Source organism: Pseudomonas pseudonitroreducens (assembly GCF_021603645.1).
GTDB classification, from domain to species: Bacteria; Pseudomonadota; Gammaproteobacteria; order Pseudomonadales; family Pseudomonadaceae; genus Pseudomonas; species Pseudomonas pseudonitroreducens.
In genome coordinates this window covers 113,892-168,532 of record NZ_BQHJ01000008.1, presented here as the reverse complement: position 1 = coordinate 168,532, position 54,641 = coordinate 113,892, and the positions used below count along the sequence as shown (strand labels likewise).

Annotated in this window: 51 protein-coding genes (2 of these 51 cut by a window edge); 29 read left to right on the top strand and 22 right to left on the bottom strand. The window is 65.8% G+C overall.

Annotated features, from left to right (window positions below):
- Both L6D89_RS20280 and L6D89_RS20275 read left to right on the top strand, forming a co-directional pair.
- A protein-coding gene (locus tag L6D89_RS20280) for a class I SAM-dependent methyltransferase (protein WP_236200955.1) crosses the window boundary here: on the top strand, positions 1 to 626 show its 3' portion. The gene continues 64 nt to the left of window position 1, outside the view; the window shows 626 of its 690 coding nt (coding positions 65-690); the start codon falls outside the window, past its left edge; it ends in the stop codon at positions 624 to 626.
- A 47-nt stretch (positions 627 to 673) separates the two neighbouring features.
- The gene (locus L6D89_RS20275; RefSeq protein ID WP_236200954.1) at positions 674 to 1,165 is read left to right on the top strand and encodes an HIT family protein; all 492 of its coding nucleotides are present in this window, start codon (positions 674 to 676) and stop codon (positions 1,163 to 1,165) included.
- Here L6D89_RS20275 and L6D89_RS20270 read toward each other — a convergent pair.
- Positions 1,136 to 2,050 carry a LysR substrate-binding domain-containing protein gene (locus L6D89_RS20270; RefSeq protein WP_276574823.1) on the bottom strand — a complete coding sequence of 305 codons (915 nt, stop codon included), beginning with the start codon at positions 2,048 to 2,050 and terminating at the stop codon, positions 1,136 to 1,138. The genes L6D89_RS20275 and L6D89_RS20270 overlap by 30 nt on opposite strands.
- 136 nt (positions 2,051 to 2,186) lie before the next feature.
- Here L6D89_RS20270 and L6D89_RS20265 point away from each other — a divergent pair, with 136 nt between their 5' ends.
- Entirely contained in the window at positions 2,187 to 3,137 is a 951-nt protein-coding gene (locus L6D89_RS20265; RefSeq protein ID WP_236200952.1) for a DMT family transporter, read from the top strand.
- A gap of 1 nt (position 3,138) precedes the next feature.
- On the opposite strand, the gene L6D89_RS20260 is transcribed toward L6D89_RS20265, so the two are convergent.
- Positions 3,139 to 3,837, bottom strand: coding sequence for an MOSC domain-containing protein (locus L6D89_RS20260; protein ID WP_236200951.1), 699 nt, complete (start codon positions 3,835 to 3,837; stop codon positions 3,139 to 3,141).
- 135 nt (positions 3,838 to 3,972) lie between these two features.
- Here L6D89_RS20260 and L6D89_RS20255 point away from each other — a divergent pair, with 135 nt between their 5' ends.
- Positions 3,973 to 4,212, top strand: a complete 240-nt coding sequence (locus tag L6D89_RS20255; RefSeq protein ID WP_236174085.1) for a cytoplasmic protein — start codon at positions 3,973 to 3,975, stop codon at positions 4,210 to 4,212.
- Between the two features lie 284 nt (positions 4,213 to 4,496).
- Here L6D89_RS20255 and L6D89_RS20250 read toward each other — a convergent pair whose 3' ends face one another.
- Positions 4,497 to 5,423, bottom strand: coding sequence for a LysR family transcriptional regulator (locus L6D89_RS20250; protein WP_236200950.1), 927 nt, complete (start codon positions 5,421 to 5,423; stop codon positions 4,497 to 4,499).
- A 158-nt stretch (positions 5,424 to 5,581) separates the two neighbouring features.
- Between L6D89_RS20250 and L6D89_RS20245 the strand changes: the two genes are divergently transcribed.
- Positions 5,582 to 6,826 carry an MFS transporter gene (locus tag L6D89_RS20245; protein WP_236200949.1) on the top strand — a complete coding sequence of 415 codons (1,245 nt, stop codon included), beginning with the start codon at positions 5,582 to 5,584 and terminating at the stop codon, positions 6,824 to 6,826.
- Between the two features lie 28 nt (positions 6,827 to 6,854).
- The gene (locus tag L6D89_RS20240) at positions 6,855 to 7,784 is read left to right on the top strand and encodes a carbon-nitrogen hydrolase family protein (RefSeq protein WP_236200948.1); all 930 of its coding nucleotides are present in this window, start codon (positions 6,855 to 6,857) and stop codon (positions 7,782 to 7,784) included.
- Positions 7,785 to 7,826: 42 nt separating this feature from the next.
- Here L6D89_RS20240 and L6D89_RS20235 read toward each other — a convergent pair whose 3' ends face one another.
- Positions 7,827 to 8,810 (bottom strand): aldo/keto reductase, encoded by a 984-nt coding sequence (locus L6D89_RS20235; RefSeq protein WP_236200947.1) that lies wholly within the window; start codon positions 8,808 to 8,810, stop codon positions 7,827 to 7,829.
- 258 nt (positions 8,811 to 9,068) lie between these two features.
- Between L6D89_RS20235 and L6D89_RS20230 the strand changes: the two genes are divergently transcribed.
- The 3 genes from L6D89_RS20230 to L6D89_RS20220 are packed head-to-tail and all read left to right on the top strand — an operon-like array spanning position 9,069 to position 11,500.
- On the top strand, positions 9,069 to 9,398 hold the full coding sequence (locus L6D89_RS20230) for a carboxymuconolactone decarboxylase family protein (protein ID WP_236200946.1): 330 nt from the start codon (positions 9,069 to 9,071) through the stop codon (positions 9,396 to 9,398).
- A gap of 10 nt (positions 9,399 to 9,408) precedes the next feature.
- Entirely contained in the window at positions 9,409 to 10,413 is a 1,005-nt protein-coding gene (locus L6D89_RS20225) for an aldo/keto reductase (protein WP_236200945.1), read from the top strand.
- 46 nt (positions 10,414 to 10,459) lie between these two features.
- The gene (locus L6D89_RS20220; RefSeq protein ID WP_236200944.1) at positions 10,460 to 11,500 is read left to right on the top strand and encodes an NAD(P)-dependent alcohol dehydrogenase; all 1,041 of its coding nucleotides are present in this window, start codon (positions 10,460 to 10,462) and stop codon (positions 11,498 to 11,500) included.
- Positions 11,501 to 11,534: 34 nt separating this feature from the next.
- Here L6D89_RS20220 and L6D89_RS20215 read toward each other — a convergent pair whose 3' ends face one another.
- Positions 11,535 to 12,428, bottom strand: coding sequence for a LysR family transcriptional regulator (locus L6D89_RS20215; protein ID WP_236200943.1), 894 nt, complete (start codon positions 12,426 to 12,428; stop codon positions 11,535 to 11,537).
- A 77-nt stretch (positions 12,429 to 12,505) separates the two neighbouring features.
- Positions 12,506 to 13,495 carry a zinc-dependent alcohol dehydrogenase family protein gene (locus tag L6D89_RS20210; protein ID WP_236200942.1) on the bottom strand — a complete coding sequence of 330 codons (990 nt, stop codon included), beginning with the start codon at positions 13,493 to 13,495 and terminating at the stop codon, positions 12,506 to 12,508.
- 117 nt (positions 13,496 to 13,612) lie between these two features.
- Here L6D89_RS20210 and L6D89_RS20205 point away from each other — a divergent pair, with 117 nt between their 5' ends.
- Entirely contained in the window at positions 13,613 to 14,524 is a 912-nt protein-coding gene (locus L6D89_RS20205) for a LysR family transcriptional regulator (protein ID WP_236200941.1), read from the top strand.
- 27 nt (positions 14,525 to 14,551) lie between these two features.
- Here the strand turns inward: L6D89_RS20205 and L6D89_RS20200 are convergent, their stop codons facing one another.
- Entirely contained in the window at positions 14,552 to 15,424 is an 873-nt protein-coding gene (locus tag L6D89_RS20200; RefSeq protein WP_236200940.1) for an SMP-30/gluconolactonase/LRE family protein, read from the bottom strand.
- Between the two features lie 419 nt (positions 15,425 to 15,843).
- Positions 15,844 to 17,070, bottom strand: coding sequence for an EAL domain-containing response regulator (locus tag L6D89_RS20195; protein ID WP_236200939.1), 1,227 nt, complete (start codon positions 17,068 to 17,070; stop codon positions 15,844 to 15,846).
- A 474-nt stretch (positions 17,071 to 17,544) separates the two neighbouring features.
- Here L6D89_RS20195 and otsB point away from each other — a divergent pair, with 474 nt between their 5' ends.
- From otsB to L6D89_RS20180, 3 genes are read left to right on the top strand one after another with little or no spacing between them, the layout of a single operon-like run.
- Positions 17,545 to 18,357 (top strand): trehalose-phosphatase, encoded by an 813-nt coding sequence (otsB, locus tag L6D89_RS20190; protein WP_236200938.1) that lies wholly within the window; start codon positions 17,545 to 17,547, stop codon positions 18,355 to 18,357.
- The gene (locus L6D89_RS20185; protein WP_236200937.1) at positions 18,354 to 20,153 is read left to right on the top strand and encodes a glycoside hydrolase family 15 protein; all 1,800 of its coding nucleotides are present in this window, start codon (positions 18,354 to 18,356) and stop codon (positions 20,151 to 20,153) included. Before otsB ends, L6D89_RS20185 begins: the two co-directional genes overlap by 4 nt.
- Positions 20,135 to 21,544: an alpha,alpha-trehalose-phosphate synthase (UDP-forming) gene (locus L6D89_RS20180; protein WP_236200936.1), complete on the top strand. Its 1,410-nt coding sequence runs from the start codon at positions 20,135 to 20,137 to the stop codon at positions 21,542 to 21,544. Before L6D89_RS20185 ends, L6D89_RS20180 begins: the two co-directional genes overlap by 19 nt.
- Before the next feature lie 62 nt (positions 21,545 to 21,606).
- Here the strand turns inward: L6D89_RS20180 and L6D89_RS20175 are convergent, their stop codons facing one another.
- Positions 21,607 to 21,774 carry a hypothetical protein gene (locus L6D89_RS20175; protein ID WP_236174068.1) on the bottom strand — a complete coding sequence of 56 codons (168 nt, stop codon included), beginning with the start codon at positions 21,772 to 21,774 and terminating at the stop codon, positions 21,607 to 21,609.
- Positions 21,775 to 22,064: 290 nt separating this feature from the next.
- Between L6D89_RS20175 and L6D89_RS20170 the strand changes: the two genes are divergently transcribed.
- Positions 22,065 to 22,274, top strand: coding sequence for a cold-shock protein (locus L6D89_RS20170; RefSeq protein ID WP_017518411.1), 210 nt, complete (start codon positions 22,065 to 22,067; stop codon positions 22,272 to 22,274).
- Positions 22,275 to 22,439: 165 nt separating this feature from the next.
- On the opposite strand, the gene L6D89_RS20165 is transcribed toward L6D89_RS20170, so the two are convergent.
- The 3 genes from L6D89_RS20165 to L6D89_RS20155 all read right to left on the bottom strand — a co-directional run bounded on the left by L6D89_RS20165 (position 22,440) and on the right by L6D89_RS20155 (position 25,917).
- On the bottom strand, positions 22,440 to 23,720 hold the full coding sequence (locus tag L6D89_RS20165; RefSeq protein ID WP_236200935.1) for an MFS transporter: 1,281 nt from the start codon (positions 23,718 to 23,720) through the stop codon (positions 22,440 to 22,442).
- A gap of 116 nt (positions 23,721 to 23,836) precedes the next feature.
- Positions 23,837 to 24,991, bottom strand: coding sequence for an acyl-CoA dehydrogenase family protein (locus tag L6D89_RS20160; RefSeq protein ID WP_205335472.1), 1,155 nt, complete (start codon positions 24,989 to 24,991; stop codon positions 23,837 to 23,839).
- Between the two features lie 59 nt (positions 24,992 to 25,050).
- Complete coding sequence (locus L6D89_RS20155; RefSeq protein WP_236174066.1) at positions 25,051 to 25,917, bottom strand: IclR family transcriptional regulator; 867 nt, start codon at positions 25,915 to 25,917, stop codon at positions 25,051 to 25,053.
- A 243-nt stretch (positions 25,918 to 26,160) separates the two neighbouring features.
- Between L6D89_RS20155 and L6D89_RS20150 the strand changes: the two genes are divergently transcribed.
- The 7 genes from L6D89_RS20150 to L6D89_RS20120 all read left to right on the top strand — a co-directional run bounded on the left by L6D89_RS20150 (position 26,161) and on the right by L6D89_RS20120 (position 34,149).
- Positions 26,161 to 26,937, top strand: coding sequence for an enoyl-CoA hydratase (locus tag L6D89_RS20150; protein WP_236200934.1), 777 nt, complete (start codon positions 26,161 to 26,163; stop codon positions 26,935 to 26,937).
- Positions 26,934 to 28,484 carry a 3-hydroxyacyl-CoA dehydrogenase gene (locus L6D89_RS20145; RefSeq protein WP_236200933.1) on the top strand — a complete coding sequence of 517 codons (1,551 nt, stop codon included), beginning with the start codon at positions 26,934 to 26,936 and terminating at the stop codon, positions 28,482 to 28,484. The genes L6D89_RS20150 and L6D89_RS20145 overlap by 4 nt, the downstream gene beginning before the upstream one ends.
- Positions 28,485 to 28,516: 32 nt before the next feature.
- A complete protein-coding gene (locus L6D89_RS20140; RefSeq protein ID WP_236200932.1) occupies positions 28,517 to 29,719 on the top strand; it encodes a 3-oxoadipyl-CoA thiolase in 1,203 nt (400 codons plus the stop codon).
- 20 nt (positions 29,720 to 29,739) lie between these two features.
- Complete coding sequence (locus tag L6D89_RS20135; RefSeq protein ID WP_236200931.1) at positions 29,740 to 30,978, top strand: CaiB/BaiF CoA transferase family protein; 1,239 nt, start codon at positions 29,740 to 29,742, stop codon at positions 30,976 to 30,978.
- 147 nt (positions 30,979 to 31,125) lie between these two features.
- Positions 31,126 to 31,875 carry an electron transfer flavoprotein subunit beta/FixA family protein gene (locus L6D89_RS20130; protein ID WP_236200930.1) on the top strand — a complete coding sequence of 250 codons (750 nt, stop codon included), beginning with the start codon at positions 31,126 to 31,128 and terminating at the stop codon, positions 31,873 to 31,875.
- Complete coding sequence (locus L6D89_RS20125; protein ID WP_236200929.1) at positions 31,875 to 32,819, top strand: electron transfer flavoprotein subunit alpha/FixB family protein; 945 nt, start codon at positions 31,875 to 31,877, stop codon at positions 32,817 to 32,819. The genes L6D89_RS20130 and L6D89_RS20125 overlap by 1 nt, the downstream gene beginning before the upstream one ends.
- A gap of 79 nt (positions 32,820 to 32,898) precedes the next feature.
- Complete coding sequence (locus tag L6D89_RS20120) at positions 32,899 to 34,149, top strand: OprD family porin (RefSeq protein WP_236200928.1); 1,251 nt, start codon at positions 32,899 to 32,901, stop codon at positions 34,147 to 34,149.
- Between the two features lie 63 nt (positions 34,150 to 34,212).
- Here the strand turns inward: L6D89_RS20120 and L6D89_RS20115 are convergent, their stop codons facing one another.
- Positions 34,213 to 35,253, bottom strand: a complete 1,041-nt coding sequence (locus tag L6D89_RS20115) for an alpha/beta fold hydrolase (protein WP_373874976.1) — start codon at positions 35,251 to 35,253, stop codon at positions 34,213 to 34,215.
- A 241-nt stretch (positions 35,254 to 35,494) separates the two neighbouring features.
- On the opposite strand from L6D89_RS20115, the gene L6D89_RS20110 reads away from it, so the two are divergent.
- The gene (locus L6D89_RS20110) at positions 35,495 to 35,911 is read left to right on the top strand and encodes a hypothetical protein (RefSeq protein WP_236200927.1); all 417 of its coding nucleotides are present in this window, start codon (positions 35,495 to 35,497) and stop codon (positions 35,909 to 35,911) included.
- Between the two features lie 205 nt (positions 35,912 to 36,116).
- On the opposite strand, the gene L6D89_RS20105 is transcribed toward L6D89_RS20110, so the two are convergent.
- A complete protein-coding gene (locus L6D89_RS20105; protein WP_236174057.1) occupies positions 36,117 to 36,341 on the bottom strand; it encodes a DUF2798 domain-containing protein in 225 nt (74 codons plus the stop codon).
- Positions 36,338 to 36,928, bottom strand: a complete 591-nt coding sequence (locus L6D89_RS20100) for a flavodoxin family protein (protein ID WP_236174056.1) — start codon at positions 36,926 to 36,928, stop codon at positions 36,338 to 36,340. Before L6D89_RS20100 ends, L6D89_RS20105 begins: the two co-directional genes overlap by 4 nt.
- A gap of 108 nt (positions 36,929 to 37,036) precedes the next feature.
- Between L6D89_RS20100 and L6D89_RS20095 the strand changes: the two genes are divergently transcribed.
- On the top strand, positions 37,037 to 37,468 hold the full coding sequence (locus L6D89_RS20095) for a helix-turn-helix domain-containing protein (protein ID WP_236200926.1): 432 nt from the start codon (positions 37,037 to 37,039) through the stop codon (positions 37,466 to 37,468).
- Between the two features lie 164 nt (positions 37,469 to 37,632).
- Here L6D89_RS20095 and L6D89_RS20090 read toward each other — a convergent pair whose 3' ends face one another.
- Positions 37,633 to 38,535, bottom strand: a complete 903-nt coding sequence (locus L6D89_RS20090; protein WP_236200925.1) for a LysR substrate-binding domain-containing protein — start codon at positions 38,533 to 38,535, stop codon at positions 37,633 to 37,635.
- Positions 38,536 to 38,668: 133 nt separating this feature from the next.
- Here L6D89_RS20090 and L6D89_RS20085 point away from each other — a divergent pair, with 133 nt between their 5' ends.
- From L6D89_RS20085 to L6D89_RS20070, 4 genes are read left to right on the top strand one after another with little or no spacing between them, the layout of a single operon-like run.
- Positions 38,669 to 39,724, top strand: coding sequence for an agmatine deiminase family protein (locus tag L6D89_RS20085; protein ID WP_236200924.1), 1,056 nt, complete (start codon positions 38,669 to 38,671; stop codon positions 39,722 to 39,724).
- Positions 39,724 to 40,626 (top strand): N-carbamoylputrescine amidase, encoded by a 903-nt coding sequence (gene aguB / locus L6D89_RS20080; protein WP_236200923.1) that lies wholly within the window; start codon positions 39,724 to 39,726, stop codon positions 40,624 to 40,626. The genes L6D89_RS20085 and aguB overlap by 1 nt, the downstream gene beginning before the upstream one ends.
- Positions 40,627 to 40,628: 2 nt before the next feature.
- A complete protein-coding gene (locus L6D89_RS20075; RefSeq protein WP_236200922.1) occupies positions 40,629 to 41,729 on the top strand; it encodes an extracellular solute-binding protein in 1,101 nt (366 codons plus the stop codon).
- 10 nt (positions 41,730 to 41,739) lie between these two features.
- A complete protein-coding gene (locus L6D89_RS20070) occupies positions 41,740 to 42,843 on the top strand; it encodes an agmatine deiminase family protein (RefSeq protein WP_236200921.1) in 1,104 nt (367 codons plus the stop codon).
- Between the two features lie 765 nt (positions 42,844 to 43,608).
- Here the strand turns inward: L6D89_RS20070 and L6D89_RS20065 are convergent.
- The 3 genes from L6D89_RS20065 to L6D89_RS20055 form a co-directional block, all read right to left on the bottom strand.
- Positions 43,609 to 44,373, bottom strand: a complete 765-nt coding sequence (locus tag L6D89_RS20065; protein WP_373874975.1) for an SIR2 family NAD-dependent protein deacylase — start codon at positions 44,371 to 44,373, stop codon at positions 43,609 to 43,611.
- Entirely contained in the window at positions 44,370 to 45,893 is a 1,524-nt protein-coding gene (locus L6D89_RS20060) for a sensor domain-containing diguanylate cyclase (protein WP_236200920.1), read from the bottom strand. Before L6D89_RS20060 ends, L6D89_RS20065 begins: the two co-directional genes overlap by 4 nt.
- 108 nt (positions 45,894 to 46,001) lie before the next feature.
- The gene (locus L6D89_RS20055) at positions 46,002 to 47,195 is read right to left on the bottom strand and encodes a GGDEF domain-containing protein (RefSeq protein ID WP_236200919.1); all 1,194 of its coding nucleotides are present in this window, start codon (positions 47,193 to 47,195) and stop codon (positions 46,002 to 46,004) included.
- A gap of 214 nt (positions 47,196 to 47,409) precedes the next feature.
- Between L6D89_RS20055 and L6D89_RS20050 the strand changes: the two genes are divergently transcribed.
- Positions 47,410 to 48,030 carry an FMN-binding negative transcriptional regulator gene (locus L6D89_RS20050; protein WP_236200918.1) on the top strand — a complete coding sequence of 207 codons (621 nt, stop codon included), beginning with the start codon at positions 47,410 to 47,412 and terminating at the stop codon, positions 48,028 to 48,030.
- 176 nt (positions 48,031 to 48,206) lie between these two features.
- Here the strand turns inward: L6D89_RS20050 and L6D89_RS20045 are convergent, their stop codons facing one another.
- From L6D89_RS20045 to L6D89_RS20035, 3 genes are all read right to left on the bottom strand, one after another.
- A complete protein-coding gene (locus L6D89_RS20045) occupies positions 48,207 to 48,608 on the bottom strand; it encodes a hypothetical protein (RefSeq protein WP_236200917.1) in 402 nt (133 codons plus the stop codon).
- 125 nt (positions 48,609 to 48,733) lie between these two features.
- The gene (locus L6D89_RS20040; RefSeq protein WP_236200916.1) at positions 48,734 to 50,737 is read right to left on the bottom strand and encodes a peptidase U32 family protein; all 2,004 of its coding nucleotides are present in this window, start codon (positions 50,735 to 50,737) and stop codon (positions 48,734 to 48,736) included.
- 140 nt (positions 50,738 to 50,877) lie between these two features.
- Complete coding sequence (locus tag L6D89_RS20035) at positions 50,878 to 54,057, bottom strand: autotransporter outer membrane beta-barrel domain-containing protein (RefSeq protein ID WP_236200915.1); 3,180 nt, start codon at positions 54,055 to 54,057, stop codon at positions 50,878 to 50,880.
- Between the two features lie 445 nt (positions 54,058 to 54,502).
- On the opposite strand from L6D89_RS20035, the gene L6D89_RS20030 reads away from it, so the two are divergent.
- Positions 54,503 to 54,641: the 5' portion of an alpha/beta hydrolase gene (locus L6D89_RS20030; protein WP_236200914.1), read on the top strand. It continues 878 nt past the right edge of the window; only the first 139 of its 1,017 coding nucleotides appear in the window; it begins with the start codon at positions 54,503 to 54,505; its stop codon lies beyond the right edge, outside the window.

Sequence of the window (54,641 nt, the reverse complement as noted above, 5' to 3'; positions counted from 1 at the left end):
ACCCGCCACGCTTCGTCCCCGGGCTGTTCGACCTGCATCGCATGGCGGCCATCCTGCTGGCGGAAAATGCGCCGCGCGATGGTCACCTGCTGGTGCTCGGCGCCGGCGGTGGCATGGAGCTCAAGGCTTTTGCCGAGGCCCAGCCAGCCTGGCGCTTTACCGGCGTCGACCCCTCCGCCGAAATGCTCGCGGTGGCGGCGCAGATGCTCGGGGCGAATGCCCGGCGCGCCGACCTGCTGCAGGGCTATATCGACGACGCGCCCGCGGGCCCGTTCGACGGCGGTGCCTGCCTGCTGACCCTGCACTTTCTGCCCGAGGCGGAACGCCTGCGCGTGCTGCGCGAAATTCACGCCCGGCTCAAGCCCGGGGCGGCGCTCGTCACGGCGCACCTCTGTGTGCCACAGGGTGCTGGCGAGCGGGCGCGCTGGCTGTCGCGCTATGCCGATTTCGCCGTCAGCTCGGGGATGGAACCGGCCAACGCCCAGCAGGCTCGCAGCGCCGTGGACGCGCACCTGAACATCCTCACTCCCGAGCAGGACGAAGCGCTGCTCTGGGAAGCCGGCTTCAGCCGCATCGAGGCCTTCTACGTCGGCTTCGCCTTCCGCGGCTGGGTCGCGCTCGCCTGAGTCCTCCATCTGCTAGATTGGCGTCCCGTTTCGCCGGACGTCAGTCGATGCAGATACCCGCCACCCACGTCATCCACCAGACCGAGCACTGGCTGCTCAATCACCATCTGGCTTCCGCCTTGCCGGGCTACCTGATGCTCGGTTCGCAGCAGCCGGTGGGCTCCCTGGCCGAGCTGCCGGAAGCCGCGCTGGCGGAAATGGGCGGGCTGATGGCGAAGGTGCAGCGTATCCTCGAACAGACGCTGCAACCCAAATGGCTGTACATCGGCCGCTTCGGCCACTCGCCAGGCTTGCCGATCCACTTCCATTTCATCCCGGTGTACGACTGGGTGGAGGAGTTGTTCTGGGCCGATGAGCGCTATCGCACGTTGAGCCGGTTCGCCCATATCGAGGATGCCGCCACCCAGACCGACGGCGCCGAACTGACCCTGTTCGTCTGGCGCGAATTCGGCGAAGCGCCCGTGCCGCCAGCGGTGCAGGGGCCGTCGCGCGAGCAGGTGATCGGGTTGCTACGCAGGCGCTTCAACCAGCCCCAGTGATGCCAGCAACCAGTCGTGGAACAGCCGGGCTGCCGGCGACAGCTCGCGATGGCGCAGCGACACCAGGTACTCACCGCGCGCGGTGACCATGGCCAGGTCGGTCACCCGTTGCATCTCGCCGCTGGCCACCGCTTCGTCGGCCATGAAGCCCCAGGCCAGGCCGATGCCCATGCCCTGCTGCACGGCGCGGTAGGCGAGGGTGAGCTGGTTGAACACCGGGTCGCTCTCCGCCGGCTGGTAATCCTTGCCGAAGTGGCCGAACCAGTCGTGCCAGTCCAGGCAGCTCCAGGCCGAGGTATCCAGTTGCACCAGCGGCGCGGCGGCGAGCTGCTCGAGGCTGGTGATGCGCGAGGCATCGAAGTCCGGGCGGGCGACGGGGTAGACCACCTCCGGCAGCACGAAGCGGCTGTTCAGCGTGGTCCAGTCGCCCGCGCCGTAGAGGATGCCGAGGTCGAAATCCACCAGGCTGGCTTCGTCCATCTCGTTGATCGCGTGCACATGCACGGCAATGCCGGGATGCGCCTTGTTGAACTCGATCAGCCTGGGGAACAGCCAGAACTGCGCCATCGCGTGGGTCGCCAGTACCGACACGGCGTTGCTCTGGTGCACGTTGCGGATGCGCCGCACGCTGTGTTGCAGGCGCTCCAGCAACATGTCCACGGTGTTCAGCAGCTCCGCGCCGGCTGCAGTAAGGGTGACGCCGCGCGGTTTGCGCTCGAACAGCGGCACCTGGAGGCTGTCCTCCAGCGCGCGCATCTGCTTGCTCACCGCGCTCTGCGTGAGGAACAGCTCGGTGGCGGCCTGGGTGAAGCTGCCGCAGCGGCCCACGGCCTCGAAGGTGATGAGGGTTTCCAGGGGCGGCAGGGTGCGCAGGTAACGGCTGATGGCGGTTCTCCGGTAGAGCTCCAGGCATTCCTCAAGGGAATGCCTCGGTGCGGATTTATCCTTGGTCAGAACCTATCACAACCGCTACCGTGACGGCTCTTTATGGGCATTCACCGAAGTATCGAGGTTGTTGGAAATGAAACGTGGGGTGGTCTATGCAGGCATGGCTGGGGCAATCTGGGGCGGGGTGATCCTGGCGCCGTCGCTGGTGCCGGAGTTCAACCCGCTGTTGATCAGCTCCGTGCGTTTCGCGCTGTATGGCGCCATCTCGTTGCTGATCGCCTTGCCGGTGGCCCTCGGCCTGCTGCGCCGGGTCAGCCGTGACGACCTTTCGATGCTGGTGCGCCTGTCCCTGGCTGGCAACCTGCTGTACTTCGCGCTGCTCTCGGCGGCGGTGCAATTCGCCGGCGTGGCGGCGGCCTCGCTGATCAACGGCATCATGCCGCTGGCGATCGCCTACCAGAGCCGTTCGGAGCACGATTCGCTGCCGCTGTCGCGGATGAAGCTGCCGCTGGCCCTGGTGGCGCTGGGCATCCTCTGCATCAACCTCGACCCCTCGGCGCTGATGGCCGCCGGCAGCACGCCGGGCGAACGCATTCTCGGCATCGTCTGCGGTTTCTGTGGCGTGGCCTGCTGGTCGTGGTACGCCAGCGCCAACGCGCGCTACCTGAAGGCCAGCCACTTCAACAGCCACCAGTGGTCGACGCTGATCGGCGTGGTGACGGGCGTGATGGCCGTGGTGCTGGCGGGGGTGGGCGTGCTGATTGCGCCGCAGGCAGTGCCCACGGGTATTTCCACGGAGCGCTGGATGGTGTTCCTGTGGGTCTCGCTGTTCCTCGCCATCTTCGGCTCGTGGGTCGCCAACGGCTTGTGGAACGCTGCGACGCGACGCCTGCCGATGAGCCTGGGTGGCCAGTTGATCGTCTTCGAGACGCTGTTCGCCTGCGCCTATGCCTACATCAACGAGCAGCGCTTGCCCGGTCCGGTGGAGGCGCTGGCAATTGTTCTGCTCACCGTTGGCGTGCTCTGGGCCATCGGTCTGCACCGCGCGCCCGCGCAGGTTCCGGCCCGCGCCGTGGAGTCCTGATTCAGGCTTTCGGCGCGCCTTCCAGGCGCGGGCTCCAGTCTTCCACCGCGCCATTTTCGAGGCGCCGCGACAACGTGCGGTGCCAGTTCGACGGTAGCGGCAGCTGCAGGCACTGGCGCAGGATGTCGGCGTCCACACGCTTGTCGAACAGTACGGCGCAGAGTCGTTGCAGCGACCACTCGGGATGCGGACGCTCGACCAGTTCCAGCAGCGCTCCAGCGGCCACCGTGCCTTCCTCCAGCACCCGGTAGTACCAGCCGGTGCGCCCCGACTCCTGCACCCGCAGGGCCATCTGCGCCACGTCGAAGCGGTCATTCAGCTTCCAGCAGGGCATGCGCCCCTGGGATACCTCCAGCAACGCCGTGCCGGCGAGGATGCGGTCGCCCAGGCAAAGGTCCGCTTCCGTCCAGCCGGTCGTGCTGAAGTTCTCGCCGAAGGCGCCGGGCTGGCTCAGCAGCGGATGCTCGCCCAATTCCGCTACCCAGTCCGCGTAATGCTCGCGCGGGTAGTGGTGGATGGCTTTATCGATACCGCCGTGAACGCGAAGGTCGCCTTGCTCGTCGGTTTCCAGTCCCCGCGCGGTCACCGCCAGATTGGTGTGGCGCGGCTGTTTGGCGATGGCGCTGCGCGAGCCGGGCCGGGTGAAGGGCACGGCGTGGCCGGTGAGAAGGGCATCGAGGGAAACGGCGGACAGGCTCATGGCGGGATTCTCGGCTGCGGAAATGGTATCGACCAAAAACTACCTGGACAAAATCTGTCAGGACGGTAGGCTCTGTCAAGGTTTCGATTCGATACCAAGATCCATTCCAGTCCGATTCTTCGTCGAGAGATTTCCATGCAGAAGTACCGTCTGATCATTCAGCGCCACGGCCAGTTGCTCGGCCATTTCGATTCCGACCTGCCGTGGGCGAAGGAGGCCGTGAGCAGCATTGCCAGTTGTCTGGGCGAGCTGGGTTATGGCCTGGAACTGCTGGTGGCCGACAGCGAACGCCGCCTGCTGGAAAGCTCGCCGTCGGGCATCAAGGTGCTGGCCAGCGAGCCGCTGTATCGGCCGATGCCGCTGGAAAGCCTCTGACGGGGAATTGCCCTCGCCTTAGTACGGATAACCTGGAACGGGTTATCCGTTCTACAACGGCGGACCTCCTGTCAGGGGCCGGGCACAACGTAGGATGGGTGGAGCGCAGCGATACCCATCAACGTGCGCGCACCGCACAGCATGGGTATCGCTGCGCTCCACCCATCCTACAAATGCTGTAGGAGCGAGCTTGCTCGCGAACGGAGTTTTCGGCGATTCGGGCGTCAGGCGGTTCGCGAGCAAGCTCGCTCCTACGAGATCAAGAGCCCGGCAGAGCCGGTCGCTCAGCCGAGCTTCTGTGCCAGCTCGCCGATGAACTGGCGCAGCCAGTCGTGGTGCGGTTTGTTGTGCCGGGCGATGTCCCAGAGCATGAAGCAGCGGAACGAGGGCACCGGGAAAGGTACCGGGCTGACGCTGAGGTCGGTCATGGCCGCGTAGCTCTCGGCGGCGAAGCTGGGGATGGTGGCGATCACCTCGCTGCTCATCAGCGTCGTCAGCGCGCCGCTGAAGTGCGTGAAGGAGGCGGTCACGCGCCGGGCGTAGCCTGCCGCCTCGAACATGTCGTCGATGAAGCCGCGCCGGCCGTCGTAGGACACCCGCACGTGATTCGCGGCGAAGTACTCCTCCAGGCCAATCGGCTCGTGCGTCGTGCGGCCACGGGGGCGGAACAGGCAGGAGTAGGACGAGGAGAACAGCACCTGGGACGAGTAGCTGGTGTTGAAATCCTTGGGCTCGCTGCAGATCACCAGGTCCATGTCCGGGTCCTGCAGGGACTGCTTCCACAGCGAGCTGTTGCTCTGGTGGAAGGCGAAGCTGACGCCCAGGCCTTCCGCGGCGGCGGCATTGATGATGCGTGGCGCGAGGTAGGCCTCGATGTCGTCGGACAGGCCGATATTGAACACGTAGCTGGAGTCGCGCGGCGAGAATTCCGGCTCGGCGCCCAGCACCCCGGAAATCGACGTCAAAGCCTCGGCGATCTTCGGTGCCAGCTCCATCGCCTTGCGCGTGGGCTGCATGCCGGAGGCCGTGCGGATGAACAGCTCATCGCCGAAGTGCTCGCGCAGCCGGCGCAGGGCCGAGCTCACCGCGCCCTGGGTCACGTGCAGCATGGCCGAGGCGCGAGTGGCGCTGCGCTCGGTCATCAGGCAGTGGAAGGTCAGCAGCAGGTTCAGGTCGATCCGCGCGATATTACGTACGTTAATCCGGCTCATATTTCCTAATCGTTTGCCCTGCGGTCGTGGGGCTTCCTAGTCTGGCGTCCACACAAACATAACAAGGGATGGAGAGTCCTGTGGACGCGATTTCGCAAAGCTTGGGTGCTAGCAGTATCCATACCAGGGGTGGCCAGTCGGACATCCGCAAGCGGGCCATGGCGGTCGGCATCGGCAACTTCATGGAGTGGTTCGACTTCGCCATCTACGGCTACTTCGCCGCCGTGATCGGCATGCTGTTCTTCCCCTCCAGCGCGCCGGGCGTGTCGCTGCTGTCGTCGCTGGCGGTGTTCGCCGTCGGCTTCCTCTCGCGGCCCTTCGGCGCGCTGATCCTCGGCCCCGTGGGGGACCGCTTCGGCCGCCGCGCGGTGCTGATCATCACCGTCTTCGGCATGGGCGTGTGCACCACCATCATCGGCTTGCTGCCCTCCTATGAGGCAATCGGCATCGCCGCGCCGATCCTGCTGATCGCCATGCGCTTCATCCAGGGCATGATGGTCGGCGGCGAGTGGTCCAGCGCCGGCATATACATCGTCGAGAGCGCGCCGTCGAACCGCCGCGCCACCGCCGCCAGTGTGATCACCGGCATGGCCGGGCTGGCCTTCCTGTTCGGCACCTTCACCGCGGCGAGTATTTCCTCGGCGCTGGATGATGCGCAACTGGCCGCCTGGGGTTGGCGCCTGCCGTTCGTGGCGTCCATCGTGATGACCGGTATCGCCGTGTTCATCCGCCGCAAGCTGGGCGATACGCCGGTCTACGAGGAGATGGTGCGCCAGCGTGATTCGCACCAGGCCAAGGCACCGAGCAAGGCCGTGCGCCGCCGCGCCTTCATCACCACCTTCGCTTTCTCCGCGCTGTTCGGCGTCTCGCTGTACTACTTCATCACCTACGCCAACAACCATCTGGTCAGCACCGTCGGTCTGCCGCGCAGCAGTGCGCTGTGGCTGTGCAGCATCGCGCTGGTGGTCTACGTCATCGTCAACCCGATGATCGGCCGCCTCAGCGACAGCATCGGCCGACGCAAGCTGCTGCTCGGTGCGGCTGCCGCGCTGACGGTGCTTGCCTATCCGATCTTCCTGCTGCTCAACACCGGCAACTCGCTGGCGATCCTCGTCGGCCTGACGGTTATGGGCGTACTGGTGGCGATCACCGCGGTGATGGACGTGGTGCTGCTGGTGGAAGTCTTCCCGGCTTCGATCCGCTCCACCGGTGCTGCACTGGGGCACAACCTGGCGCTGGCGATTCTCGCCGGCCCCGGCCCCTTCATCGCTGCCGCGCTGATCCGCCAGACCGGCGACGCGAATCTGCCCGCGGCCTATCTCGCAGTGGTTTCCCTGGTGTGCCTGGTGGTGCTGTGGAAGACCCTGCCGGAAACCCGCGACAACGACATCAGCCGTTTCTAGTTCATTTCACCAGCAGTCAGGAGTCCCCATGACCCGTGTAGCAATCATCCAGGCCGCCGCCGTTCCCTACGAACCCATGGCCAGCGTCGAGAAGGCCGGCGGCATCCTGCGCCGCGTGGCGGAGCAGGGCGCGAAGCTGGCGGTGTTTCCCGAAGCCTTCATCGGCGGCTACCCCAAGGGCGCCAGCTTCGGCAGCGTGATCGGCAACCGCAGCGGCGCCGGGCGCGAGTTGTACCAGCGCTACGTCGAAGGCGCCGTGGCGCTCGACGGCCCCGAACTGGCGGCATTGGCCGAACATGTCGAACAGACCGGTGTGATCAGCGTGGTCGGCATCATCGAGCGCTTCGGCCGCACCCTGTATTGCACCGCCGTCACCCTGGTGCCGGGCCGCGGTATCGCCGGCTACCACCGCAAGCTCATGCCGACCGGCCAGGAGCGGCTGGTCTGGGGCTTCGGCGACGGTTCGACGATCGAGCCGGTGAACAGCGAGATCGGCGTGCTGGGCAGTGTGATCTGCTGGGAGAACTACATGCCGGCGCTGCGCCAGGCCATGTACGCCCAGGGCGTGGAGCTGTATTGCGCACCGACCGCCGATGATCGGCCGTCCTGGGCCAGCTCCATGCAGCACATCGCGCTGGAAGGCCGGGTATTCGTGCTCTCGGCGTGCCAGGCCATCCGCCTCGGCGAGTATCCGCAGCAGCACCGCGAGGCCTTCGGCCTGGACTTCAAGGACGACGACTACGTGATGCGTGGCGGCAGCATGATCGTCAGCCCGCTGGGCGAGGTGCTGGCCGGGCCGGTGTTCGACTGCGAAACCGAGCTCTATGCAGACCTCGACATGGGCCAGTTGGCACAAGGCAATCTCGACTTCGACGCCTGTGGCCACTACGCGCGGCCGGACGTGTTCGAGCTGAAGGTGAATACCGCGCCCTTGCGCCCGGTCACTTTCGAACGTTGACCGCCGATGCCCGGTGCCACCTGGCACCGGGCTTTCTCTGCCTCAGCGACCGACCCGTTGCTGCAGGTGTGCCGGATAGCGCTCGCCGACGATCTCGATCTGTCGCAGCGCGGCTTCGATGGCAGCAAGGTCGGTGGAGTCCAGCGCCAGCGTTGCCGCGCCGAGGTTTTCCTGCAGACGCTGCAGCTTGGTGGTGCCGGGAATCGGCACGATCCAGGGTTGCTGGGCCAACAGCCAGGCAATGGCAATCTGCGCGCGGGTCGCGCCCTTGCTCTCGGCGAGGCGGCCGAGCACTTCGATCAGCCCGGCATTGGCCTTGCGGTTCTCTTCCGAGAAGCGCGGGACGATGTTGCGGAAATCGTTGGCCGAGAACTGCGTGCGCTCGTCGATGGCGCCGGTGAGGAAGCCCTTGCCCAGCGGGCTGAAGGGCACGAAGCCAATGCCCAGTTCGGCCAGTAGCGGAAGGATTTCCTTCTCCGGTTCGCGCCACCACAGTGAATACTCGCTCTGCAGCGCCGCCACCGGCTGCACCGCGTGGGCCCGGCGGATGGATTCCGGGCCGGCTTCGGAGAGGCCGAAGTGCTTGACCTTGCCCTCGCGGATCAGTTCGCCGACGGTGCCGGCGACGTCTTCCATGGGCACGCTCGGGTCGACGCGGTGCTGGTAGAACAGGTCGATACGGTCGGTCTTCAGGCGCTTGAGCGACGCCTCCGCCACGGCACGGATGTTCTCCGGGCGGCTGTCGAGGCCCAGGCCGACGTCACCGCTGCTGAAACCGAACTTGGTGGCGATCACCACCTCGTCACGGACCGGCGCCAGGGCCTCGCCCAGCAGCTCTTCGTTGACGAAGGGACCGTAGGCCTCGGCGGTGTCGAAGAAGGTCACGCCGCTGTCGAAGGCGGTCCGTAACAAACGGATGCCATCGTAGCGGTCAACCGCCGGGCCATAGCCGTAGCTCAGGCCCATGCAGCCCAGGCCCAGTGCCGATACCTGCAGGCCGCTGCGGCCCAGTGTGCGCTTGTCCATCGAGGTCTCTCCAATCGAAAGTCAGTCCTGAAGCGGGAAGGGCAGGATTGCCCGGCGAAACGTCTGGAACGGACTTTACTCAAGGACTTTCGCCGTGATTAGTCAGGTAATGGCGCATTCGCCTATGAGTCTGGTTCATGGATCATCGCCTGCGATTCATGAGCTTGCCTCATAGGTGCAAACGCGTTTTGCCTCTTAATTGCAGGTCCGGCACGGTCTAGCATGGGCCTTCCGTCAACCCGCCAAGCGGAGAACACCATGAGCGAACCAGTCTCCACGGCCCACAAGGCTTTCGGCGATATCGCCCCGGCACTGGCCGACTACACCGATCAGGTGCTGTTCGGTGATGTCTGGGAGCGCCCCGGTCTCTCGCCGCGTGACCGCAGCCTGGTCACCGTGGCCAGCCTGGTGGCGCGCTACCAGGCCAACGAGTTGTACTTCCACCTGGGCAAGGCGTTGGACAACGGCCTGACCCGGGAGGAACTGATCGAGGCCATCACCCACCTGGCTTTCTATTCCGGCTGGCCCACAGCCTCCACCGCGCTGGGCGTTGCCCGTCGCGTGTTCGCCGAGCGCGATGGCGCCTGAGGAGCATTTCATGGAATACCGTTACCTGGGACGCAGCGCCCTGAAAGTTTCGCCCCTGTGCCTGGGGGCGATGATGTTCGGCGGCGAGACCGACGAGCCGACCTCGCGGCGCATCATCGACAAGGCCTTCGAGCAGGGCGTCAACTTCATCGACACCGCCGATGTCTACCACAAGGGCCGCTCCGAGGAGGTAGTCGGCCGCGCGGTAGCCGCCCGCCGCGACGACTGGGTGATCGCCAGCAAGTTCGGCAATGCCCTGGGTGATGGCCCGAATAACCGCGGCCAGTCGCGCAAGTGGATCTACCAGGCGGTGGAGGACAGCCTGCGGCGTCTGGGCAGCGACTACCTGGACATCCTCTATTTCCATCGCACCGACGTCGATGCGCCGCTGGAGGAGGGCCTGCGCGCCGTGGGCGAGCTGATCCGCCAGGGCAAGGTGCGCTACTACGGCCTGTCCAATTTCCGCGGCTGGCGCATCGCCGAGGTGGTGCGCCTGGCCGACCAGCTGGGCATGGACCGGCCGATCTGCAGCGAGCCGCTGTACAACCTGGTGGACCGCACCGCGGAGGTCGAGCAACTGCCGGTCGCCGGCCATTACGGCATTGGCGTGGTGCCCTACAGTCCCCTGGCCCGTGGCGTGCTCACCGGCAAGTACCGGCCCGGCGCCGAACCACCGGCGGATTCGCGTGTTGGCCGGGGCGACAAACGCATCCAGCAGACCGAGTGGCGCCCCGAATCACTGCAGATCGCCCAGCGCATCGCCGAGCATGCCGCCGCTCGTGGCACGACGCCGGCCGCTTTCGCCCTGGCCTGGGTGCTGCACAACCCCTTGGTCAGCTCGCTCATCGCCGGGCCGCGTACCGAGGAGCACTGGGACGGCTACCTGCCGGCGCTGGACCTGCAACTGACCGCCGAGGACGAAGCGCTGGTGGACAGCCTGGTGCCGCCCGGCCACGCCTCCACGCCCGGCTACAGCGATCCTGCCTATCCCGTTGAAGGCCGCCCGGCCCGTTGAACCGACTCTTTCAATCGATCCATTCGAAGCGTCAGGAGCCATAGCGATGAAGACCCTTGGATACGCCGCGCAGAACCCGCAGGACGGGCTTGCGCCCTTTACCTTCGAACGCCGTTCGCTGCGCGACAACGATGTGGCGATGGACGTCCTCTACTGCGGCGTCTGCCACTCCGACCTGCACCAGGCCCGTAATGACTGGGGCTTCAGCCGCTATCCGATGGTGCCGGGACACGAGATCGTCGGTCGGGTCACCGCCGTCGGGCCGAAGGTGACCCGCTACCAGGTCGGCGACGCCGTGGCGGTGGGCTGCATGGTGGATTCCTGCCAGGTATGCGACCAGTGCCGCAAGGGTGAGGAGCAGCTGTGCCGTGAAGGCAATACCCAGACCTACAACGACCGTGACCGCGTGACCCGCGAAGCGACCCAGGGCGGCTATTCCAAGCACCTGGTAGTGCGCGAAGAGTTCGTCCTGCGGGTGCCGGATGGCCTGGACCTGAGCAAGGCGGCGCCGCTGCTGTGTGCCGGCATCACCACCTACTCGCCGCTGCGCACCTGGAACGTCGGGCCGGGCAGCCGCGTGGGCGTGGTCGGTCTCGGCGGGCTGGGGCACATGGCGGTGAAGCTGGCGGTTGGCCTGGGCGCCAGCGTGACCGTCGTGAGTCGCACCGCGGACAAGCGCAACGATGCGCTGGAGCTGGGCGCCGATACGTTGCTGGTGTCTGCCGATGCGCAGGCGATGAAAGCTGCGGCCAACAGCTTCGACCTGATCATCGATACCGTGCCGGTGAAGCATGACCTCAAGCCCTACCTGCCGCTGCTCGACGTGGACGGCACCCTGGTGCTGGTGGGGCAGGTCGGCCCGGTGGACGAGATCAGCACCGTGCCGCTGCTGCTGGGCCGCCGGCGCATTGCCGGCTCGCCTATCGGCGGCATCGCCGAGACCCAGGAGATGCTCGATTTCTGTGGCAGGAAGGGCATCCTGCCGGAGTGCGAGATGATCCGCATGGACGAGATCAACCATGCCTTCGAGCGCATGGAACACTCCGACGTGCGTTACCGCTTCGTCATCGACCTGGCCACTCTCTGAGTGGTGTATGCCGGGCGCACTCTGCGCCCGGCTTTCACGGCTGGTGGCGCAGCGCGTCGACCAGCACCGAGAAGGCCCGGGACTTCTGCCGTCGGCTCGGGTAGTAGAGGTGATAGCCGGGGAAGGTCGGGCACCAGTCTTCCAGCACCTTCGCCAGGCGCCCGGCAGCGACGTGTTCGCTGACCATGTCGTCGGGCAGGTAGGCGAGCCCGAAGCCATCCAGCGCGGCACGCAGAATGTGCGGGCTGCTGTTGAAGGTCAGTTGCCCCTCGACGCGGGCCTTCACCTCGTGACCGTCCTTGCTGAACTCCCAGGCCATCAGCCCGCCGTAGGTCGGCAGGCGCAGGTTCAGGCAGTCGTGGCCGGCCAGTGCCGGCACATCGCCGGGTTGGCCCTTGCGCGCGAGATAGTCGGGGCTCGCCACCACTGCCATGCGCAGGTCCGGGGCGATGCGTACGGCAATCATGTCCTTGGCCACCTGATCGCCCAGGCGCACACCGGCGTCAAAGCGTTCGGCAGCGATGTCGGTAAGGCCGTAGTCGATGCTGACTTCGACCTTGATGTCCGGATACTCCGGCAGCACTTGCGCCAGCTTCGGCCAGAGCACAGTACTGGCGGCGTGTTCGGCGGCGGTGATGCGCAGGGTGCCGACCGGCTTGTCGCGGAAGTCGCTGAGGGCCGCCAGCTTCGCCTCGATTTCCTCGAAGCGCGGCGCCAGGGTCTGCATCAGGCGCTCGCCGGCCTCGGTGGGGGAGACGCTGCGGGTCGTGCGGCTGAGCAGGCGCAGGCCCAGGCGGCTTTCCAGGGCGCGGATGGTGTGGCTCAGCGCCGACTGGGAGACGCCCAGTTGCGCCGCCGCCTTGGTGAAGCTGCCCTCGCGCGCCACGGTAACGAAGGCGATCAGGTCGTTGAAGTTTTCCCTTGGCATTTCGGCTCCGCTGCATCGGGCGCGGCAGACGCCGCACCCGCTGCAGTGTATCCGAGTCGCGTGGCCAGCCGCTGCGCCTACAGCGTGACCACCACCTTGCCGAATTGCTGGTTTGATTCCAGATAGCGGTAAGCCTCGACGATCTCGTCGAAAGCGAAGGTGCGGGCGAGCACCGGGCGCAGCGAACCATCGGCAAGGCCGGCGAGAATGAAGTCCTTGGCCTCCTGCAGGCGCAACGGATCCTCGAGCACTTCGTAGACCCGGTAGCCACGCAGGTGCAACGAGCGACTGAGCACCTCGAACAGCGGGAAAGGTGTGGGTTCGGGGCTCAGGCCGCCGTACTCGATGAGGATGCCGCCTTCGGCCATCGCGGCGGTCAGCGCTTCGAATATCGGCCCGCCCACCGGGTCGAACACCACCCGCGCGCCGGCCTGGCCGGTAATCTCGAGCAGGCGCGAGCGCAGGTTCTCCTCCTCGCTGGCGATGACCTCGGCGGCCCCGGCCTGCAGCAGGGCTTCGCGTTTGCTCGCGGTGCGCGTCACGGCGATCGGCAGCGCGCCTACGCGCCGGGCGATCTGGATGGCCGCCAGGCCAACGCTGCTGGATGCGGCGGTGATGACGACGAAATCCCCCGCTCGCAGCCCGGCCACCTGGACCAGCGCTCCGAAAGCGGTGAGGTATTGCATCCAGGTTGCGGCGGCATCGCTCCAGGTTTGCCCCGACGGGTTCCTGACCAGGCGTGTTTGCGGCACCACCAGGTACTCGGCGTGGGTCGGTTGTTCCTGCATCGAGGTGGGTGGCAGGACGCTCACCGCATCCCCTGGTGCGAACCCACGCACCTCGCTGCCCACGGCCTCTACCAGCCCACTGGCCTCGAGGCCGAGGCCGGAGGGCAGTCGAGGGCTTTCAATGTAGCGGTCGGTGCGCAGCAACACTTCGGCGCGGTTCAGCCCCAGCGCCTTGACCCGGATGCTCACTTCGTCCGGCCCGGGCGGGCGAACCTCCATCGGTTCGATGTTCAGGACCTCCGGGCCGCCAATCCGATGAAAACGAACGGCACGTGCCATGGCTCTTTCCATTTGTAGCTCCAATACGAAAGTGATTCGACGTAAAGCCACTATCGGTGATGGGATTTACCCAATAAATGGCGTATAGAAACGCTCAGTCGGAATCAGGAGTTTCGAATGGACCGCTTGACCAGCATGGAAGTCTTCGTTCGCGCGGTGGACCTCGGGTCGTTCGCGGCGGCGGCGAATGCCCTGGAAATGTCCGCGCCGATGGTAGGCAAGCACGTGCGCTTTCTCGAAGAGCGCCTGGGTGCGCAGTTGCTGCTGCGCAGCACGCGCCGGCAGAGCCTGACCGAGGCGGGGCGGGTCTACTACGAACGCTGTCGCGCACTGCTCGCCGATGCCGAGGCGGCGGACATTCTCGCGGCCGGCGAGGTGGCCGAGCCGCGCGGCCGGCTGCGAGTAGCCCTGCCGGTGCATTTCGGCCGCCGTTGCGTGGCACCGGTATTGCTGGAGCTGGCCCAGCGCTATCCGCTGCTGGAACTGGACCTGCGCTTCAGCGACCGGCTGACGGACCTGGCGGATGAGCAGATCGACCTGGCCATCCGCACCGGCGAGCCCGAGCCGAGGGCGGGCATCATTGCCCGGCGCATCGGCCGGCAGCGCATGGTGGTCTGCGCCGCGCCAGCCTACCTGGCGGCGCATGGCCGGCCGGACAGCATCCAGGCGCTGGCCCTTCACCAGGTCCTGGTCTATCACCGTTCCGGACGGATAAACCCCTGGTTGTTCCCCGCTGAAGGAGCGGCGCCCGTGGAGTTCCTTCCCAGCTCGCGGCTGCGCTTTGATGACCTGGCCGCCATCGCCGATGCGGCGGTGCGCGGCATGGGGTTGGCGTGGTTACCCTTCTGGCTGGTGCGGGACGTCATCGAGGCAGGCGCGCTGGAGGCGTTGCTGCCGCAGCAGCCGGGCTTCCTGTACGACGTGCATGCGACCTGGCTGCAGAGTGCTCAACTGCCACGCAAGGTGCGCCTGGCGATCGATGCGCTGATCGCGGCGATACCTGGCCTGGTGATGCCGGCGGCGGAGTAGGGCGGCCGTGACGACCGCCCAAGTGTGTCAGCGTGCCGGTGTCAGTTGCAGCACACGATCGCGGCCGCCTTCGGCGAGCAGGTAGCCACCCTTGCCATCGGGCACGATGGATTGCGGCGCCTTGAGGAACGACAGGATGGTGCGTGGTTCGCCCTTGCCGTCCCACAGCAACAGGCGTGCGCGGTGCGTGGAGTCTTCGCTGATCCACAGGCCGCGGGCATCGCACATCAGGAAGGTGGGCTGGTTGAGGCCGGCGAGCAGCACGGGGTCCTTGCCGTCGTCGCTGAGGCGGTGGATCACGCCTTTCTTCTTCTCGGTGTAGAGCAGGCTGCCGTCGGTGCAGCGGGTGATCGATTCGGTTTCCCGCAAGTGCTCGCGCAGTACGGTCAACTCGCCATCGCTCCAGCGGTAGCGCAGCAACCGGCCGTTCTCCCTGCTGTCCTCGATGGCGTAGAGGTAGTCGCCGTCGTCCCACAGCCCCTGTACCGAATTGCCGGTGAACAGGTCGCGGACCTTGCCGTCCTTGAGCAACTGCACCGGGCGGTTGGCGGTTTCCTGGCTGAATACCCAGCCGCCCTGGGCGGCGATCATGCCGTCGGGCTTGGACAGGCCGTCGATCATCACCCGGCGTTTACCGTCGGCGGCGATATGCAGGATGTTGCCCTTGTCGTTCTTCAGCTCCTGGCTGACCAGCAGGCCGCCATCGGGCAGCGGCACCAGCGAGGCGGCTTTCTGCACATCCTCGTGGATCACGTCATAGGACCAACCGTCGGCGCTCTGCACCGGGTAGAAGTCCTGCCAGATGAAGAAGCCGATGGCGCAGGCGACGAGCAGGGCGAGGGTAGTCAGGGCTGCGCGGAATACCGAACGACCGGGCGAGCGTGGGGAAGGCTGCGGCATGTATCGATCGCCAAAACAGGGGGTGGGAAAGCGCTGGTGGGGTTTCCTGGCGAATGACCTGCCTTCTGGCATCCAGCGTGCGATCAGCGAGTTAACCAGACAGTTCAGGCGGGGGCCAGCGCTGCAGCGAGGGAACGGCATCACGCTGCTGAATGCCAGATCATGCCGGCTGGCTGGGCGTTCGCCAGAAATGTGCTGTCAGCGGACAGCCATCTGGTACGGACGTGTCGCTAAAAGACAGGATCAGCCTGGGAACACGCGACTGTTCGCCGCGTTTGAACAGATTTCCCATGAATGCGGGAGAAATGGGAAGAAACGCTGATGGCAATTGGCCTACAATTCCTGGGTCCTTTGCTGAGGACAATCCAGACGGCTGTTACGGACAGGAAGTTCGTAACAGCCGTTTTCTTTTCCGCCTGTCACTGCGCCGTGCGTATGACCGGCACTGCCTCCAGCTTCTGCAAGCGCAGTGGTGCACCGCGTAGCAAGGTGCCGATCTGGCGGGCATCCATCGGCTTGCCAAACAGGTGGCCCTGCGCGCAGTCGCACTCCAGTTGCTGCAACTGGCGCAATTGCGCGGCATGTTCCACGCCTTCGGCGATCACCTTCAGGCCCAGCTCGCGGCCCAGCGCCAGGGCATTGCGCAGCACGATGAGGCGGCGCGGATCGCCGTTGTTGACGTCGGCGACCAGATGACGGTCGAGCTTCATTTCGGTGAAGGGCAGTTCCATCAGGCGCTGCAGGGTCGAATGGCCGCAGCCGAAGTCGTCGATGGCCAGGCCGCAGCCCAGCAGGCGCAGGCGCAGAACGTTCTCCAGACTCAGCGGTGGCGCGTGCAGCGGCGAGCTCTCGGTCAGCTCGAAGGTGATGCGCCGGGGATCGATGTCCAGAGTGCGCAGGTTGCGCTCGATGGCCGCGGCGAAGTCGGTCTGGGCGATCTGCTCGGCTTCCAGGTTGAAGGACAACTTCAGCTCATTGTTATCCAGTGTGCGCAGCGCTTCGACCGCCTGGGTCATCAGCTCGGCGAGCATGACGTCGAGCTTGCCGGCGCGGCGCAGCCCCGGCAGGAACTCGCTGGGGGCGAGAAGAGTGCCGTCCTCCAGTTGCCAGCGCGCCAGTACCTCGAATCCGTAGATCTGTGCGGTGGCCACGGCGACCTTGGGTTGCAGGTGCGCACGCAACTGGCCCTGTGCGGGCAGGTTGGTGGCTTCGCCGTCCTCGCCAGCAGCGGTGTCGTTCAGGGGCAGGCCGAGTTGCGCCTCCCTGGGCTGGAAGTCGGCGAGCAGGGTGCGCAGGCGCTCCAGGGTGGCGGCCTCGTTGCCCAGCCAGAACACCTTCATGCCCTGCAACTGCAGCAGGTGGGACAGCGCGCTCCAGGTGCCGGGCGCCATCTCCCCGCTGACCACCACGCCCTGGGCGAGGCGCTCGCGGGCTACGGTCTGGAGCAGTTCCAGCCGGGCCAGCGGGTCGATGCGTACATCGCAGATCAGCAGCTGGACGCCGCCCTGGCTGCGCAGCCGATCCAGCGCAAAGGCATTGCTCGAGACCTCGGACTGGAAGCTGTAGCCCAGGTGGTGCAGCGCAGTGACGGCGGTGGAACGGTGCAGGCCGGAAGCCTGGAGCACCAGCGCGGAAAGGGGAGGCATGGGGTTTTCTCATGGAGGATTGGCCAGTTGCATTCTCGAAAATGCCTTCCCTGTTGTGAGGCGGAGGATTCCAGTTCTGCTGTTAGGAAAATCCCATCGAACGCTTTCCGCTCCGTTGCCCTGCCTGTCAGCGCTTCCCACAGCCCTGGGTGACCCGGTCGCTCACCATCGCCAGCGCACGATCGCCAGCGCCGCTTCCACGGCGCCTCCGACATCGAGGGTCGGCCAGTCTTTGTCGGCACGCTGCAGCGTAGCGCCCAGGCCGTAGACCTTGCCCGCCTGCGCCAGACGGTCGGTGCCAGGGATTGGCTGCAGGCGCCGTGCGCTCTGGCCTGCGCGTTTCCAGCAGGAAACCCGGGGGAAACCCGAGGTCGACCCTCGCGTCCACGCATGTTAGGGTCCTTGTGCTCCCTTTCACGTCCGCGTCGGCTACCCACGGCCGCGCGGCACGCCCTGAACATGGAGAAATGGCTCATGTCACGTCCCGTACCACGGGGACCTGTCGACACGGCCATGGTCCCGCATAGCGAGGCCTCAGCCACTGCGCTGTTGAATCTCTGGCTCAGCCGACCTCAGCAGACCGCACTGTTCCTGGATGTCGACGGAACCCTTCTGGACATCGCCGAATCTCCCGGCGCGGTAGTCGTACCGCCCGGGCTGCTGGATGCGCTTGCGCGCCTGCAGCGCCGACTCGATGGTGCCTTGGCCCTGATCAGCGGCCGCCCGGTCGAAGAACTCGACCGGCTCTTCCAACCCTTGCGCCTCGCCGCCAGCGGCGGCCACGGCGCCCACTGGCGCGAGACCGGCGACAGCCCCTTGCGCCGCACCTCCGGAGATCTGCCCGCCTGGCTGCGAGTGCAGTTGAACGCCCTGGCGAACCGGCATGTCGGAATCCTGGTCGAGGACAAGGGCAGCAGCTACGCGCTGCACTATCGCTCTGCACCCTCGCTCGCCGCCGAACTGCTCGCCGAGCTGCAGGCACTGTTGCGCGCGCCGGTAGGCGCCGGGCTGCGGTTGCTCAAGGGCAAGCAGGTCTACGAAGTCGTTTGCGCGGGTGTCGACAAGGCCCGGGCGATCCAGCGATTGCTGGGCATGCCGGGCTTCGCCGGGCGCCTGCCGCTGTTCCTTGGCGACGACGTCACCGACGAACCCGCCATTGCGCTGATGCCGGCCCTGGGCGGCCTCGGCTTGTCAGTCGGGCGCGCCTTGCCCGGTGCCAGTGCGGTGTTCAGCGACGCGGCGCAAGTCCGCGAAGCATTGATACAAGCAGGAGGAAATCAGCGATGACGAACCGACAGGAAGGAGCCCTGGAGCTGGGCCTGATCGGCAACTGCCGGGTGGCTGCTCTGGTCAGCCCGCAGGCGCGACTGGTCTGGTGGTGCTACCCGAACTTCGACAGCGACCCGGTGTTCTCCCGGCTGCTGGCCGGCGACGACGAGAAAGGCTTCGCCGACGTCGTACTGGAGAATCAGGTCAGCAGCATCTCCGATTACCAGCGCAACACCGCGATCATCACCACCGTGCTGCGTGACGACAGCGGCGGTGCGGTGCGCATCACCGACTTCGCCCCGCGCTTCCTGCAGCACGGCGAAATCTACCGGCCAGCGCAGCTGTGTCGGCTGATCGAGCCCATCGAAGGCATGCCCAAGGTCACCTTGCGCGTGCGCCCAACCCATGGCTACGGCAAGCCCAGCCAGGGCGTCAGCGGCTCGAGCCATATCCGCTACCTGGAGGGCGACGAGCCGCTGCGCCTGACCACCGACGCGCCGTTGGCCTACATCCAGCACGAAACGCCGTTCGCCCTGCGCCATCCGGTGAGCCTGGTGATCGGCCTCGACGAACCGCTGGGCAATGCCCCGGGCGAAGTGGTGCGCGATTATCTGAAACGCACGCAGAACCACTGGCATGACTGGGTGCGCGGGTTGGCCATCTGCTTCGAGTGGCAATCGGTGGTGATCCGCTCGGCGATCACCCTCAAACTCTGCAACTTCGAAGACACCGGCGCGATCATCGCCGCCGCCACTACCTCGATCCCCGAGGCGCCGGACTCCCAGCGCAACTGGGACTATCGCTACTGCTGGCTGCGCGACGCCTACTTCGTGATCCTCGCCCTCAACCGCCTGGGCGCCACGCGGACCATGGAAGGCTTCATCGATTTCATCAGCACCGTTGCCAGCGGTGATGGCGAGCTCAGGCCGCTGTACGGGATCATTCCCAACCAGGACCTTACCGAGCGCATCGAACCGGAGCTTGCCGGCTTCCTCAATCACGCCCCGGTACGCGTCGGCAACCAGGCGGTGGAGCAGAACCAGCATGACGTGTTCGGCTCGGTGGCCTTGGCGGTGCTGCAGAGCTTCGTCGACGAGCGCCTGCCCAACCCCAGTCGTGATGGCATGCTGGGGTTGCTCGAATCCCTGGCGAGCCAGGCCGAACGCACGGCCTTCGAAGCGGATGCAGGTATCTGGGAGTACCGCGGGCGCAAGCGCATCCACACCCATTCCGCGCTGCTCTGCTGGGTCGCCTGCGACCGCGTCGGGCGAATCGCCAAACGCCTGGGGCGCAGCGCAGAGGCCACGGTCTGGATGGACAAGGCCGCCCGGCTGCGCGAACGCATCCTCGCCGAGGCCTGGAGCGAGAAGAAACAGTGCTTCACTGGCGCCTTCGGGCATGACGACCTGGACGCCAGCGTGCTGCTGATGAACGAGCTGGGAATCATCGAGGCCGATGACCCACGCTTCATCGCCACGGTCGAGTGCATCGGCCGCGAACTCACCGTCAATGGGCAGATGCTGCGCTATGCCGCAGCGGATGACTTCGGCGTGCCGGAAACCGCCTTCCTGGTGGTGAAGTTCTGGTACCTCGACGCGCTGGCTGCCATCGGCCGCCTGGATGAGGCGCGCCAGTTGTTCGAAGAACTGATCGCCGCGCGCAACCGCTACGGGCTCCTCTCCGAGGATTTGCACCCGCACACCGGCGAGCTGTGGGGGAATATCCCGCAGACCTATTCGATGGCCGGGCTGATCAATTCCGCGATGCGCTTGTCGATCGGATGGGAGGAGGGACTATGTCGCGCCTCGTGGTGATCTCCAACCGGGTTGGACTGCCGGACGGCAACGGCCCGGCGCCTGGGGGGCTGGCGGTGGCGGTGGAAGCCGCCATGCGCAACCGCGAGGGCATCTGGTTCGGCTGGAGCGGCCGCAAGGCCGAAGCGCCGGGCCCGCCGACCACGGTCCAGCACGACAACCTGCAATACATCCTTACCGACCTGCATCCGCAGGACTTCGACGAGTACTACAACGGCTTCGCCAACCGCGTGCTCTGGCCGATCCTGCATTACCGGGTGGACCTGGCCGAGTTCAATGAGGCCGAGTTCGGCGGCTACCAGCGGGTCAACGAGTTCTTCGCCGAGCGCCTCAGCCCGCTGCTGGAGGAGGACGACGTGCTCTGGGTCCATGACTACCACCTGATCCCCCTGGCCTCGGCCCTGAGGCGGCGCGGGCACGGCAATCGCATCGGTTTCTTCCTGCACATCCCGATGCCGCCGGCCGACCTGATCACCGCGCTGCCGCACCATGACGAGCTGCTCCGGGCGCTCACCGAATACAACCTGATCGGCTTCCAGACCGAGAACGATGCCAGCAACTTCGCCCGATACCTCACGCGGGTGGTCGGCGCGGCGACGCCCGATGGTCGGCGCTATCACCTGGAGGACCAGCATTTTCGCGTCGGCGTATTCCCGGTGGGGGTGGACGCCGCCGGCTTTCGCCGCCTCGCCGAGGAAGCTTCGCTGAGTCAGGCCGCCGAAGACCTGCGCGAGAGCCTGGGTGGCCGCGCGCTGATGGTGGGGGTAGACCGGCTCGACTACTCCAAGGGCATCGTCAACCGGCTGGACGGCTACGAGCGCTTCCTAGAACGCCATGGGCAGTGGCACAACCGTGTCACCTGCCTGCAGATTTCACCGGGCAGCCGCCAGGACATTCCCGAGTATGCCGATATCGACGCCGCCGTAAGCGCCCGTGTCGGCCACATCAACGGGCGTTTCGGCGCTGTATCCTGGGTGCCGCTGCGCTACGTGGCGCGCAATCACCAGCGGGCGGACATCGCCATGGTCATGCGCCACGCGCGGATCGGCCTGGTAACGCCGTTGCGGGACGGGATGAACCTGGTCGCCAAGGAATTCGTCGCGGCGCAGGACCCGGACGACCCGGGCGTGCTGATTCTTTCCCAGTTCGCCGGCTCCGCCGCCGAGCTGGGCGGTGCGCTGATCATCAATCCCCACGACCGTGACGCCCTCGCCGATGCCATGCAGAAGGCCCTGTGCATGCCGCTGAAGGAGCGCCAGGCGCGCCACCGCGACATGTACGCCGTGCTGGAGGCCAATGACATCCGCTTCTGGGGGCCGAGCTTCATCGATGCGCTGACACGGCCGGGAAGGGCGCTGAACTGGCTGTCGAATCATTACCTCAGTCACTGAGGCACAAATGAAAAACCCCGCCGCGGCGGGGTCTTTTCCAGGAATTCAGGATTTGCGCCGGGCTAGGGTGCCGGCTTCTTGCCGTCGGATTTGGCCCACTGCGACTTCCGCTCGACCTTCGTCGCCAACTGACCCAGGGGGATTTCCTTGATTTCGCCGCCCTGGGAGAGGAAGGCGGCAATCTTTTCATCGAGCTCCGAACGTTCGCGATCCAGCTGTGAATCAGTCATGAAGTCACCTTTGCGTTGGGCACCAAACCGGCCCGGCCAGACTACACCTCTTTTGCCGAAATGGCCGGAATAGCTCGACCATTTGTCAAAATCACCGCCCGTCGACAAAAAAAGCTATGAATCGTCGCCAGACACTGTATTCTGCATGGGCTGCCTGCCCAGTAACGAGTTCCGCGACTTGATGTTCTTCTACAAGATGCTCCATCTCCTCGGCACCTCTTCACTACGCATTCAGCTCATCGCCGGTCGGCTTTCGGCCGGCCTTTAGCATATTTTTAGGAGACAACATCATGTCCGATCGTCAAAACGGCATCGTCAAGTGGTTCAACGCTGAGAAGGGCTTCGGCTTCATCACCCCGGAAAGCGGCCCGGACGTATTCGTTCACTTCCGTCAGATCGAAGGCAACGGCTACAAGTCCCTCGACGAAGGCCAGAAGGTCAGCTTCGTTGTGACTGCCGGCCAGAAAGGCCCGCAAGCTGAACAAGTTCGCGCTGTCTAATCGACATCGCTGACGAAGAAAGCCCCGCTTAGGCGGGGCTTTTTTTTGCCTGTTCGATTTGCTCCGCGCCATTCGACTGCGCAATAAAAAACGCCCGGTGCACTGCATCGGGCGTTTTTGTCTTGAAAGGGGTGAGCCAGCCGAAGCGGGCTCACTGGCTCCCGATCATTCCTGTTGCGGGTCGAACTGCTTGTCGCGGATCAGCAGGGCGGGGATCACGCCGCAGATGAAGTACGCCGCGCCCATCACCAGGAAGCCTACGCCGATGGACATCTGCGTGGCGAGGAAGCCGATCACCGCCGGCGCAATGGCCGCGCCGATCCGGCCGATGTTGTAGGCGCCGCCCACTGCCGTACCGCGGAACGCCGCAGCGAAGCTCTCGGTCATGTAGGTGGCGTTCACGCCATACGGAATGCCGTAGAGGAAGCCGAATACCACCAGCATCCAGAGAATGTTCTCGGGGCTGTGGAACAGCACGATCACCGGCAGGAAGATCGCGGTGCCCAGGGCCCCGAAGGAGAACACGGTACGGCGGCCGAACCAGTCGGCGGCGACGCCAGCCAGGACCTTGCCGAGAATCATCGCCGCGTAGGTGCCCACCAGGTAGGCGGTCATGGCCTTGAAGTTCATGCCCATCTCGGTTTCCAGGTACGACGGCATCCAGTTGTTCACGCCGTAGTAGCCAAACTGCAGGAAGCCGGCGGTCAGCGCCCAGAACAGGAACATGCGGCTGGCCTGCGGGTCGCTGAATATCTGCCGGAAAGCATTCTGGCGCGGGGCGGCGGCGACGCTGCCCAACTGGCCGGCGGCCTTGCGCTGCTGGCGTTCGGCCTGCGCCTGGACCCAGGCGGCGGGTTCGGGGATCAGCTTGCGCATGGCGATGGCCAGCACCACCGGGATGATGGCGATGTAGAACAGGTAGCGCCAACCGTGGTCCGGCAGGATCCAGCCGGCCAGCAGGGTAGCGACGATGTAACCGACCGACCAGCCGGCCTGCAGGGTGCCCAGCACGGTGGTGCGGTACTTGGTCGGCACGTATTCGGCCATCAGCGTGTTGCAGGCGACGTAAAGTGCGCCCAGGCCGAGGGAGGCGACGAAGCGCGCCGCGGCGAACTGCCAGTAGTTGTGGGTCAGCCCGAGGACCGCGGTGCCGACGGAGAACAGTACGATGGTCCAGACCACCGTCTTCACCCGACCGAAGCGATCGCAGGCCCAGCCGCCGTAGATGCCGCCGATGGCCATGCCGGCCAGGGTGACGCTACCCAGGCTGCCGGCCTGGAGGTTGCTCAGGCCGAACTCGGCCTTGAGGCTGGTGAGGCTGTAGGAGAGCAGCATCAGGTCCGCGCCGTCGATCAGCAGGCCGATGAAGCAGAAGGCGAAGACGAGGACCCAGGTCTTGTCCCGGGTGGCGGCGGTTGCCGCCGAAGCGGAAGCAGTGTTTTCCATGAACGAATTACCTGTTGTAGTTGTTGGCGGACCGGCGTGCCGATCCTCGGTAAGCGTGTGGCAGGTGCTTTTCAGTGGGCGGCGCGAGGTGCGTGGCCTGGCGCCGCCGTGTCGGGTCAGGCCTGGGCGTCGCGGATCATGTTGCGGGCGATGATCACCTGCTGGATCTGCGTGGTGCCCTCGTAGAGCCGGAACAGGCGCACGTCGCGGTAGAAGCGCTCGATGGCGTACTCGCTGACGTAGCCGGCGCCGCCGTGGATCTGCACGCAGCGATCGGCGACGCGGCCGCACATCTCGGTGGCGAACATCTTCGCGCAGGAGGCTTCGGTGCTGACGTTGCGGCCCTCATCGCGCTTGCGCGCGGCGTCCAGCACCATGCAGCGGGCGGCGTAGATCTCGGCCTTGCTGTCGGCGAGCATCGCCTGGATCAGCTGGAATTCAGCGATCGGCTGGCCGAACTGCTTGCGCTCCAGGGCGTACTGCAATGCGTCGGCGAGCATGCGCTCGGCGGCGCCGACACTCAGCGCAGCGATGTGCAGGCGGCCCTTGTCGAGCACCTTCATGGCGGTCTTGAAGCCCACGCCCTCGACGCCGCCGATCAACTGGCTGGCCGGGATACGAACGTTGTCGAAGATCACGTCACTGGTGTGCGCGCCTTTCTGGCCCATCTTGTGGTCCGGTTTGCCGAGGGAAATCCCCGGCGTGCCGCGTTCGACGATGAACGCGCTGATGCCGCCGGAACCCTTGATCGCCGGGTTGGTACGCGCCATCACCGTGTAGATGCCGGCGTGCGGGGCGTTGGTGATGAAGCGCTTGGTGCCGTTGAGCACGTAGAAGTCGCCATCGCGCACGGCGGTGGTCTTCAGCGAGGCGGCGTCGGAGCCCGAGTCCGGCTCGGTCAGGCAGAAGGCGCTGAGCAGCTCACCGCTGGCTAGCTTGGGCAGGTAGTGGGCTTTCTGTTCCGGCGTGCCGTCGATCAGGATGCCGATGGAGCCGATGCCGTTGTTGGTGCCGATGTAGGAGCGGAAGGCGGGGGAGGTGCGGCCCAGTTCGAAGGTGATGTTCACCTCTTCTTCCATGGTCACGCCCAGGCCGCCGAACTCTTCGGGGATGGTCAGGCCGAACAGGCCCATCTCGCGCATCTGCTGGACGATGTCCTGCGGGATGGCGTCGGTTTCGGCGACCTCGTTTTCCCGCGGGATCAGCACTTCGCCGACGAACTGGTGGATGGAGTCCAGAAGTATCTGCAGCGTTTCTGGGTCTCGGATCATGTGCACTCCTCACAAGGCCCGCGAGCGGGCCAGTCTGGCGAGGCACCGTCACCCGAGATTCAGCGAGCGGCGGCACCTATGTTGTTGACCATGTTGATCAGGCGGGGCCCGATGTCGTCCTCGAGCTTCTCGCGGGTCAGCTGGAAGCTCGGTCCGCCGCAGTTGAAGGCCAGCAGGCCGTACTGCGGGTGTAGCAAGGGCACGGCGACGGAGTTGACGTCGCGGTGCCATTCACCGATCGACAGGCAGTAGCCGTAGTCGGTGTAGTCCCTGAAGGCGCGGTCCAGACCCTTGCGGATGGCCGGCCAGGTGTCCGGTTCGCGTTCGCGAATGTGTTCGAGCAGGAATTCCCGCTCGTTCTCCGGCATCGCCGCGAGGCACGCACGGCCTACCGAACTTGCCGCCAGTGGCAGGTAACTGCCGATCTGCCGGCGCATCGTCATGTTTCCCTGTCCCTGGACCACGTCCAGGTAAACCATCTGCAAGCGGTCGCGGGCGGCCATGGCCACCGCCGCCTGGGCGTGGTTGGCCAGCTCCTCCATCAGCGGATGGGCCACCGCGCGGATCGACAGGTTCGACAGCATCGCGTAGCCGAAACCCAGCACGCCGACATCCAGCTGGTACTTGCCCGAATGCACCTCGCGCTTGAGGCAACCCAGGCGCATCAGGGTGTTGGTCAGGCGCGTCACCGTCGGCTTGGGCAGGTCGGTCTTGCGTGCCAGGTCCTGGTTGCTCAGCACGTTTTCCCGTGGCGTGAAGCAACGCAGGATCTCCAGACCGCGAGCCAGCGCCGTGACGAACTGGCCGCTGTTTTCCTCTTCGCTCAGTGCCGTGGCCGGGTCATACAGTCCCCGTTCCAGCAGACCGATCTCACCTTCGTTTTTCGTCGGCGCAGCCGAGTCCATCTCCGTCTTGTTGCGGCGCATGGTAGAACCCCTATTCACGGAAAATCAATAAAATAAAATGCAGTTTCGTCAGACGAAATTGTAATGGGTCTGAATCCGTTAGTACAGGCGTACCTTTAAAAATATCAATACCCGCGTAATAACTGGCCTCTAGAGGTCATTTCGATCTTCACCGTTTACAGGCTGGATTGGGTGTCACTATGATGAAATCGAAATACGGAATGTAGTTTCGTCAGGCGAAACAAAAGTGAGGTCACAGCTTTCATGAGTACCAGCGTGGTTCATCTCGATATCCAGGCCGACGGTGTAGCGGTTGTCCGCATCGACCGCCCGGAAGCCAGGAACGCCCTCAACGCCGCCGTGCGCCAGCAACTGGCCGAGCACTTCCGCGCCCTGAGCGATAACCCGGAGGTTCGTGCGGTGGTGCTGACCGGCGGAGAGCAGTGCTTCGTCGCCGGGGCGGACATCCGCGAGTTCGCCCAGGCCAGTCCCATCGAGATGTACCGCCGCCACACCGAACTGTTGTGGGAAGCCATTTCCCGTTGCCCGAAGCCGGTGATCGCCGCGGTCAACGGCTTCGCCCTGGGCGGCGGCTGTGAGCTGGCGATGCACTGCGACATCATTATTGCCGGCGAGTCGGCGCGCTTCGGCCAGCCGGAAGTGAAGCTCGGCCTGATGCCCGGCGCCGGCGGCACCCAGCGACTGATCCGCGCCGTGGGCAAGTTCCAGGCAATGCGCATTGCCCTGACCGGCTGCCTGATCAAGGCACCGGAAGCCCTGGCCATCGGTATGCTCAGTGAAGTGGTGGAAGACGCGCGCACGCTGCCCCGCGCGCTGGAGCTGGCCGCCGAGATCGCCGCGCTGCCGCCGCTGGCGGTGGCGCAGATCAAGGAAGTGATGCTCGCCGGAGCCGACCTGCCGCTGGACAGCGCACTGACCCTGGAGCGCAAGGCCTTCCAGTTGCTGTTCGACTCGAAGGACCAGAAGGAGGGCGCCGCCGCCTTCCTGGAAAAACGCCAAGCCAGTTTCCTGGGGGAATGAGCATGACCCTTTCTTTTGGTATCAAGCGCATTGAACGCATGGCCATCGTCGGGACTGGCGTCATGGGCAGTGGTATTGCCCAGATCGCCGCCCAGGCTGGTATCCAGGTGAAACTCTTCGACGCTCGCGACGGTGCGGCGCAAACCGCTCGCGACAACCTCGGTCGCACCCTCGCCAAGCTGGCGGAGAAGGGCAAGATCACTGCCGCCGAGGCCGACGCCAGCCTGGCGCGCCTGCTGGTTGCCGGCTCCCTGAATGAGCTGGCGGACTCCGATCTGGTGGTCGAGGCGATCATCGAGCGACTGGATGCCAAGCAGGGGCTGCTCGCGGACCTGGAAGCAGTGGTCAGCGCCGACTGCATCCTCGCCACCAACACCTCGTCGCTGTCGGTCACCAGCATCGCCCGTGGCTGCCAGCACCCGGAGCGGGTAGCGGGCTTCCACTTCTTCAATCCGGTACCGCTGATGAAGGTGGTCGAGGTGATCGACGGCCTGGCCGGTGATCCGCAAGTTGGCGACAGCCTGGTGGCGCTGGCCGCGCGCATGGGCCATCGCGGTATCCGCGCCAAGGACACCCCCGGCTTCATCATCAACCACGCTGGCCGTGCCTACAGCACCGAAGCGCTGCAGATGCTCAAGGAAGCCATCGCCGAACCGGCCGATATCGACCGCATCCTGCGCGAGGGCCTGGGTTTCCGCATGGGGCCGCTGGAGCTGTTCGACCTCACCGCGCTGGACGTTTCCCACCCGGTGATCGAGTCCATCTACAACCAGTTCTACCAGGAGCCGCGCTATCGCCCGGCGGCGCTGACCCGGCAGATGCTCGAGGCCGGCTTCGTCGGCCGCAAGGTCGGACGCGGCTTCTATCGCTATGCAGACGGCAAGCTGATCGACCCGCCGGCGCCGCAACCGGTACCGAGCGTGAGCGCGCTGCCGCCGGTGTGGATCGGTGCGGAGAACGACCAGGACCGCGACCTGCTCGGCGAGCTGCTGAAGAAACTCGGCGCGAACCTGGAGCAGGGCGCCCAACCCAGCAGCGAGGCGCTGTGCCTGCTGGCACCTTATGGGGTGGACGCAACCACGGCCTGCCAGAACTTCGGCACCGATCCGGCACGGACCCTGTGCATCGACCTGCTGCTGGACCTGCAACGGCACCGCTGCCTGATGCAGAACCCGGCGACTGCCCCGGCCATGCGCGATGCCGCCCATGCACTGCTGGCGGCTGATGGCGTTGGCGTCACGCTCATCAATGACAGCGTCGGCTTCGTCGCCCAGCGTGTGCTGGCGCTGATCGTCAACCTGGCTGGCGACATCGTCCAGCAGCGCATCGCCAGCGTCGACGACCTCGATGAAGGCGTGCGCCGCGGCCTGGGCTACCCGCAAGGCCCGCTGGCCTGGGGCGACAGCGTCGGCCCGGCGCGCCTGCTGACTATTCTCGAACGCATGACCGACCTGACTGGCGACGCCCGCTACCGTCCGGGCCCGTGGCTGCGCCGCCGCGCCGCGCTGGGACTGTCGCTGCGCCACGCCGAGCCAGCGCTGGGCTGAAGCCCGGCGCCAACCGATTCAAGGAGATACCGATGCTCAATGCTTATATCTACGCCGGCCTGCGCACGCCCTTCGGCCGCCATGGCGGTGCCCTGGCGCCGGTGCGCCCGGACGACCTGATCGCCCAGGTGATTCGAGAACTGCTGGCCCGCACCAGCGTGCCGGGCGAGGCCATCGAGGACGTGATCCTCGGCAACACCAACCAAGCCGGTGAAGACAGCCGCAACATCGCCCGCCATGCCGCGCTGCTCGCCGGCCTGCCGGTGACCGTGCCGGGGCAGACGGTGAACCGCCTGTGCGCCAGCGGCCTGGCGGCGGTGATCGATGCAGCGCGCGCCGTGACCTGCGGCGAAGGCGAGCTGTTCGTCGCTGGCGGCGTGGAAAGCATGTCCCGCGCTCCCTTCGTCATGGCCAAGGCCGAGGCTGCCTATAGCCGCGACCTGACGGTATTCGACAGCACCATCGGTGCGCGCTTTCCCAACCCGAAGATCGTCGCCGGGTTCGGTAACGACAGCATGCCGGAGACTGGCGACAACGTGGCCCGTGAATTCGGCATCAGTCGCGAACAGGCCGACCGTTTCGCCGCCCGTTCCCAGGCCAACTTTGAAGCCGCCCGCCAGGCCGGTTTCTTTGCCGGGGAAATCCTCCCGGTCAGCGTGCCGACCGGGCGCAAGACGCCGCCGAATGTTGTGGAGCAGGACGAGCATCCGCGTCCGTCTTCCGACGAAGCCGCGTTGGCGCGCCTCAAGCCGCTGTCCGAAGGCGGCGTGGTCACCGCGGGCAACGCTTCCGGGGTCAACGACGGCGCCGCCGCATTGCTGATCGGCTCGGCAGAGGCGGGCGAACGCCACGGCCTCAAGCCGCTGGCGCGGATTCTTTCGGCGGCGGCGGTCGGCGTCGAGCCGCGCATCATGGGCGTCGGCCCGGTCGAGGCGATCAACAAGGCGCTGGCCCGCGCCGACCTGACCCTCGCCGACATGGACATCATCGAGATCAACGAGGCTTTCGCTTCCCAGGTACTCGGTTGTCTGCACGGTCTGGGTGTCAATTTCGACGATGCGCGGGTCAACCCCAATGGCGGCGCCATCGCCGTCGGCCACCCGCTGGGCGCTTCCGGCGCGCGGCTGGCGCTGAGCGTGGCGCGGCAACTGCAGCGCAGCGGTCAACGCTATGCGGTGATCAGCCTGTGCATCGGTGTGGGCCAGGGGCTCGCCATGGTTATCGAGCGCGCCTGAGCGCCAGTGAGGAGTTGAAGATGGGTGCTTTGAGCGGATACCGCGTACTCGACCTCAGCCGCGTGCTGGCCGGCCCCTGGTGCGGCCAGGTGCTGGCCGACCTGGGCGCGGAAGTGATCAAGATCGAACGGCCCGGCGTGGGTGACGACACCCGCGGCTGGGGCCCGCCCTACATGAAGGCCGCCGACGGCTCGGACAGCTCCGAGGCGGCGTACTACCAGTCGACCAACCGCAACAAGCTGTCGGTGGCGCTGAACCTGGCCACCGAAGAAGGCCAGGCGCTGGTGCGCGCCCTGGCCTGCGAGTGCGACGTGCTTATCGAGAACTACAAGGCCGGTTCGCTGGCCAAGTACGGGCTGGACTACGAGAGCCTGTCGAAGGTCAATCCGCGCCTGGTCTACTGCTCCATCACCGGCTTCGGCCAGACCGGCCCGCGCGCCGAGGAGCCCGGCTACGACTTCATCATCCAGGGCATGGGCGGCCTGATGAGCATCACCGGCGAGAAGGACGGCGTGCCCGGCGCCGGCCCGCAGAAAGTCGGCGTTGCCGTGTCGGACGTGATGACCGGCCTCTACTCGGTGGTCGCCATCCAGGCCGCGCTGCTGGCGCGGGAGAAGACTGGCCGTGGTCAGCACTGCGACATGGCGCTGCTCGACGTGCAGGTCGCCATGCTCGGCAACCAGAGCCAGAACTACCTTGCTACCGGCCGCTCGCCGGGCCGCCAGGGCAATGCCCACGTCAATATCGTGCCGTACCAGGTGTTCAGCGCGCAGGACATGGATTTCATCATCGCCTGCGGCAACGACAGCCAGTTCGTTTCGCTGTGCGATGCCATCGGCCTGCCGGAATTGCCCAAGGACCCGCGTTTCACCCGCAACGCCGACCGCGTGCGCAACCGCGACATCATCGTCGGCAAGCTGGCCGAGCACTTCCAGGGCGACACCGCCGATAACTGGGTGAAGCGCATCCACGCGAAGAAGGTGCCGGTCGGTGTGATCAACGATATCGGTCGCGCGCTGGACGAGCCACAGGTGGTCGCCCGCGACATGCTGGTGGAGATCCCCCACGCGCAGAACCCGGCTTTCCGCATGGTCGGCAGCCCGCTGAAATTGTCCGCGACGCCGGTGGAATACCAGCGCCCGGCGCCCATGCTCGGCGAGCACACTGACGAGGTGCTCAAGCGCCGCCTGGGGATCGATGACGCACGCCTGGCGCAATTGAAGGCCGAGGGGGTGATCGAGCAGCTCGGTGAGGCCTGACGCCCTGGCCTGAATCCGTTCGCGAGCAAGCTCGCTCCTACGAAGAGCGCACCGGCGCAAGCCTGGACCTGTAGGAGCGAGCTTGCTCGCGAACACAAACCAACCGCAGCGCCGCCGGATGACGGCGCCAGCCAAGGAATATCCCTGATGAAAGTACTGGTCGCGGTAAAGCGCGTGGTCGATTACAACGTCAAGGTCCGCGTCAAGGCGGACAACTCCGGCGTTGATCTCGCCAACGTCAAGATGTCCATGAACCCCTTCTGCGAAATCGCCGTTGAAGAGGCTGTGCGCCTGAAAGAGAAAGGCGTCGCCAGCGAGATCGTGGTGGTCTCGGTCGGCCCGAGTGGCGCGCAGGAACAATTGCGCACCGCATTGGCGCTGGGTGCCGACCGCGCGGTGCTGGTCGAGAGCAACGAAGAACTGAATTCCCTGGCCATTGCCAAGGCCCTGAAGGCCATCGTCGACAAAGAGCAGCCGCAGCTGGTCATCCTCGGCAAGCAGGCCATCGACAGCGACAACAACCAGACCGGCCAGATGCTGGCCGCGCTGACCGGCTACGCGCAAGGCACCTTCGCCTCCAGGGTTGAAGTCGCTGGCGACAAGGTCAACGTCACCCGTGAAATCGACGGCGGCCTGCAGACCGTTGCCCTGAACCTGCCGGCAATCGTCACCACCGACCTGCGCCTGAACGAGCCGCGCTACGCGTCGCTGCCCAACATCATGAAGGCGAAGAAGAAGCCGCTGGAGTTCCTCCCCCCTGACGCGCTGGGTGTCTCCACGGCCTCGACCGTGAAGACTCTCAAGGTCGAAGCGCCTGCCGCGCGCAGCGCCGGCATCAAGGTGAAATCGGTGGCCGAACTGGTCGAGAAACTGAAGAACGAAGCGAAGGTGATCTGATGACGGTGCTGGTTGTTGCAGAACATTCGAATGGCGCCCTGGGCGCCGCCACTCTGAACACCGTTGCTGCGGCGCAGAAGATTGGTGGCGACATCGCCGTCCTGGTCGCAGGCCAGAACGTCGGTGGCGTGGCTGAAGCCGCTGCCAGGATCGCTGGTGTTGCCAAGGTGCTGGTCGCCGACAACGCCGCCTACACTCACCAACTGCCGGAGAATGTGGCTCCGCTGATCGCTGCTCTTGTGAACGGAGAGGGGGGCAAGGGCTACAGCCACGTGCTGGCCGCCGCCACCACCAACGGCAAGAACTTCCTGCCGCGCGTTGCCGCCCTGCTGGATGTCGACCAGATCTCCGAGATCATCGAAGTCGTCAGCGCCGACACCTTCAAGCGCCCGATCTATGCCGGTAACGCCATCGCTACCGTGCAGTCCTCGGCTGCCGTCAAGGTCATCACCGTACGTGGCACCGGCTTCGACGCCGTTGCTGCCGAAGGTGGTTCCGCTGCTGTTGAAGCCGTTTCCGGCCCGGCCGATGCCGGCATTTCGGCGTACCTGGATGAACAGCTGGCCAAGTCCGACCGTCCGGAACTGACCGCTGCCAGGATCGTCGTTTCCGGCGGCCGTGGCATGGGCAGTGGCGACAACTTCAAGATCCTCTACTCCCTGGCGGACAAGCTGGGCGCTGCCGTCGGTGCTTCCCGCGCCGCCGTTGACGCCGGCTTCGTGCCGAACGACATGCAGGTCGGCCAGACCGGCAAGATCGTCGCTCCGCAGCTGTACGTGGCCGTCGGCATCTCCGGCGCCATCCAGCACCTGGCGGGCATGAAGGATTCGAAAGTGATCGTTGCGATCAACAAGGACGAAGAGGCGCCGATCTTCCAGGTCGCCGACTACGGCTTGGTCGCCGATCTGTTCGAAGCCGTACCGGAGCTGGAAAAGACCCTCTGATCCTGCTCATTCCCCTGGCCGGGCCAGCTGTCATCGGCCCGGCGTTTTGCCAACACCCCAGTAGAAAGAAACAAGAACAATGAAAAATCGTCGTACCCCTGTGCTGGTCTCCGGACTGGCGCTGCTGCCCTCGTTCGCCCACGCGGATTTCCTCGCCGACAGCAAGGCCAGCATCGAAGCACGCAACTTCTACTTCAACCGCGACTACCGCCAGAGCGGTGCCGCGCAGTCCAAATCCGAGGAATGGGCGCAGGGCTTCCTGCTGCGCTACGAATCGGGCTACACCGACGGCACCGTCGGCGTGGGCGTCGATGCCCTCGGCCTGCTGGGCCTGAAACTGGATTCCAGCCCGGACCGCTCCGGCTCCGGTCTGCTGCCTTACTCGGCCAGCGACAAGCGCGCCGCCGACGACTACAGCGACCTCGGCCTCACCGCCAAGCTGCGCGTATCCAGGAGCACGCTGAAGGTCGGTACCTTGCTGCCCAAGCTGCCGGTGGTGCAGTACAACGACACCCGCCTGCTGCCGCAGACCTTCCAGGGCGCGCTGGTGGAGTCGAAGGAACTCGACGACCTCGACCTGCAGCTCGGCCAGCTGCGCGAGGTGAAGCAGCGTGATTCGTCCAACGACGAAGACCTGTCGATGACCCGCGGCAACAAGCGCAATATCGTCGCCGGCAGCCACCTCACCAGCGATCGCTTCAACATCGCCGGCGGCACCTACCGCTGGAACAGCCAGCTGAGCACCAGCTATCACTACGCCAACCTCGAAGACCTCTATCGCCAGCACTACGTGAGCCTGGTGCACACGCTGCCGATTGCCGAGGGCCAGTCGCTCAAGTCCGACATCCGCTGGGCACGCTCCACCGACGATGGCGGCAGCAACGTCGACAACCGCGCGCTCAACGCCATGTTCACCTACAAGCTGGGCAACCAGGCGTTCGGCCTGGGCCTGCAGCGCATGTCCGGCGACACCGGCTTCGCCTACCTGTCCGGCACCGACCCGTACCTGGTCAACTACGTGCAGATCGGCGACTTCGCCAACAAGGACGAACGCTCCTGGCAACTGCGCTACGACTTCAACTTCGCCTCCTACGGGCTGCCCGGCCTGAGCCTGATGACCCGCTACCTGCGCGGCGACAACATCGACCTGCTGAACGGCCAGGGCAACGGCAAGGAGTGGGAGCGCGACACCGATGTCGGCTACCTGGTACAGAGCGGCCCGCTGAAGAACGTCGGCTTCAAGCTGCGCAACAGTACCTTCCGCAGCAGCTTCGGCAACGACATGGACGAGACCCGCTTCATCGTCAGCTACACCTTGCCGATCTGGTAACGCGCCAGGCACTACCGAAAAGCCCCGCTCAGGCGGGGCTTTTTCATGCGTTCGACGTGGGCCTTACCACTTGCTGACGTCGACGACGGCCTTGGCGAATGCCTCCGGTGCTTCCTGCGGCAGGTTGTGGCCGATGCCTCCGGTCAGCGTGCGATGCTCGTAGTGGCCGGTGAACTTCGCCGCGTAGGCCTTGGGTGGCGGGTGGAACGCGCCGTTGGCGTCGCCTTCCAGGGTGATGGTCGGCACGCTGATCGGCGGCGCCTTGGCGAGCTTTTGTTCCAGCTCGTCATACTGCGCTTCGCCTGCCGCCAGGTTCTGCCGCCAGCGGTAATTGTGAATCGTGACGGCGACGTGGTCGGGGTTTTCGAACGCCTTGGCGCTGCGCTCGAAGGTGGCTTCATCGAAGTCCCATTTGGGTGAGGCCTGTTTCCAGATCAGCCGGGTGAAGTCGCGGGTGTTCTTCGCGTAGCCGGCAGCGCCGCGCTCGGTGGCGAAGTAGAACTGGTACCACCAGAGGAACTCGGCTTCCGGCGGCAGCGGTTGCTGGCCGGCGGCCTGGTTGCCGATCAGGTAGCCGCTGACCGCCACCAGCGCCTTGCAGCGCTCCGGCCAGAGGGCGGCAATGATGTCGGCGGTGCGTGCGCCCCAGTCGAAGCCGGCGAGCACGGCCTTGTCGATCTTCAGCGCGTCCATCAGCGCAATGATGTCGCTGGCCACCGCGGCGGGCTGGCCATTGCGCATGGTCTGCTCCGAGAGGAAGCGCGTGCTGCCGTAGCCACGCAGCCACGGCACGATGACCCGGAAGCCTTGTGCGGCCAGCGCCGGCGCTACGTCGACGAAGCTGTAGATGTCGTACGGCCAGCCATGCAGCAGGATCACCACCGGGCCATCTGCCGGGCCGTCTTCGGCATAGCCGATATTGAGCAGGCCGGCATCGATCTGCTTGAGCGCCTTGAAGCTGGTGTGGGTACCGGCCTTCAGTGACGCGGTGGCTTTGCTCTTCTCGCTGGCCGCCAGGGCGACGGCGGGCAATTGGGTGGCGGCGAGTGCTACCGCTGCCAGGCGCATCAGGTCGCGGCGGCTGCTATCGAAGTGCTCCGACATGTCTTTTCCTTGTTGGGGTGGGCCGGACAAAGCGTAGGCGAGCATGAATCCTCTGCTGGGAAAATTCCGGGACGAATGGCACGAAAGTGCGTGCTTGAGGGGGTTATTGGCGATTTTTCCCGTGTCGAACCTCTCACCGGGCAAGGAAAAGTCTGGTCAGGGCGCAGGCCCTCGGCTTATAAAACCCCTTCGCCGCTGTAGACCCGCAGGGATGGCGGCCCCACCAGATCAAGGAACGATGATGCGACGAGTCACGATGATTCTGCTCGCCGCCGCCCTGTTGCAGGGCTGCGCGCACCAGAAGACCGGCAAGCAGTGCGAAGACAACTTCAACACCGAAGGCGGCTTCATCGCCGGCAAGACCTTCACCTCCAACGTGCAGTTGGACATGCCATACGCCAAGGTCTTCGACCGGGCGCAGAAGACCCTGGTGAAGGAGGGCTTCACCATCCAGAACGCCGACGAGAAGAGCGGCACCATCTCCGCCTACCAGGGCGTGATCCTGAGCAGCCGGAATGCGCCGTTGAACATCGTGGTGGAGAAGGCGGGGTCGGGCTCGAAGGTAAGCTATGTCTTCGTCACCCTGGGCGGTATGTACACCACCGAAGGCGCGGTGCGTGACGGCTTCTGCCGGTTCACTGACGGGATTCAGCAGTAAGGCGATACACCTCCGCTGGCGGATGGCGATCGCGGACGGAGTCCGCTCCTACCCTGGGGGTGGGTTTCGTGGCTTTTGTAGGATGGGTGGAGCGCAGCGATACCCATGCTGTTGCGTGGCTCGAAACGATGGGTATCGCTGCGCTCCACCCATCCTACGCATAACGTTCCCCGCAGGCTGGCGCCATCGCGGGCGGCGCCCGCTCCTACGCGCGAACCAGCTTCTCCACGAGGCGGCGCGTCAGCGGGGCGATGAGCAGCACCAGCGGGAAGGCGATGCTCCAGCTGCCGAGCCAGGCGCCGAGCCATAACCGGGCGAACCCTGGCGCCAGGCCGACCGCGCGCCCGGTGGCGAGGCCGGAGACCAGCAGGCTCATCACCCCGGACAGAATCAGTGCGAACAGCAGCGGCGCGTAACGGCGCGGGATCATGCGTGGGCCTCCTGCGCGTGCTCGAACTGTGGCTGCTGAAGGCGGCTGAGGGTTTCGGCAAAGTGCTGGCCGAACAAGCGCGCGGTCTTCAGGTCGCCGGGGCAGAAGTCCGGCGCGGTCTTGTCGGCCTGGGCCATCAGGCCGGACCAGGAACCCAGGCGGTTGGCCGCCTCTTCCGGAGGCACGCCCAGATGCTGTTCGGGGAGGATCGGGTTGCCGGCCCAGAGCATCCCGTGCTGCATGCAGAAGGTGAACAGCGCGATCAGCGTCGATTGCTTGTCGCCCGCCGGCAGCGCCGAGACGGTGAATCCGGCAGCGAGGCGCCCGCGCAGCTTCTGCTGGCGCCAGAGCGGCCCGGTGGCGTCCATCAGGGCTTTCAGCGGCGCTGAGACGCCGCCCAGGTAAGTGGGCGAGCCGAGAACCAGGCCATGGTAGCCGAGCAGCGCTTGCGGCTGCTCGATCAACTCCTGCGCCTTGAGCAGATGCACTTCATTGCCTGGCACCAGACGAGCTCCGCTGGCGATGGTCCGGGCGATGTGTTCGGTGCGGCCGCTGGCGCTGTGGTAGACGATGGCGATGCTTTTCATGGGGTTCTCCTGTTTCGCACGCAAGGTCAATTCCGCGTCCGGGTTGACCGGAAGGGGCTTTGGCGTGAATCTACAAGTTCAAGCGAACTTGAGGTCAAGAGGTGTTCCATGGATATCGCTGACGTAGCCAGACGCTCCGGCGTGCCGGCATCCACCCTGCGTTTCTATGAAGAGAAGGGGTTGATCGTCTCGCTCGCAAAACCTGGCTCGCGCCGCCAGTTCGCGCCGCAGATTCTCGACCAGCTGGCATTGATCAGCCTGGGGCAGTCGGCGGGTTTCAGCCTGGAAGATATCCGCTCGATGTTTGCCGGCGACGGCAGCACGAACATCGATCGGCAGATGCTGGTGGCCAAGGCGGACGAGCTGGATGCCACGATCAAGCGGCTGCGCGCAATGAGCCGTGGATTGCGCCATGCGGCGGCGTGCCCGGCGCCCAGCCACGCGGAGTGCCCGACCTTCCAGCGCCTGGTGAAGGCGGCGGCGAAGAGTGCGCTGGAGGGGAAGCAGGAACGGGGGCGGTTGAAAAAGGGCAAGACCTGATCGGTGGTGTCTTCGTAGGGCGAATAACCCGGAACGGGTTATCCGCCGACAAGGCGGATAACGCCATAGGCGTTATGCGCCCTACGGAGGTGAAAGTCCTGCGCGGGGCTTGCCCTAACCCTCACCTGGAAGGGGACTGTGCGATGCGGGATGAAAGCATGGCGTCAGCCGGCACGGACAGTTCCCTCTGAGAGACAGGCTTTCTGTAGGGGGAGTTCCAGCGCGGCTTCCAGCCACTCGCAGAACCCCACTGCCTGCGCATTGCGCTCGCTCTGCTGATGCACCAGCAGCGACCAGTTCGGCCCGCGCACGGTCTGTTCGCTGAGTGGCGCCAGCAAGCCATTCGCCCGCGCGTCACCGGCCAGCAACTGGCTTACCAGCGCGATGCCCAGGCCCTGGCTCGCCGCATCCAGCAGCAATCCGGGATCGGAGAAGTTCAGCCCCTCGCTGCGCTGGCCGACGTCGGCGCCGCCCTGCACCTGCCAGTGCGCCCAGTCCATCTCCCGTTCACCGTGCAGGGTAGTGCGCGACGGCTCCGCCTGTGCCAGCACGGAAGGGTGGCAGGCCGGGTAGAGGCGGTCCTCCAGCAGCACGCGGAAGCGGCATTCGGCCTGTGCGGCGAGGTCGTCACGTACGGCGATGTCGATGGTCTGGGTGGACATGTCCGGGGTTTCGTCGGTGGTCAGCAGCCACAGGTCGATCTGCGGATGGCGCGCGTGGAAGTCGCCCAGGCGCGGCACCAGCCAGTGGCGGGCGAAGGCCGGGGTGGTGTTGACCACCAACTGGTTGGGCTTGCGGTACTGGTCCAGGCGGCGAATACCCACGGCCAGTTGCTGCAGCATGGATTGCGTGGTGCTGAGCAGGTCGGCGCCGGCGTCGGTCAGCGCCACCTTGCGCCCCGAGCGGTAGAACAGCGGCTGCTCGACAAAGCTTTCCAGGCTGCGAATCTGCTGGCTGATGGCCGACTGGGTGAGGTGCAACTCCTCGGCGGCCTTGTGGAAGCTGCCCAGGCGCGCGGCGGCTTCGAAGCCGCGCAGGGCGTTCAGGGGAGGCCAGTGTTTGAGCATGATCGATAAGTTCGTCTAATCAGATTTACGCAAAATCTATCGTTTGTTGCCGCGTTTTTACAGGCCTAGGATTGTCATCAGGCGCCGCTTAACCCTTTCCCTCCGATAAAAATTCCTTACCAAAGGTTCGAATATGCATCGCATCGACGATAGGCAGAACGGCTGGCGCATGCCTGCCGAATGGGTCAACCACGCGGCAACCTGGATGGCATTCCCGCATAACCGTCCGCTCTGGGAGGGCGGCTGGCGCGTCACCCTGGAACAGGTGCAGGAAGACTTCGCCGGTGTTGCCAACGCCATTGCCCGTTTCGAGCCGGTGAAACTGGTGGTGCATCCGTCCGCCATGAACCGCGCCGCCGAGCTGTGCGGGCCGAACGTCGAACTGGTGCCGCTGCCCATCGATGACAGCTGGTGCCGCGATTCCGGGCCGACCTTCGTCTGCCATCCTCAGTTCGGCGTGGCCGGCGTGAGCTGGCGCTTCAATGCCTGGGGCGGCAAGTCCGAGCATACCCTGGACGAAGGCCTGGGCCGCCGCATCCTCAATCACCTGGGCCTGGACTGCTTCGGCACGCCGCTGGCCAACGAGGGCGGGGCGATCCATGTGGACGGCGAAGGCACGCTGATCACCACCGAATCGGTACTGCTCAACCCCAACCGCAACCCCGGCGTGAGCAAGCGCGAGATGGAGGAAATCTTCTCCCGTCTGCTGGGCGTGACCAAGACCATCTGGCTGCCGGGCGACCCGCAGTACGTCACCGGCGACATGACCGACGGCCACGTTGACGGTGTGTGCGCCTTCGCCCGCCCCGGCGTGCTGCTGGTGGACGCCACCCACGACGCTTCCAGCACTTACGCCGAAGTCGCGCGCGAAAACCGCCGTGCGCTGGAGCTGGCCACCGACGCGCAGGGTCGCTCCTTCGAGTTGATCGAACTTTTTGAAGCCACTGCGGCTGTCGATACCGAGGCCGAAGTGTTCTGCGCCTCCTACACCAACTTCTACCTGGCCAATGGCGCGGTGATCATGCCGGCCTACGGCATCGCCGCCGACGACGAAGCCGCGACGGTACTGGCGCGCGCCTTCCCCGGCCGTGAAGTGGTGCCGGTGCGCATCAACAACCTGGCCCATGGCGGTGGCGGCGTGCACTGCATCACCCAGCAGCAGCCGGCCTGGCCGCTGGGAGGCCTGTGATGGGCAAGCTGAGTGTCGCTGTGCTGCAGTTCCCCTGCAGCTGGGACCTGCCGCGCAACCTCGCCGAAGCCGAGCGCCACGTGCGCGCGGCGGCGGCTGCCGGAGCGAGGCTGATCCTCCTGCCCGAGTTGTTCGCCACGCCGTACTTCTGCATCGAGCAGGACCACGCCCACCTCGCGCTGGCCCAGCCCTACGATGACAGCCCGTTGCTGCAGCGCTTCGCCAGCCTGGCGGCGGAACTGAACGTGGTACTGCCGATCAGCTGGTTCGAGCGCGCCGGCAACGCCTACTTCAACTCGCTGACGGTGGCCGACGCCGACGGCCGCCTGCTCGGGGTGTACCGCAAGACGCACATCCCCAACGCCATCGGCTACCAGGAGAAGGAGTACTTCAGCCCCGGTGACACCGGTTTCCGTGTCTGGGACACCGCCGGCGGCCGCATTGGCGTGGGCATCTGCTGGGACCAGTGGTTCCCCGAGACGGCCCGCTGCCTGGCACTGCAGGGCGCGGAACTGCTGCTGTTCCCCACCGCCATCGGCTCCGAGCCGGGTGCCGAGCAACTGGATTCCCGCGACCACTGGCAGACCGCCCAGCGCGGCCACGCTGCCGCCAACCTGCTGCCGGTTCTGGCGGCCAACCGCATTGGCGAGGAAGTGGCGCTCAGCGATGACAAGCTGCGCATGCGCTTCTATGGCTCGTCGTTCATCACCGACCACAAGGGCGCGCTGCTGGCCGAGGCCGGGCGCAACGAGGCGGCCGTGCTGGTACGGGAGCTGGACCTCGATCTGGCCCGCGAGGAGCGCCTGACCTGGGGCGTCTACCGCGACCGTCGCCCGGAAATGTACGGCCCGCTGCTCGGCCTCGACGGCCGCCACCTGCACCCGCGCTGGCAAGGAGTCTGACCATGAACAAGCACCTGCTGATCGGCGCGCTGGGGTTGTCCCTGGCGTGCGCCCTGCAACCGGCCGTGGCGGAGGAAGAAAAGGTCCTGCGCCTGTTCAACTGGGCGGACTACTTCGCCCCCGATACCCTGGCCAATTTCACCAAGGAAACCGGCATCCGCGTCATCTACGACGTGATGGACAGCAGCGAGACGCTGGAGGCCAAGATGATGGCCGGGCACAGCGGCTACGACCTGATCTTCCCCGGCGACACCGTCGCCGAGCGGCTGATGCGCGCCGGCGCCCTGCAGAAACTGGACGACAGCAAGCTGCAGCACCTGGGCGACATCGAACCGGGCCTGCAGTCGTTGCAGACCAAGTACCCGTACTCGCGGCACGCCGTGGTGCCCTACACCTGGGGCAGCATCGGCCTGACCTACAACCAGGCGAAGATCGAGCAGCGCATGCCCGGTGCACCGGTGAACAGCCTCGACCTGATGTTCAAGCCGGAGCTGGCCAAACGGTTCGCCGACTGCGGCATCTCGATGATCGACTCGCCGGACGAAGTGCTGGCCGTAGTCCTCAACTACCTCGGCCGCGATCCGCGCAGCGGCAAGCCGCAGGATCTGGCTGAAGCCCTGGCGCTGCTCAACGGCATTCGACCGTACATCCGCAAGTTCCAGTCGCAGCCGGTCACGCAACTGGTCAACGGTGACCTGTGCCTGTCGCTGGGCTACAGCGGCGACGTGATCCAGTCGCAACGTGCCGCTGACGAAGCGAAGAAACCCGAGCGCTTCGAGTACCGCGTGCCGCGCGAAGGCACCTCGGTGTGGATGGACACCATGGCGATTCCCGCGGATGCGCCGCACCCGGAATACGCCTATGCGCTGATCAACTACCTGATGCGCCCGGACGTCATGGCCGCGATCAGCAATGCCACCGGCTACCCGACCTCCAACGCCAAGGCGCGACCGATGGTCGAGGCCGGCATGCGCGACAACCCGGACATCTATCTTGATGAGAAGGCATACGCGCGACTGTTCCCCGGCAAGGACATCCCGCAGCGCGACATGCGCTCGCGGATGCGCACCTGGACCAGTTTCAAGACCGGCACCGGCGGCTGAGGAGACGAGGATGATGACACGCAGGAACCTGCTCGGCAGCGGCATCACGCTGGCCGCTGGGCTCGGCCTGGGGCTGGGGCGCGTCGCCCTGGCCTCGGGCAAATGGTACATGCCCGACGAACACCGCAAGCAGGAGCGGGTGTTCGTCGCCTATGCCGCGAGCGCCGATATCTGGGAAGACATCGCCGCGGACGTGAATGCCACGGTGGCGCGGCTGGCCCGTGCCATCGCCGAATTCCAGCCGGTGACGGTGCTCTGCCGGCCGGAACAGCAGGCCGAGGCCAAGCGCGCCTGCAGCGGCCAGAATGTCGACTTCCTGCCGGTGCCGGTGGACGATATCTGGGTGCGCGACTATGGCGGCTGCTTCTTGGTCAACGACGCGCCGGGTGGCCTGGCGCTGGCCGACTTCAACTTCAACGGTTGGGGTGGCAAGCAGCACGCCGAGCGCGACCGCGAAGTATCGGCGGCGCTGGCCGAGGACCTGGAGGCCAAGGCCATCGTCAGCGAACTGTGCGGGGAGGGCGGCGGCATCGAGGTGGACGGCCACGGCACGGCGATCTTCACCGAGAGCTGCTGGGTCAACGGCAACCGCAACCCGGGCTGGTCGCGGCCGCGCATCGAGGCCGAACTCAAGCGCGTGCTGGGGCTGCGCAAGGTGATCTGGCTGCCGGGCATTCGTGGCAAGGACATCACCGATGCGCACGTGGACTTCTATGCGCGCTTCGTCGAGCCGGGCGTGGTGGTGGTCAACCTGGGCAACGACCCGCAATCCTATGACCACGCCGTGACCCGCCGTCATCTGGAGATCCTCAAGACCGCCACGGATGCCGATGGCCGCCCGCTGAAGCTGCACACCCTGCCACCGCCGATGAAGCCCAAGCCGAGCGCGTACAACCGCGACAATCCCGACTTCGCCGCCGGCTACATCAACTACCTGCCGGTGAATGGCGGGGTAATAGCGCCGAAGTTCGGCGATGCGGCAGCCGATGAGCATTGCCACGCCTTGCTCAGCGAACTCTACCCGGACCGCGAGATCGTGCAGCTGAACATCGACCCGATCGCCGCCGGGGGTGGCGGCATCCATTGCGTGACGTTGCAGATGCCGGCGGTTTAGCGGTCGGTGCCGATGGGCTCTTCGTAGGAGCGAGCTTGCTCGCGAACAGGAGCTGGCAGTGGCTGGAATAATGGATGAGTAGGATGGGTGGAGCGCAGCGATACCCATGCTGCCCGAGCTGCGGATGATGGGTATCGCTGCGCTCCACGCCATCCTACGTTGAGCGTTCCTGCGCGATCAGCAACGTGGGGCCCGGTCCGGGGAACGTGCGACTGAACACGGCCCCGGCTTGCTGTTGCTCTTGGTAGGAGCGAGCTTGCTCGCGAACAGGAGCTGCCAGCGGCTCGGATGATGGATGAGTAGGATGGGTGGAGCGTAGCGATACCCATGCTGTCGGTGCACGAATTGATGGGTATCGCTGCGCTCCACGCCATCCTACGGTTGAGCGTTCCTGCGCGATCAGCAGCGAAGGGCCCGGTCCGGGGAACGTGCAACTGAACACGGCCCTGGCTTGCTGGCGCTCTTCGTAGGAGCGAGCTTGCTCGCGAACAGGAGCTGGCAGTGGCTGGAATGATGGATGAGTAGGATGGGTGGAGCGCAGCGATACCCATGCTGCCCGAGTTGTGGGTGATGGGTATCGCTGCGCTCCACGCCATCCTACGTTGAGCGTTCCTGCGCGATCAGCAACGTGGGACCCGGTCCGGGGAACGTGCAACTGAACACGGCCCCGGCTTGCTGTTGCTCTTTGTAGGAGCGAGCTTGCTCGCGAACAGGAGCTGCCAGCGGCTCGGATGATGAATGAGTAGGTCGAGAGCTACTTCGCCATCAATACGCGGCGAAAGCCGCGTTCAGCAAAGCTGGCAAGGCAACGCCCGCCGCGCTGGCGAGGGCGAAGTCGCGTTCGCCGTGCAGCGGGCCCGGTGCCGGATTGATGTGCAGGACGGTCGCCCCGGCGCGCCAGGCGACCTGGGGGGCTTCGGCCGCCGGGTAGACCACGCCGGAGGTGCCCACGGAAATCAGCAGGTCACAATCCTCGGCGGCCTGGAAGGCGTGGCTGATGGCGTTCATTGGCAGGCTTTCGCCGAACCACACCACGCCCGGGCGTAGCGGGCCGCCGCAATGGGCGCAGGTCGGCGGGGCGAGGCGGCGGCCGGCTTCCGGCTCGTCCGCTGGTGGCAGCGGCGCTTCCGGCTCACGCTGGCATTTGAAGCAGCGCGGGCGTTCCAGCTGGCCGTGCAGGTGGGTGACGTCCCGGCTGCCGGCGCGCTCGTGGAGGTCGTCGACGTTCTGGGTGATCAGCGTGAGCCGCGGCACCTTGCCCGCCAGCGCGGCAATGGCCAGGTGCGCGGGATTGGGCTGCGCGTGACGGACGACGCTGCGCCGCCATTCATACCAGCCCCAGACCAGCGCCGGGTCGGCGCGGAAGGCTTCGGCGGTGGCCAGGGAGGCCGCGTCGAAACGCTCCCACAACCCCGTGAGACGGTCGCGGAAGGTGGGAATGCCGCTCTCGGCGGAAACGCCGGCACCGGTGAACACCACGACATGGTGGGCCTTGCGCAGCGCATCGAGCAGCGCGGCATCGAGGATCATCGCGCGGCTTCCTGCGGCGTCGGCGCGCTTTCCAGGCGATTGCGGCCGGCAGCCTTGGCGCGGTACAGCGCGCGGTCGGCGGCTTCGATGAGGGACTGCGGGCTGCTGTCGCTGCCGCCGGGCAGGGTGGCAATGCCGATGCTCGCGGTGATACGGCCCAGCGGGCTGCCGGCGTGGGTGAGGTTGGCCTGCTGCAGGCGCTTCATGAACTGCTCGGCCACGGCGAGGGCGCCGTCGGCGGCGGTGTTCGGCAGGATCACCGCCAGTTCCTCACCGCCGTAGCGTGCGGCGAGGTCGCCAGGGCGGCGCACACTGTCGGCGAGGACACGACCGATGCGCCGCAGGCAGTCATCGCCGGCGGGGTGACCGTAGGTGTCGTTGAAGCGCTTGAAGTGATCCACGTCGATGAGCAGCAGGCCCAGCGGCGTTCGCTCGCGGTGGGCGCGGCGCAGTTCGGCGAGCAGGTGGTCATCGAAGCTGCGGCGGTTTTCCAGGCCGGTGAGCGGGTCGCGCGAGGCGAGCACTTCCAGTTGGCGGTTGGCCTTGAGCAGCTCTTCGCGAGCGTCCCGGAGCAAGCGCTCGGTGCCAATGCGACGCTGGATGGCGAGGATCAGCAGGCTGCCGATCACCACGATGACCATCAGCAGGCCGAAGGCGATGGCCACCGTGCGCAGGGCGTCGGCGCGCCAGGCGGCGAGGGCCTCGTCCTTGCCCAGGGCGACCGAGGTCACCAGCGGGTAGCGTTCGTTCTTGCGGAAGGCGTAGATGCGTTCGATGCCGTCCAGCGAGGAGGCGAAGGTTGCGCTGCCGACCGTCGCTTCATCCAGGTACTCGGTGAAGATCGGCGAGCGCGAAAGCACGCGGCCCATGTCGCTCTCGCGGAAGGGATAGCGCACTAGTACCTGGCCCTTGCGGGTGGCCACGCCGATGGCGCCGGTCTTGCCGATGTCGATCTTGCCGAACAGGCTCAGGAAGTCCTGTACACCCAGGGCGGCGACTATCACCCCGGCGAAGTTGCCCTGGGCGTCGTTGAAGCGGCGGCTGACGGTGATCACCCAGACGCCGGTGGAACGGCTGTGGATCGGCCCGTCGATGTATGCCTCCAGCGACGGGTTGTCGCGATGGTGGATGAAGTACGCGCGGTCGGCGCTGTTGGATCCGGGCGGGAAGGGCCCGGTGGAGGTCATCAGCCAGTTGCCCTGGGCGTCGTAGATGCCAACGCCGTTGAGTTGCACGAGCAGGTGTTGCTGGCGCTGCACCAGTTCGTTCAGGCGTTGCAGTTGAGGGGCGCCGAGGCCTTCGTGCTCCAGCCGCTCGGCCAGGCCCAGCAGCAGCATGGAACTCTGGGTGACGATGCCTTCGACATAGGTGTCCAGCGCCTGGGTAAGGTTGAGGTTGTGCGTGGTGGTTTCCGCCAGCGTGCGCTCGCGTGCCGACCACAGCTCCCAGGCCGTGGCGCCGGCCACGGTGAGGCTGATGATGGACAGCAGCAGAATGGCAAGGCGGATGTCGCGTTTCACACTGGCCTCGTTGGGTCGGTTGCTGTGGCGGTTGCCACGTGGCGCGGGCATCGCCCGGCGTAAGTGCAGGGAGACGCCAGCGCTGCGCGCCGGGTTACTGGTCGTTCGTCAGACGCCTTGCAGGCCGCTGAGTTGCACACGGTTGCGGCCTTTCTGCTTGGCGACGTACAGGTGCTGGTCGCAGCGGGCGAGCAGTTCACGCGGTTCCCGCAGGCCGCTCTCGTTGGCCATCGCCGCGCCCAGGCTGATGGTCAGGTGGCGCAGGCTGTCGGGCCGGTAGAGATGCTCGATGCCCAGGCTCGCCACCTGCTCGCGCAGCCGCTCGGCGACGCTGCGCAGGTCTTCGGCGCTGGTTGCCTCGAGCAGGATGGCGAACTCCTCGCCGCCATAACGATAGACGTTGGCGCGCCCACCGCGCAGGGTGCCGACCAGGCTCTCGGCCACCTGGCACAGGCAGCGGTCGCCGGCCTGGTGGCCGTAATGGTCGTTGTAGGGCTTGAAGTAGTCGATATCGGCCATCAGCAGGGCGAACGGCCGGCCATGGGCGCACATGCCGTGCCAGCTCTCGTTGAGCTGCAGGTCCAGCGAGCGGCGGTTGCCGACGCCGGTGAGGCCATCGGTGGTGGCCAGTTCCTGCAGACGCAGGTTGAGCGCGGCGAGCTCGGCACGCTGGCGGCGCTCCTCGAGATCGGCGAGGAAGGCCTGGCGCACGCCCTTGATGTTGGTCCAGCTGATGAACAGGCTGAACAGCGCGATCGGCAGGTAGACCAGGGTGAAGATCAGCAGCGGCTTGGCCGCGCCGTCATGGATCAGCCAGACGTTGTAGAGAATGATCGCCGAGATGATCGCCGAGACCAGCGCGATGCCTTTGAACGAGTAGCGCACGCCGAGGTTGCCGAGCAGGATGAACACCACCGAGGCATACAGGAAGAAGGGCACGTCCGGCGAGGCGCTGCGCTTGAGCAGCTCGAACCAGGCGATGGTCGAGACGATGTCGTGCAGCGGCATCAGCATGTCCATCACCAGCACGCTGCGGCTGAAGCGGAACACCAGGAAGATGTTGAGCAGGCCGACCAGGCTGAGCGCCGTGCGCAGGAACAGCGATTCCCTGGCCATGTCCGGGATCAGCAGGGCGTCGGCCAGCACGTAGGAGTCGTAGGCGGCCATGGCGATGAAGTTGATCGCCAGCAGGAAGCGCCGGTAATGCTGGATCACGTACGCCTTGTAGGCATCCTGCAGGCGCGGCGGAATTCTCCCCTGGGATTGCCGGGGAGGAACGGCGAGGAACTCGGGTGCGGTCATCGAGAGTGGGAGCCTGTGTCTGCCATCCGGGGCGAATGCTGGCCAAGGGCTAGAGTAGGGGGCGGCACCATTGCCGTCCAGCGGGGCGATGCACAGGGTGTACCAAATCGTCGGTCGCTCGGGATTGGCTCGGTTGCCAGTGGCGGTAATGGATCTTTATAGGGTGCCAATACGGCGGCATGATGACCGCCATCACCTGCTGTCGAGGCCTTTCATGTACGTACCTGCGCATTTCGCGGAAACCCGCCCGGAGGAGCTGCACCGGCTCATCCGCGACTATCCCCTGGGCATCCTGGTCACCGGCCATGGCGGCCTGCTGGACGCCAACCATCTGCCGTTCGAACTGGAACTGTCCGGCGAGCAGCCGCTGCTGCGGGCCCATGTCGCCCGCAACAACCCGGTGTGGCAGGAGGCCGATGGCGAGGAAGTACTGGTGATCTTCCGTGGCGAGCACGCCTATGTGTCGCCCAACTGGTACCCGAGCAAGCATGAGGCGCACCGCCAGGTGCCGACCTGGAACTACCAGGTGGTGCATGTGCGCGGTCGCCTGAAGGTGATGGACGAGGAGCGCTTCGTGCGCGGTGTGGTCGGCCGCCTGACCCGCACCCACGAGGCCGGTGAAGCAAGGCCGTGGAAGATGAGCGACTCCACCCCGGAGTTCATCAGTGGCATGCTCGCCAATATTGTCGGCATCGAGGTGGAAATCAGCGAGATCGTCGGCAAATCCAAGCTCAGCCAGAACAAGGAAGACCGGGATCGGCTGGGAGCCGCCGAGCGGCTGGAGCAACTCGGCAGCTCGGAGCTTTCCGCGGCTATGCGGTCGGCAAAGGAGTAGGAGCGGACTCCGTCCGCGATCGCTTCCAGGCAGCTTCATGGCTGGATCACGCAGAGGCTCTGCTCCTATGGGGCACATTGGTACCTGTTTGTCGCATCGGCGTGGACGGGAGCCAATCGCGGACGGAGTCCGCTCCTACGCTCCCGGGTGGTTCCAGCGGCTGTTGCAGGGCGGTATCAGAACCCGCCGAGCAGGTCGTGGGAATCCAGCAGGCGCCAGGCGATTTCCGGGTTCTTCTCCATGCCTCGGCGGATCGCGGCGGGGATCGCCTGGCGCGTCTTGCGGCAGAGGCCGGGCTGCTCGTCGAAAGCGAACTCGATGCCGCGCATGCTGCGCACTTCATTGAAGCCGGGGGCGATCTGCAGGCGGATGCCGAGCTGCTCGTAGAGCTTGTGCTGCATGCGCTCGAGGTCCGCCAGGTCCTTGAGGTTCTCCAGGCGTTCCAGCAGGCGCTGCTCTTCATGCCGGGTCAGCAGCAGGATGCGCAGGTCGGCGCCGGGATCGGCCAGCAGGCGTTCCCGGTCGCAGTCACAGGCACCGGGCGGGCATTGCTGGCGAAGTGGGGGAGTGGTGGGCATGTCCCGATCATAGCGGGGGATCGGGGAATTGCGCAGGGGGTTAACTGTAGGAGCGAGCTTGCTCGCGAACCCTGCTCTCGCGGCGGAGCTTGTTCGCGAGCAAGCTCGCTCCTACAAAAAGCGGCTCAGTGCGCGGGCTTGCGAATGGTCTTGAGCAGGTCTTCCGGGCTGATCTGCCCGACGATGTTGCTGACGCCATCGCTGCCCGGCTGCGGCAGGCCGAGGATGTGGCCCTTGATCTTGCCGATCACGTGCATCTCGCACGGCTTGCAGTCGAACTTCAGGGTCAGCACTTCGTCGCCGTGGATCAGTTGCATCGGCTGCACCTTGGTGCGCACGCCGGTGACGCCCTTGGCCTGCTTCGGGCACAGGTTGAAGGAGAAGCGCAGGCAGTGCTTGGTGATCATCACCGGCACTTCGCCCGTTTCCTCGTGGGCTTCGTAGGCGGCGTCGATCAGCTGTACGCCGTGGCGGTGGTAGAAATCGCGGGCCTTCTGGTTGTAGACGTTGAACAGGAAGGACAGGTGCGCTTCCGGGTACACCGGCGGCGGGTTGCTCTCGGCCTTGCGGCCACCGCGTGGGTGGGCCTGCACGCGGGCTTCGGTGAGCGCCTCGATGGCCTCGCGACGCAGCGACTTGAGCTGCGAATTGGGGATGAAGAACGCCTGCGGGGCGTCCAGCTCGATCTGGTCGGCGTGGTACTGGGTGGTGCCCAGTTGCCCGAGCAGGTCGTGCAACTGGTCCAGCGCCTGTTCCGGCTTGTTGGCGACACCGAACGGGCCGTCCAGGGCGACGCTGGCACTGACGCCTTCTTCGCTGGTGGCGGTCAGTTCCAGGCGCTCTTCACGCAGCCTGGCGAGCCACGACAGGCCGACACGGCGCTCGGCGGACGTCTTCTGCAGCGCCTGCTGCCAGTTGTGGTCGAGGTTGCGCGACAGCGGGTGGTTCGGGCGCAGGCGGTAGAGGCCTTCCGGCATCTCGTTGGGCTCGACGCGGTAGCGGTAGCGCCTCTCGCCGTCTTCCTCGAACTCACCTTTCGGCTCGGCGATGTTGGCGCGGAAGCCGACCACTTCGCGCTTCACCAGCACGTTGAGGCCGTCGCCGTTGGACAGCGGGTCCTTGGTGACTACCAGCATGTCGCGCTTGCCGACTTTCTCCACGGTGCCCACCGGCAGGCCGGTGAAGGTCGGCGAGTCGAAGGCGCCGATGTCGATCTTGCGGTCGCTGACGAAGTAGTCGGTGCTGCCGCGGTGGAAGGTCTTGTCCGGGTCCGGCACGAAGAAGTGGTCGGTGCGGCCGCTGGAGGCGCGCGCCAGGTCCGGGCGCTCGGCGAGGATGCCGTCCAGGCGCTGGCGGTAATAGGCGGTGATGTTCTTCACGTAGCCCATGTCCTTGTAGCGCCCTTCGATCTTGAAGGAGCGCACGCCGGCGTCCACCAGGGCGCTGAGGTTGGCGCTCTGGTTGTTGTCCTTCATCGACAGCAGGTGCTTCTCGAAGGCCACCACGCGGCCCTGGTCATCCTTCAGGGTGTAGGGCAGGCGGCAGGCCTGGGAGCAGTCGCCACGGTTGGCGCTGCGGCCGGTCTGGGCGTGGGAGATGTTGCACTGGCCGGAGAAGGCCACGCAGAGCGCGCCGTGGATGAAGAACTCGATGGCCGCATCGGTCTCGTCGGCGATGGCGCGGATTTCCTGCAGGTTCAGCTCGCGGGCCAGCACCAGCTGGGAGAAGCCGGCCTGGTCGAGGAACTTCGCCCGGCCCAGGGTGCGGATGTCGGTCTGGGTGCTGGCGTGCAGTTCGATCGGCGGGATGTCCAGCTCCATGATGCCCAGGTCCTGCACGATCAGCGCATCGACACCGGCGTCGTAGAGCTGGTGGATCAGAGCGCGCGCCGGCTCCAGCTCGTTGTCATGGAGGATGGTGTTGATCGTGGTGAACACCCGCGCGTGGTAGCGATGGGCGAACTCCACCAGCTGGGCGATATCGCTCACCTCGTTGCAGGCATTGTGCCGCGCGCCGAAGCTCGGGCCACCGATGTAGACGGCGTCGGCGCCATGCAGGATGGCCTCGCGGGCGATGTGCACATCGCGGGCAGGGCTGAGCAGTTCCAGATGGTGTTTGGGCAAGGACATGGTTTCTTCTTTATCAGGCATGGCACGGGCAATCGCGCATTGTACCGGTCAAACGTCGCGCCGGCATCCGTGGCGTGCCGGACGGTGGATGGAGACGAGCCTGGAAGAACGGGGCGGCCGTATCCAGCCGCCCCGGTGACTCAGTACTCGAACCGATAGCCGACGTTGGCGTGGTTCTGGTCGAAGTTGTCGCCGTCGCGGTAGCCCACTTCCATGAACAGGCTGTGCCCGTCGGACAGGCGCGTGGAAACGCCCACCGCCGCCTCGCGCCAGCCGCCGCTGAAGTCCGAACTCTGCCTGGGCGTGCCGTTGATCCGGTAGCCGATGTCATCGGCCATCAGTTCGCGCACATAGCCGCCCTTGAGGTACACCTCCGACTTGTGTTTCGCGTTGCTCAGCTCATAGCCGACGATGCCACCGGCGCGGGCCAGCAGCGAGTCGTAGTCGTCGTACTTGATCTGCAGGCCGTTGCTGGCCCGCGAGGAGAAACCGCCCTGGTCGGTGTAGACCAGCTGCGCCTGGGGCTCGACGAACCACTGGCTGTCCTTCTCGCGGTGCAGGCTGAAGCGCTTGCCGGCTTCCAGGGAGGCGGAATAGCCGTTGCTGCTGCCGGAGCTCTTCACGCGGTTGCCCTGGGTGTCGCTGACGCTGAAGTTGTTCTTCAGGTGCGCAGCCTTGAGCACCGCGTCGACGTAGAAGCCGTTCTCGTGCAGCCAGGTGCCGTAGATGCCGATATGGGTGTTGCGTGCGCCGCCACTGCCTTCATCGAAGTTCTGGTCAGCCTCGGTGTGGCCGAGCATGGCGCCGACGAACAGGTCGCCGCTGCTGATCGGCACACGGCGGTCCACGCCGAGCTGGATGCCCTGGTAGCTCAGGCGATAGCCGTCGAAGTTGCTGCCAGCGAAGGAGTGCAGGCGCCCGCCGTTGGTGCGCAGCCAGACGTTGCCGTCGGTATCGCGCTCGGTGTAGCGCAGCTCACCCATGCGTTGCAGCAGGGTCTGCATGTCCAGGTAGGACAGCAGGTAGTTGGTGTGCACCTGGGCGTGGAACGCGCGGGTGGTCGAGGTGCCCGGGCCTGGCGCAGGCGGTGCCGGTTCGACGGGGTCGCCGGGCTCGATCGGGCCGGGAGGCGTGGGGTCGACCGGGGGCGTCGGGTCCACTGGAGGTATGGGGTCCACTGGAGGTGTAGGGTCAACCGGCGGCTCGGGATCGACCGGCGGCGTCGGATCGATCGGGTCCGGATCCACTGGCGGAGCGGTATAGCCGTACAGTTCCCAGTTGTCGTCCTCGTTCTTGCGCAAGGCGTAGGTATTGCCGCCCAGCTCCACCAGCGCACCTTCGTAGAGGCCGAACTGGCCGCTGCCGCCATTGGTTTCGATGATCTCGATGCGCTCGTTGCCCAGGGTGCTCTGTGAGCCGTCGTTGGCCACCAGCACCGAATGGCTGCCGCTGCTGCCGCCCGCCTCGCTGATGGTCAGCTTGTCGGTCAGCTGGTTGACGATGTCGGTGTAGAAGTGGAACGCCCCGGCGCCACTCAGCGAGCCCAGTTGCAGGCTGCCGTAGTGCTCCGGCTGGTTGGCGGCGAAGCCGTTCTGCCAGGACTCGCGGCTGTTGAGGAAGACCTGGGAGTCGTCCTGCAGGTCCAGCGCCGTGAGGTTCGAGGTGGCGTAGTGGTTGGTCTCGCTGCTGTTCCTGTCCAGCAGGTACCAGCGCGAGCCCTTGAGGTTGAGCGTGGCGCTGCTGACGCTGCCATCGCTGGCAACGGTGCTGTCGGTCATCGCACGGCCTACCAGTTCGCTGTTCTCGGCGTTGAGCGTGAAGCTGCTGGCGAACACGCCATCGGCGCTGTTCTGGCTGGCGTTGACATTGAGCAGGCTGCGCCCGTCCTGGGCGGTGGCGCTGCTGTTGGCGAGGTTCAGGGTGGCGTCCTTCACCGCATCGGCGACATTCATGATGCCGCTGTTCTGACCGTCACTGGTGCGCCCGGCCAGGCCGCCGACTTCGATCAGCCCGGCGCTGCCGGTGGCGCCGTCGAGGTGTGTCATATCGGTGTCGGTCAGGTCGATCACCTGGCCGCCTTCGAGGCGGTCGCCGTTGCTGGCGAGGCTGTAGCCATTGGCGAAGGAGTAGCGGATCGCGCTGGCGGCGGAGGTGATGCTGTTGCGCACGCCAGCGACCAGCGGTGTCAGGGTGATCTTCGCGCCGTCGCCCATGACCCGCAGGCCGGCCGAGTCCCTGCCTTCGGTGGTGATGTCGACCTTGCCGTACACCGTGACTTCGGAGTTGCCGTACTGCGCGCCGGCGTGGCCGCTGTCGACGGGGGCGCTGGCATTGCCGCCACCCAGCGAGCCGGCAGCCAGCCCGTGGGACTGGCCGGAGCCGGTGGTATGGATCACCGTCTGGAAGTCCTGATGCTTCTCGCTGTTGATGGTTACCTGGGAATTGCCGGTGGCCCAGGCGCCGATTTCGTTGAGGCCGCCGGTCTTGATCCGCAGGTGGCCGCCGTCATAGCCGGTGGCGGTGACGCTCGAATGGTTGAGGGCAAACAGCGCATTGGCGCCCGGTCGGGTGGTGGTCTGGTTGAAGTCGCCACCCATGAAGGTGATGGACGAGTTCCTGGTGGCGTACAGGCCCACGCCGTTGCTCAGGATGGAGGTACCGTTCATGTCCACCAGGTCGAGGGTCACGGTGCCGCCATTGTTGGCTTCCACCGAACGCTGGCTGGACTTGTTGGTGACCGTCAGCACATAGGGCGTGCCGTCTTTCGAGGTCATGTCGATGGTCCCGCCATTGGCGGCGAACAGGCCCTTGCCGCCGGCGATGGTCAGGTTGGCGTTGCCGTTGAGCTCGGCGCTGGAAGTGGCGCCGTCCACATACATCGCGCTTTTCGGGCTGCTGTAGCCCGAACTGGTCGAAGTGGCGGTGAGGTTGCCGTTGAGCACGAAACGTCCGCCGCCGGTGACCGCGATGCCGTTGTAGACATACTTGCTGTTGGAGTTGGTGTTGCTGCCGTACTTGTACTCGATGTCACCGTTGACGGTGACCTGGCTGTTGGCGCCCTTGATATCCAGGGTATTGCCGTCGACCTTGCCGCTGACGCCGGTCAGCACAAGGGGTGAGCCGCTGGGACCGGTCATGGTGATGATGGCGCCGTTGCTCACGGCGAAGGTCTTGATGGTGCCGACCTGGGTGAAGTCTTCGTATTGGCCGCTCTGGTTGGCGGTGTAGCGTTGATCGGTTTCGGTGACGCTGTTGGCCGCCGTTGCGGTGGCCACGGCCAGCGGGCTGGCCAGCAGAAGCATCAATGGGGTGTTCTTCATCACGGTTTCCTACCGCCTCTCGGCGGGATGGGTGAAGAGAACCCGGTTGCGCGTTTTCCATGTGCCGCGCCAGGGCAAGCCTGGCGTGAAGGGGTGGGAAGGTGGGATTCAGCAGGGGTGTCCTGGCACTGTGAGTCACTCACGGGAGTTGGTAGCGGCGGCGATTGTCGACTACACGGCCTGGGCCCGCCCTTGAGTTATGTCAGAAGGTTTTCGAATCCGGCATGGGTATTGAGAAACGTCATGGCCAGGCGAGTTTGCGCCTGACCTGAATCAGTACGGACCTGCCCCGCAGCTGCGCAATGCAGCTGTGCAGAGGGCAGGGCGGTGCCGTTGCAAAACTGCAAAGCGACCCTGCAACCCTGTCTATTCCGCGCCTTGCGGGCAGGGATCAAGATGCGCTCGTCCTCTCGGAAAACCTCCCCCACTTTCAAGGAACCGAATCATGAACGCCAAGCAATCCCTGCTCGCCGCCTCCCTCGCCCTGGCCATCGGCAACGTCTTCGCCGCCGGCAACCCCACCGTCGAACACAACACCCAGGCCTTCCTCGAAGCCCTGGAGGCCGGCAAGGGCCAGCCGCTGG

Coding starts and splice junctions, on each gene's coding strand:
- L6D89_RS20275 (WP_236200954.1), top strand. CDS start 674: ATGCAGATACCCGCCACCCACGTCATCCACCAGACCGAGCACTGGCTG.
- L6D89_RS20265 (WP_236200952.1), top strand. CDS start 2,187: ATGAAACGTGGGGTGGTCTATGCAGGCATGGCTGGGGCAATCTGGGGC.
- L6D89_RS20260 (WP_236200951.1), bottom strand. CDS start 3,837: ATGAGCCTGTCCGCCGTTTCCCTCGATGCCCTTCTCACCGGCCACGCC.
- L6D89_RS20255 (WP_236174085.1), top strand. CDS start 3,973: ATGCAGAAGTACCGTCTGATCATTCAGCGCCACGGCCAGTTGCTCGGC.
- L6D89_RS20250 (WP_236200950.1), bottom strand. CDS start 5,423: ATGAGCCGGATTAACGTACGTAATATCGCGCGGATCGACCTGAACCTG.
- L6D89_RS20245 (WP_236200949.1), top strand. CDS start 5,582: ATGGCGGTCGGCATCGGCAACTTCATGGAGTGGTTCGACTTCGCCATC.
- L6D89_RS20240 (WP_236200948.1), top strand. CDS start 6,855: ATGACCCGTGTAGCAATCATCCAGGCCGCCGCCGTTCCCTACGAACCC.
- L6D89_RS20235 (WP_236200947.1), bottom strand. CDS start 8,810: ATGGACAAGCGCACACTGGGCCGCAGCGGCCTGCAGGTATCGGCACTG.
- L6D89_RS20230 (WP_236200946.1), top strand. CDS start 9,069: ATGAGCGAACCAGTCTCCACGGCCCACAAGGCTTTCGGCGATATCGCC.
- L6D89_RS20225 (WP_236200945.1), top strand. CDS start 9,409: ATGGAATACCGTTACCTGGGACGCAGCGCCCTGAAAGTTTCGCCCCTG.
- L6D89_RS20220 (WP_236200944.1), top strand. CDS start 10,460: ATGAAGACCCTTGGATACGCCGCGCAGAACCCGCAGGACGGGCTTGCG.
- L6D89_RS20215 (WP_236200943.1), bottom strand. CDS start 12,428: ATGCCAAGGGAAAACTTCAACGACCTGATCGCCTTCGTTACCGTGGCG.
- L6D89_RS20210 (WP_236200942.1), bottom strand. CDS start 13,495: ATGGCACGTGCCGTTCGTTTTCATCGGATTGGCGGCCCGGAGGTCCTG.
- L6D89_RS20205 (WP_236200941.1), top strand. CDS start 13,613: ATGGACCGCTTGACCAGCATGGAAGTCTTCGTTCGCGCGGTGGACCTC.
- L6D89_RS20200 (WP_236200940.1), bottom strand. CDS start 15,424: ATGCCGCAGCCTTCCCCACGCTCGCCCGGTCGTTCGGTATTCCGCGCA.
- L6D89_RS20195 (WP_236200939.1), bottom strand. CDS start 17,070: ATGCCTCCCCTTTCCGCGCTGGTGCTCCAGGCTTCCGGCCTGCACCGT.
- otsB (WP_236200938.1), top strand. CDS start 17,545: ATGTCACGTCCCGTACCACGGGGACCTGTCGACACGGCCATGGTCCCG.
- L6D89_RS20185 (WP_236200937.1), top strand. CDS start 18,354: ATGACGAACCGACAGGAAGGAGCCCTGGAGCTGGGCCTGATCGGCAAC.
- L6D89_RS20180 (WP_236200936.1), top strand. CDS start 20,135: ATGTCGCGCCTCGTGGTGATCTCCAACCGGGTTGGACTGCCGGACGGC.
- L6D89_RS20175 (WP_236174068.1), bottom strand. CDS start 21,774: ATGACTGATTCACAGCTGGATCGCGAACGTTCGGAGCTCGATGAAAAG.
- L6D89_RS20170 (WP_017518411.1), top strand. CDS start 22,065: ATGTCCGATCGTCAAAACGGCATCGTCAAGTGGTTCAACGCTGAGAAG.
- L6D89_RS20165 (WP_236200935.1), bottom strand. CDS start 23,720: ATGGAAAACACTGCTTCCGCTTCGGCGGCAACCGCCGCCACCCGGGAC.
- L6D89_RS20160 (WP_205335472.1), bottom strand. CDS start 24,991: ATGATCCGAGACCCAGAAACGCTGCAGATACTTCTGGACTCCATCCAC.
- L6D89_RS20155 (WP_236174066.1), bottom strand. CDS start 25,917: ATGCGCCGCAACAAGACGGAGATGGACTCGGCTGCGCCGACGAAAAAC.
- L6D89_RS20150 (WP_236200934.1), top strand. CDS start 26,161: ATGAGTACCAGCGTGGTTCATCTCGATATCCAGGCCGACGGTGTAGCG.
- L6D89_RS20145 (WP_236200933.1), top strand. CDS start 26,934: ATGAGCATGACCCTTTCTTTTGGTATCAAGCGCATTGAACGCATGGCC.
- L6D89_RS20140 (WP_236200932.1), top strand. CDS start 28,517: ATGCTCAATGCTTATATCTACGCCGGCCTGCGCACGCCCTTCGGCCGC.
- L6D89_RS20135 (WP_236200931.1), top strand. CDS start 29,740: ATGGGTGCTTTGAGCGGATACCGCGTACTCGACCTCAGCCGCGTGCTG.
- L6D89_RS20130 (WP_236200930.1), top strand. CDS start 31,126: ATGAAAGTACTGGTCGCGGTAAAGCGCGTGGTCGATTACAACGTCAAG.
- L6D89_RS20125 (WP_236200929.1), top strand. CDS start 31,875: ATGACGGTGCTGGTTGTTGCAGAACATTCGAATGGCGCCCTGGGCGCC.
- L6D89_RS20120 (WP_236200928.1), top strand. CDS start 32,899: ATGAAAAATCGTCGTACCCCTGTGCTGGTCTCCGGACTGGCGCTGCTG.
- L6D89_RS20115 (WP_373874976.1), bottom strand. CDS start 35,253: ATGTCGGAGCACTTCGATAGCAGCCGCCGCGACCTGATGCGCCTGGCA.
- L6D89_RS20110 (WP_236200927.1), top strand. CDS start 35,495: ATGCGACGAGTCACGATGATTCTGCTCGCCGCCGCCCTGTTGCAGGGC.
- L6D89_RS20105 (WP_236174057.1), bottom strand. CDS start 36,341: ATGATCCCGCGCCGTTACGCGCCGCTGCTGTTCGCACTGATTCTGTCC.
- L6D89_RS20100 (WP_236174056.1), bottom strand. CDS start 36,928: ATGAAAAGCATCGCCATCGTCTACCACAGCGCCAGCGGCCGCACCGAA.
- L6D89_RS20095 (WP_236200926.1), top strand. CDS start 37,037: ATGGATATCGCTGACGTAGCCAGACGCTCCGGCGTGCCGGCATCCACC.
- L6D89_RS20090 (WP_236200925.1), bottom strand. CDS start 38,535: ATGCTCAAACACTGGCCTCCCCTGAACGCCCTGCGCGGCTTCGAAGCC.
- L6D89_RS20085 (WP_236200924.1), top strand. CDS start 38,669: ATGCATCGCATCGACGATAGGCAGAACGGCTGGCGCATGCCTGCCGAA.
- aguB (WP_236200923.1), top strand. CDS start 39,724: ATGGGCAAGCTGAGTGTCGCTGTGCTGCAGTTCCCCTGCAGCTGGGAC.
- L6D89_RS20075 (WP_236200922.1), top strand. CDS start 40,629: ATGAACAAGCACCTGCTGATCGGCGCGCTGGGGTTGTCCCTGGCGTGC.
- L6D89_RS20070 (WP_236200921.1), top strand. CDS start 41,740: ATGATGACACGCAGGAACCTGCTCGGCAGCGGCATCACGCTGGCCGCT.
- L6D89_RS20065 (WP_373874975.1), bottom strand. CDS start 44,373: ATGATCCTCGATGCCGCGCTGCTCGATGCGCTGCGCAAGGCCCACCAT.
- L6D89_RS20055 (WP_236200919.1), bottom strand. CDS start 47,195: ATGACCGCACCCGAGTTCCTCGCCGTTCCTCCCCGGCAATCCCAGGGG.
- L6D89_RS20050 (WP_236200918.1), top strand. CDS start 47,410: ATGTACGTACCTGCGCATTTCGCGGAAACCCGCCCGGAGGAGCTGCAC.
- L6D89_RS20045 (WP_236200917.1), bottom strand. CDS start 48,608: ATGCCCACCACTCCCCCACTTCGCCAGCAATGCCCGCCCGGTGCCTGT.
- L6D89_RS20040 (WP_236200916.1), bottom strand. CDS start 50,737: ATGTCCTTGCCCAAACACCATCTGGAACTGCTCAGCCCTGCCCGCGAT.
- L6D89_RS20035 (WP_236200915.1), bottom strand. CDS start 54,057: ATGAAGAACACCCCATTGATGCTTCTGCTGGCCAGCCCGCTGGCCGTG.